Origin of the sequence: Microbispora sp. ATCC PTA-5024 (genome assembly GCF_000511135.2) — a bacterium.
In the GTDB taxonomy this organism is placed as follows: Bacteria; Actinomycetota; Actinomycetes; order Streptosporangiales; family Streptosporangiaceae; genus Microbispora; species Microbispora corallina.
The window spans coordinates 57,619-99,120 of sequence record NZ_KI866528.1 but is presented as its reverse complement, the minus strand read 5'-3'; the positions used below and the strand labels follow the sequence as shown (position 1 = coordinate 99,120).

37 protein-coding genes are annotated in these 41,502 nt (G+C 72.7%); 19 read left to right on the top strand and 18 right to left on the bottom strand.

The window, feature by feature from the left end; genetic code table 11:
* Positions 1-418, top strand: a 418-nt coding sequence (locus tag MPTA5024_RS43090) for an alpha/beta hydrolase family protein (protein WP_442922124.1), incomplete at its 5' end; no start/stop codon positions are given.
* 67 nt (positions 419-485) lie between these two features.
* Here MPTA5024_RS43090 and MPTA5024_RS37395 read toward each other — a convergent pair.
* The 4 genes from MPTA5024_RS37395 to MPTA5024_RS37380 form a co-directional block, all read right to left on the bottom strand.
* Entirely contained in the window at positions 486-1,433 is a 948-nt protein-coding gene (locus tag MPTA5024_RS37395; RefSeq protein WP_036333176.1) for a pseudouridine-5'-phosphate glycosidase, read from the bottom strand.
* 10 nt (positions 1,434-1,443) lie between these two features.
* Positions 1,444-5,517: an amino acid adenylation domain-containing protein gene (locus tag MPTA5024_RS37390; protein ID WP_036333174.1), complete on the bottom strand. Its 4,074-nt coding sequence runs from the start codon at positions 5,515-5,517 to the stop codon at positions 1,444-1,446.
* A gap of 160 nt (positions 5,518-5,677) precedes the next feature.
* On the bottom strand, positions 5,678-6,349 hold the full coding sequence (gene upp / locus MPTA5024_RS37385; protein WP_036333172.1) for a uracil phosphoribosyltransferase: 672 nt from the start codon (positions 6,347-6,349) through the stop codon (positions 5,678-5,680).
* The gene (locus MPTA5024_RS37380) at positions 6,346-7,020 is read right to left on the bottom strand and encodes a phosphoribosylanthranilate isomerase (protein ID WP_198167650.1); all 675 of its coding nucleotides are present in this window, start codon (positions 7,018-7,020) and stop codon (positions 6,346-6,348) included. The genes upp and MPTA5024_RS37380 overlap by 4 nt, the downstream gene beginning before the upstream one ends.
* A 445-nt stretch (positions 7,021-7,465) precedes the next feature.
* Here MPTA5024_RS37380 and MPTA5024_RS37375 point away from each other — a divergent pair, with 445 nt between their 5' ends.
* A complete protein-coding gene (locus tag MPTA5024_RS37375; RefSeq protein WP_036333167.1) occupies positions 7,466-8,656 on the top strand; it encodes an MFS transporter in 1,191 nt (396 codons plus the stop codon).
* A 49-nt stretch (positions 8,657-8,705) separates the two neighbouring features.
* On the opposite strand, the gene MPTA5024_RS37370 is transcribed toward MPTA5024_RS37375, so the two are convergent.
* Both MPTA5024_RS37370 and MPTA5024_RS37365 read right to left on the bottom strand, forming a co-directional pair.
* Positions 8,706-9,542 carry an undecaprenyl-diphosphate phosphatase gene (locus MPTA5024_RS37370; protein WP_036333165.1) on the bottom strand — a complete coding sequence of 279 codons (837 nt, stop codon included), beginning with the start codon at positions 9,540-9,542 and terminating at the stop codon, positions 8,706-8,708.
* A 155-nt stretch (positions 9,543-9,697) separates the two neighbouring features.
* Complete coding sequence (locus tag MPTA5024_RS37365) at positions 9,698-10,543, bottom strand: helix-turn-helix transcriptional regulator (protein WP_036333163.1); 846 nt, start codon at positions 10,541-10,543, stop codon at positions 9,698-9,700.
* A 141-nt stretch (positions 10,544-10,684) separates the two neighbouring features.
* Here MPTA5024_RS37365 and MPTA5024_RS37360 point away from each other — a divergent pair, with 141 nt between their 5' ends.
* From MPTA5024_RS37360 to MPTA5024_RS37335, 6 genes are all read left to right on the top strand, one after another.
* On the top strand, positions 10,685-12,862 hold the full coding sequence (locus tag MPTA5024_RS37360; RefSeq protein WP_084370326.1) for a transglycosylase domain-containing protein: 2,178 nt from the start codon (positions 10,685-10,687) through the stop codon (positions 12,860-12,862).
* A 147-nt stretch (positions 12,863-13,009) separates the two neighbouring features.
* Positions 13,010-13,861, top strand: coding sequence for an LLM class flavin-dependent oxidoreductase (locus MPTA5024_RS37355; protein ID WP_036333654.1), 852 nt, complete (start codon positions 13,010-13,012; stop codon positions 13,859-13,861).
* 71 nt (positions 13,862-13,932) lie between these two features.
* Entirely contained in the window at positions 13,933-15,132 is a 1,200-nt protein-coding gene (locus MPTA5024_RS37350) for a sensor histidine kinase (protein ID WP_198167649.1), read from the top strand.
* Positions 15,133-15,358: 226 nt separating this feature from the next.
* A complete protein-coding gene (locus tag MPTA5024_RS37345) occupies positions 15,359-16,741 on the top strand; it encodes a cytochrome P450 (protein WP_036333161.1) in 1,383 nt (460 codons plus the stop codon).
* A gap of 73 nt (positions 16,742-16,814) precedes the next feature.
* Positions 16,815-17,933 carry a WD40 repeat domain-containing protein gene (locus MPTA5024_RS37340; RefSeq protein WP_051459156.1) on the top strand — a complete coding sequence of 373 codons (1,119 nt, stop codon included), beginning with the start codon at positions 16,815-16,817 and terminating at the stop codon, positions 17,931-17,933.
* Positions 17,934-18,064: 131 nt separating this feature from the next.
* The gene (locus MPTA5024_RS37335) at positions 18,065-18,718 is read left to right on the top strand and encodes a maltokinase N-terminal cap-like domain-containing protein (RefSeq protein ID WP_036333159.1); all 654 of its coding nucleotides are present in this window, start codon (positions 18,065-18,067) and stop codon (positions 18,716-18,718) included.
* 72 nt (positions 18,719-18,790) lie between these two features.
* Here MPTA5024_RS37335 and MPTA5024_RS37330 read toward each other — a convergent pair whose 3' ends face one another.
* Both MPTA5024_RS37330 and MPTA5024_RS37325 read right to left on the bottom strand, forming a co-directional pair.
* A complete protein-coding gene (locus MPTA5024_RS37330; protein ID WP_036333157.1) occupies positions 18,791-19,234 on the bottom strand; it encodes an ester cyclase in 444 nt (147 codons plus the stop codon).
* 147 nt (positions 19,235-19,381) lie between these two features.
* Positions 19,382-20,002, bottom strand: coding sequence for a TetR/AcrR family transcriptional regulator (locus MPTA5024_RS37325; protein WP_036333155.1), 621 nt, complete (start codon positions 20,000-20,002; stop codon positions 19,382-19,384).
* A gap of 76 nt (positions 20,003-20,078) precedes the next feature.
* Between MPTA5024_RS37325 and MPTA5024_RS37320 the strand changes: the two genes are divergently transcribed.
* A complete protein-coding gene (locus MPTA5024_RS37320) occupies positions 20,079-20,432 on the top strand; it encodes a YybH family protein (RefSeq protein WP_198167648.1) in 354 nt (117 codons plus the stop codon).
* A gap of 41 nt (positions 20,433-20,473) precedes the next feature.
* Here MPTA5024_RS37320 and MPTA5024_RS37315 read toward each other — a convergent pair whose 3' ends face one another.
* Positions 20,474-21,682 carry a YbfB/YjiJ family MFS transporter gene (locus MPTA5024_RS37315; protein ID WP_232326809.1) on the bottom strand — a complete coding sequence of 403 codons (1,209 nt, stop codon included), beginning with the start codon at positions 21,680-21,682 and terminating at the stop codon, positions 20,474-20,476.
* 206 nt (positions 21,683-21,888) lie between these two features.
* Between MPTA5024_RS37315 and MPTA5024_RS44485 the strand changes: the two genes are divergently transcribed.
* Positions 21,889-22,803, top strand: a complete 915-nt coding sequence (locus tag MPTA5024_RS44485; RefSeq protein WP_198167647.1) for a LysR family transcriptional regulator — start codon at positions 21,889-21,891, stop codon at positions 22,801-22,803.
* Positions 22,804-22,934: 131 nt separating this feature from the next.
* Positions 22,935-23,648: an SDR family NAD(P)-dependent oxidoreductase gene (locus tag MPTA5024_RS37305; RefSeq protein WP_036333149.1), complete on the top strand. Its 714-nt coding sequence runs from the start codon at positions 22,935-22,937 to the stop codon at positions 23,646-23,648.
* Between the two features lie 97 nt (positions 23,649-23,745).
* On the opposite strand, the gene MPTA5024_RS37300 is transcribed toward MPTA5024_RS37305, so the two are convergent.
* Complete coding sequence (locus MPTA5024_RS37300; RefSeq protein WP_036333147.1) at positions 23,746-24,720, bottom strand: AraC family transcriptional regulator; 975 nt, start codon at positions 24,718-24,720, stop codon at positions 23,746-23,748.
* 84 nt (positions 24,721-24,804) lie between these two features.
* Between MPTA5024_RS37300 and MPTA5024_RS37295 the strand changes: the two genes are divergently transcribed.
* Positions 24,805-25,635, top strand: coding sequence for an NAD(P)H-binding protein (locus MPTA5024_RS37295; protein WP_036333145.1), 831 nt, complete (start codon positions 24,805-24,807; stop codon positions 25,633-25,635).
* Between the two features lie 105 nt (positions 25,636-25,740).
* The gene (locus MPTA5024_RS37290; RefSeq protein WP_036333143.1) at positions 25,741-27,081 is read left to right on the top strand and encodes a M1 family metallopeptidase; all 1,341 of its coding nucleotides are present in this window, start codon (positions 25,741-25,743) and stop codon (positions 27,079-27,081) included.
* 98 nt (positions 27,082-27,179) lie between these two features.
* Here MPTA5024_RS37290 and MPTA5024_RS44480 read toward each other — a convergent pair whose 3' ends face one another.
* Together MPTA5024_RS44480 and MPTA5024_RS37285 are read right to left on the bottom strand one after the other, a co-directional pair.
* Entirely contained in the window at positions 27,180-27,305 is a 126-nt protein-coding gene (locus MPTA5024_RS44480) for a hypothetical protein (RefSeq protein WP_269750672.1), read from the bottom strand.
* A 37-nt stretch (positions 27,306-27,342) separates the two neighbouring features.
* Entirely contained in the window at positions 27,343-28,017 is a 675-nt protein-coding gene (locus MPTA5024_RS37285) for a DsbA family oxidoreductase (RefSeq protein ID WP_051459155.1), read from the bottom strand.
* A 145-nt stretch (positions 28,018-28,162) separates the two neighbouring features.
* On the opposite strand from MPTA5024_RS37285, the gene MPTA5024_RS37280 reads away from it, so the two are divergent.
* The 3 genes from MPTA5024_RS37280 to MPTA5024_RS37270 are packed head-to-tail and all read left to right on the top strand — an operon-like array spanning position 28,163 to position 30,966.
* Positions 28,163-28,465, top strand: a complete 303-nt coding sequence (locus tag MPTA5024_RS37280) for a FeoA family protein (protein ID WP_051459154.1) — start codon at positions 28,163-28,165, stop codon at positions 28,463-28,465.
* Positions 28,462-30,417, top strand: coding sequence for a ferrous iron transporter B (gene feoB, locus MPTA5024_RS37275; RefSeq protein ID WP_036333141.1), 1,956 nt, complete (start codon positions 28,462-28,464; stop codon positions 30,415-30,417). The genes MPTA5024_RS37280 and feoB overlap by 4 nt, the downstream gene beginning before the upstream one ends.
* Before the next feature lie 6 nt (positions 30,418-30,423).
* Positions 30,424-30,966: a NifU family protein gene (locus tag MPTA5024_RS37270; RefSeq protein WP_036333139.1), complete on the top strand. Its 543-nt coding sequence runs from the start codon at positions 30,424-30,426 to the stop codon at positions 30,964-30,966.
* Positions 30,967-31,029: 63 nt separating this feature from the next.
* On the opposite strand, the gene MPTA5024_RS37265 is transcribed toward MPTA5024_RS37270, so the two are convergent.
* On the bottom strand, positions 31,030-31,281 hold the full coding sequence (locus MPTA5024_RS37265; protein WP_036333137.1) for a hypothetical protein: 252 nt from the start codon (positions 31,279-31,281) through the stop codon (positions 31,030-31,032).
* A 264-nt stretch (positions 31,282-31,545) separates the two neighbouring features.
* Between MPTA5024_RS37265 and MPTA5024_RS37260 the strand changes: the two genes are divergently transcribed.
* A complete protein-coding gene (locus tag MPTA5024_RS37260) occupies positions 31,546-33,030 on the top strand; it encodes an FAD-dependent monooxygenase (RefSeq protein ID WP_036333135.1) in 1,485 nt (494 codons plus the stop codon).
* Between the two features lie 292 nt (positions 33,031-33,322).
* Complete coding sequence (locus tag MPTA5024_RS37255; protein WP_157099939.1) at positions 33,323-34,651, top strand: molybdopterin-dependent oxidoreductase; 1,329 nt, start codon at positions 33,323-33,325, stop codon at positions 34,649-34,651.
* 9 nt (positions 34,652-34,660) lie between these two features.
* Here MPTA5024_RS37255 and MPTA5024_RS37250 read toward each other — a convergent pair whose 3' ends face one another.
* The 3 genes from MPTA5024_RS37250 to MPTA5024_RS37240 all read right to left on the bottom strand — a co-directional run bounded on the left by MPTA5024_RS37250 (position 34,661) and on the right by MPTA5024_RS37240 (position 38,285).
* Complete coding sequence (locus tag MPTA5024_RS37250; protein ID WP_063794867.1) at positions 34,661-36,115, bottom strand: MFS transporter; 1,455 nt, start codon at positions 36,113-36,115, stop codon at positions 34,661-34,663.
* A gap of 70 nt (positions 36,116-36,185) precedes the next feature.
* Positions 36,186-36,671: a MarR family winged helix-turn-helix transcriptional regulator gene (locus MPTA5024_RS37245; protein WP_036333131.1), complete on the bottom strand. Its 486-nt coding sequence runs from the start codon at positions 36,669-36,671 to the stop codon at positions 36,186-36,188.
* Between the two features lie 111 nt (positions 36,672-36,782).
* On the bottom strand, positions 36,783-38,285 hold the full coding sequence (locus tag MPTA5024_RS37240) for a PQQ-dependent sugar dehydrogenase (RefSeq protein WP_036333645.1): 1,503 nt from the start codon (positions 38,283-38,285) through the stop codon (positions 36,783-36,785).
* A gap of 358 nt (positions 38,286-38,643) precedes the next feature.
* Between MPTA5024_RS37240 and MPTA5024_RS37235 the strand changes: the two genes are divergently transcribed.
* On the top strand, positions 38,644-39,375 hold the full coding sequence (locus tag MPTA5024_RS37235) for a GNAT family N-acetyltransferase (RefSeq protein ID WP_036333129.1): 732 nt from the start codon (positions 38,644-38,646) through the stop codon (positions 39,373-39,375).
* A gap of 35 nt (positions 39,376-39,410) precedes the next feature.
* On the opposite strand, the gene MPTA5024_RS37230 is transcribed toward MPTA5024_RS37235, so the two are convergent.
* Positions 39,411-40,571: a PAS domain-containing sensor histidine kinase gene (locus MPTA5024_RS37230; protein WP_051459153.1), complete on the bottom strand. Its 1,161-nt coding sequence runs from the start codon at positions 40,569-40,571 to the stop codon at positions 39,411-39,413.
* A 31-nt stretch (positions 40,572-40,602) separates the two neighbouring features.
* Positions 40,603-41,334, bottom strand: coding sequence for a sensor histidine kinase (locus tag MPTA5024_RS37225; RefSeq protein WP_051459152.1), 732 nt, complete (start codon positions 41,332-41,334; stop codon positions 40,603-40,605).
* Positions 41,335-41,502: the final 168 nt, after the last annotated feature.

Sequence of the window (41,502 nt, the reverse complement as noted above, 5' to 3'; positions counted from 1 at the left end):
CGCCCTGCGCGCGGCGGCCGACGGCGCCGGGGTCGCGCTCGCGGTCTCGCTGGCCGGCGTGGTCGACCTCGCCGAGGGGGAAGGGCGACGGGTCGGGACGGGCGCCGTCCCCCACGCCCTCGGCGGCCCGCGGGCCGAGGTCCCCGAGGTGTACGCGGCCGCCGATCCGATGAGCCGCCTCCCGATCGGCGTCCCGCAGCTCGTCGTCCAGGGGCTCGGCGACGATCTCGACCTGGTCGACTTCAACCGCCGCTACGTCGCCCGGGCGCGCGGGGCCGGCGACGACGTGACCTACATCGAGCAGGCGGGAGACCACTTCGCGGTCATCGATCCCGATTCGGACATCTGGGCGGCCACGGTCGCCGAGATGGACCGGCGGCTGCGGCCCCGGGAGACCACGCCCGCGGCGTCCGGGTGAGCCTCCGGGCCTGACGGAGGAGCCCCGGACCCGCGCCGCGGATCCGGGTCTCCAGTCCCACGAGAGCTCACGCCCCGGTCTCCCGGAGGTACCGCGCGTGCGCGGCTGCCAGCCGGCCGCCCACCTCGGCCGTGCTGACGAGCACGGACATGTTGGCCCGGGAGGACCGGCCCTCGGTGGCGGCGTCGACCGCGCGCATCAGGTACTTCGTGATCGCGTTGCCGCGCACGCCGTCCCGTTCCGCCGCCGCCGTCGCCCCGGCGATGGCCGCGTCCACGTCGGCGGCGTCGATCGCGTCCTCCTCCCGCACGGGAGTGGTGATCAGGAACGCGCTCCTGTTGCCGAGCGCCCAGTGGCTCTCCACCGCCCGGGCGATCACCCGCTCGTCGTCCAGCCGCTGGGGGCTACGGATCCCGCTGGACACGCAGTAGAACGCGGGGAAGTCGTCCGACCGGTAGGACACCACCGGGACGCAGTGGGTCTCCAGATACTCCAGGGTCAGGGCCAGGTCGAGGATGCTCTTGGCCCCGGCGCAGACGACCGCCACCTTCGACCGGGTGAACTGGATCAGGTCGGAGGAGATGTCCATCGTCTTCTCGGCGCCCCGGTGCACCCCGCCGATGCCGGCCGAGGCGAAGAACGGGATGCCGGCCAGCTCGGCCGCCACGACCGAGCTGGCGACCGTCAGCGCGCCGGGCCCGCCCTGGGCCAGGACCACCGGCATGTCCCGGCTGCTGACCTTGGGGATGCCGCCCGCCGAGGCGAACCGGTCGACGTCCCGGTCGGTCATGCCGACCTTGATCCGGCCGTCCTCCAGGCAGGTCGTGGCCGGGACGGCGCCGCCCGCGCGGACCGCCTCCTCGACCTTCCTGGCCGTCGCGGCGTTGTCCGGGTACGGCAGGCCGTGGGTGATGACGTTCGACTCCAGCGCCACCACGGGCCGGCCCTCGGCGAGGGCGTCCGCGACCTCCTCGGCGTACACCAGCGGGATGCCCCCGTGCCTATCTCCAGTCATCGTCGCCCCCTCAGTTCGAGGCCGCGGGGCCGTAGTTCGGCAGCTTGCCCAGTTCGTGCCTCCGGTTGACGATCTCGGGGATGTAGACCTGCTGGTCCCACAGCTCCTTCGCGACCGGCTCCAGGATGATCGACACCGCGCCCTCGTCGCAGCCGAAGGCGCTCGTCATCGCCGCGGTCACGGCCGCGACGAGGTCGGAGTGCTGCTGTTCGGTGAGGGACACCGGGAAGTGCTTGATGCTGACGTGCGGCATGATGATCTCCTTGTCGGCGCCGAGACGGTCCCGGATGGCGGCGGTCAGCTCGCCGATCCCCTGCTCCCTGAGCAGGGCGTAGTGGTCGGCCTCCAGATCGACCACGACCGGGGGCGTGGCCGAGTAACCGCTGCTGTTCTCCAGGAACGAGTAGTCGTCGCCCCTGGCCTTGAACACCGTCATCGGCGCCTGGATGCGCCGCCGGGTCAGCTCGCGGAAGGTGTACTTGAACTCGAAGGTCTGGCCCACCACCCGCATGATGCGGCGCACCAGGTCGACGTCCAGGTCGGGGAGGTGGCGGTGGATGAAGGCGGCGAAGCCGTCCTCGTCCCGGACCTCGGCCAGGCACCGCTCCAGCAGGGGCCCGCTGATCGTGCCCGCGAAGACCGAGAAGAGGATCGTCAGGTACGCCCTGTTGTGGTAGCCGGCCTCGTGCGCGTGCGCGGGGTCCCCGGCGTCGACCTTGGGCGAGCCCGGCGCGATCAGGAACAGGTGGTCGACCTGTTCCCCGGCCCGCTCCAACTGGTAGGCGGCCTCGAACGCGACGCGCGCGCCGAACGAGTACCCCCACAGCGTGTACGGACCGGCCGGCTGGCGCCGCCTGATCATCCGGATGTCCTCGGCCGCCATCTCCACGATGGTCGCGTACGGGACCTCGCCGGCGTTGATGCCGTACGCCTGCACGCCGTAGAAGGGCCTTTCGGCGCCCATCTCGCCGGCCAGCAGGCGCAGGTTGAGGGGGTAGCCGCCGAGACCGGGCCAGCAGTAGACGGGGCTGTCCGTCCCCTCCCGCTGCAACGGCACCAGTCGCGTGCACTCCTCCTGCTCGCGCCCGTCGACCAGCCGGGCGAGCTTCTCCACCGTGGGGCACTCGAACAGCGCCTGCAGCGGCACGGAGGCGCAGAACTCCCGGTTGATCCTGTTGATCAGGCCGACCGCGATCAGCGAGTTGCCGCCGGAGGCGAAGAAGTCGTCCCGGACCGAGACCGTCTCCCGCTTCATCGCCTTCTTCCACAGCTCGGCGATCCGGCGCTCGGTGACGGTCCTCGGCGCGACGAACGGCTGGTCGGAGGTGTCGGCGTTCGTCTTGTCGGACGCGGCCAGGGCCTTGACGTCGATCTTGCCGTTGGCCGTGAACGGCAGCCGGTCCAGCACGACGACCTTGTTGGGGATCATGTAGTCCGGCAGGAAGTTGATCAGGTCGTCCCTGATCATCTCCGCCGGGCCCCTCATGTGGACCGCGTCCTCCTTCATCCCCTCGCTCAGCCGCTGCGCTTCGCTCACGCGGCCGCCGACGAAGAAGTACGACGGCCCGGTGGGCCGGCCGCAGCTGCGCAGGATGGCGTCGATCCGGCGCGCCGAGGGCAGGTCGTCGCCGGTCTTCGAGCTGTAGCCGGACGACATGAACCCGAAGTTGAGGTCGTTCATCGACAGGTGCTGCAGCGTGCGGCCCAGGTCGATGTAGCGCAGCCAGTCCTCGCCGTTCCTGCTGACCACCGAGACGCCGATGCCGGCCCGGTCGTAGACCTGCTGGTTGATGGCGATGACGTGCTTTTTGAGGATGAGCTCCTCGGAGATCAGCCGCAGCCGCCCGTTCTCGTAGGCGTACTGGCCGGCCTGCAGGTCGGGGACCTTGCCGGGATGCGCCTGGACGTAGACGTCGACCTCGTCCGTGCGGGGTCCCGCGTACGGGACCAGCTCGAACGTGCCGATGTAGTCGTCCTCTTCGGCGCAGCCCAGGCGGTCCTTCGTGGCCGGCGCGTACTCCAGGGGCCTGATGTCCAGGCCGTACTCGGGCAGCACCTCCTCGAACAGGCCGACCATGTGCCCGGTCTCGATCTCGAGGACCTCGCGGATGTTGTTCTTGTAGACCGGTTCGATCGCCCGCCTCTTGCCGACGAAGTGCAGCCTCACCCGCGGCCGCGGCCCCTCGGCCGCCGGCTTGATCAGCACGAGCCGGTGGTGCACCGGGTGGTGGTAGTAGAGGCCGGGGGCGAGGCCGCCGACCCGGTCGACCTCGAGGTACAGCTGGGTCGCGTACAGCGCGCCGGGCGAGGCGTACGCGTACTTCGGCAGCAGCCGCTCCTCGCTGAGGTGCTGCCCGAAGTGCCGCAGGATCTCGCCGAGCTCGTCCGGGCCCAGGGTGCCGAGCTCGCGGGAGGGCGCGCCCGTCACCTGCCTGGCCAGCAGTTTCAGGATGTCGCCCCGGCTGATCTGCCCGCCCTCGTAGAACCGGTAGGTCTTGCGGGCGAACGCCAGCGCGCGCTGCCTCGCGGTCGCCTCCCTGCCGGGCAGGTCGATCACCGGCCTGCCGGCGAGGTCCTCCTCGTCCCGGACCCCGGCGTTCGACAGCTGCGCCCTGACCTGGAGCCTGCTCTCCTTGGACTGGTGGTGCGCGCCGTGGCTGCCCTGGTCCATCAGGGCCGCTTCCTTGGGGTTCAGCTCGACGCAGGCGATGAGGTTCTGGAACCCGGTGCGCGGGTCGTTCTTCACGATGACCGCGGCGTGCTTGACCCAGTCGTGGGTCTCGATCGCCAGCTTGATCTCGTCGAGCTCGACCCGGAAGCCGCGCAGCTTGACCTGGTTGTCCGCCCGGCCGACGAACTGCACCGTCCCGTCGGCGTTCCAGTACGCGAGGTCGCCGGTCTTGAACAGCCTGCCCTCGCCGAACCGGTTCGGCACGAACCGCTCCGCGGTCAGCTCCGGACGGTGCAGGTAGCCGCGGGCGATCTGGACGCCTCCGATGTACAGCTCGCCGATCTCGCCGACCGCCGCCGGCGCCCCGCCGACGTCGAGGATGTGGTAGCCGGTGTGGTCGACCGGGGCGCCGATCGAGATCGCGTTCGGGCCCTCCCCGACGGTGGCGCGGTCCACGGTGTACGCCGACGAGTTGATCGTGCACTCGGTCGGCCCGTACAGGTTGATCAGCTCACACCGGGGCAGGGTCTCGAGGAAGCTCGTCGCGAGCGTCTTGGACAGGACCTCGCCGCCGGTGAAGACCTGCGTCAGCGACCGGCAGGTCTGCAGCTCGTCGGTGTCCAGCAGCGCCGTCAGCAGCGTCGGGACGCACTGCAGCGTGGTGACCTCGTGCGTCCTGATGACGTCGATCAGCCGCTCGGCGTCCCGGTACACGCCGGGCGGTCCCACGGCGACCACCGAGCCGCACGCCGGCGCGAGGATCTCCCACTGCGCCGCGTCGAAGCTCATCGGCGTCTTCTGCACGACGGTCTTCTCGTGGTCGATCCCGTAGGCGGCCTTCAGCCACCGCATCTGGCTGACGATGCTGCGGTGCTCGATCATCACCCCCTTCGGCTTCCCGGTGCTGCCGGAGGTGTAGATGACGTAGGCCAGGTGTCCGGGGCGCAGGTCCGGGTGGGTTCCCGGCGGCCCGGTGAGCCGGTCGGCGTCCTTCAGCGTGACGATCCTCGTCCCGGCGGGCGCCAGCTCGGCCAGCCTGGACACGAGCTCGTCCTGGGTGACGACGACCCGGACGCGGGCGTCCTCCAGCATGTACCGCAGCCGCTCCTCGGGATACTCCGGGGACAGCGGCAGGTACGCCCCGCCGGCGTACAGGATTCCCCACACGCCGACCATCAGGTCGAGCGAGGGCTCCACGAAGAGCCCCACCCGGTCGTCGGGGGCGACGCCGAGCTCTCGCAGGTACCCGCCGAGCGCCGCGCTGGCGTCCGCGAGCTCCCGGTACGTCAGCCGGTCGTCTCCGCAGACGACCGCCGTGTCCTGTGGGCGCATGCGGACCTGCGCGTCGAGCAGATCGGGAAGGCAGGTGTTCTCTGGTGCTTTCCGCCGCGCTTCAGTGCGTGGAGTGTTCATTTACTCCCCCTGCATGGGACGGATAAGGAGGGTTACGGGGAGACCGTCCTCCCCGGCGCCGGAGCTCCGCCGTGCCCGGCCGCGGATACGGCCGGCCCGGTCCGGGCGAGCACGACGGCTGCGACGACGACCAGGGCGCCGGTGGGTGGAACGCGTCGCCTCATCGCACGACGTCGGTGCCGAAGTAGCGGTCGCCGAAGTCGCCGATTCCGGGGATCATGTACGCGTTCTCGTTGAGCCGTTCCTCGACGGCCGACGTGACGATCCGTACGCGCGGGTGGCGCGCGTGGACCGCCTTGATGCCCTCAGGAGAGGACAGCAGGGTGACGAACACGATGGCGTCCTCCTCGACGCCCTGGCCGAGCAGGACCTCGACGGCGGCCAGCGCGGTCCCGCCGGTGGCCAGCATCGGGTCCAGCAGCAGCACGTGCCGCCGGTCGATGTCCGCGGGCAGCGCCGCGTAGTACAGGTGGGGAAGTTTCGTGACCGTGTCCCGCTGGATGAGGATCTTGCCGATCCGCACCCCCGGGGCGATCGCCCGCAGCTCGGACTCCATGCTGTCCCCGGCCCGCAGGACGGACACGCCGCAGATGTGCGGCGTCATCCGCAGCCCGTGGTAGGTGCGCCCCACCGGCGTGCAGACCTCGCGCGGCTCGAACGGGAGGAGGTCGAGCGCCGTCTCGATCAGCTGCCGGATGACGCGGCCCGACGAGGTGACGAACTCCTCGCGGCCGGCGTGCCGGTCGCGCATGACCGTGTGCAGCGCCCGCAGGGCCCGGGTCTGCGGCAGCAGGCGGACGGTGCCGACCCCCGCCGCCGTCGCGGTGGTCATACGACCACACCCGTCCCCAGCTCGGCGAAGGCCCTGCGGGCCTCGGCCACGAACGTGCGCACCTTCGCGCGGTCCTTCCGGCGGGTGACCGGGTCCTCCAAGCCGGTGTGCGCGTCGACGGCGGCCGGGCGTACCTCTGCGATCGCCGCCGCCACGTTGCCCGGGTTCAGCCCGCCGGCCAGCATCAGCGGCCGCGGCGAGATCCGCACCAGCTCGGCGCTGATCGACCAGTCGTGCAGGAGCCCGGTGGCGCCCTTGGCGCCGGTGGCCGGGTTGAAGCTGTCGGTGATGAACATGTCGACCCACTCGGCCGCCTCGTCCACGATCCCGGCCAGCTCGCCGATGTTGTCCTGCTTGACCACGAGGCTCTTGAGCACGTACAGGTCGGGGGCGATGCGCCGGAGGGTCCGCAGCTCGCCGGGCGTCACGTCGCCGTGCAGCTGGACGGCGGTGACGCCCAGCTCCCCGCAGAACGCCTTGATCTCCTCGGCCTCCGTCAGGTAGGTGATCACGACGCCCCGGTGCTCCGGCTGGATCTCCTTGATGATCGCTGCGGCGTCCGCCTCGGACAGGTCCTCGTTCTTCGCGGGGAGCCGCAGCGCAAAGCCCAGCCAGTCGGCGCCCTCCTCGACGATCAGGTCCGCCTCGGCCTGGTCGATGACACCGGCCACTTGAATCAGTCCATGCATGGTGACCCGCCTTTCCCGCCGGCGTCGGCCGGCATCGGTTGGGAGCGAATTGCACCCGGCCGGGGAACGAATACCGTGAACAGCCCGTGACAGCACGGTCCCGGTGCCAGGGAATTCACCCTCTCGGCCAGCCGGACATATTCAGAATTCGCGGCGGGCGCACTTTTCCACAACCCCTAACGGCCCCCACTGCAGAGCAGGACGATATAGGGCATAACCGTACTTCTCCGGCACAAATGGCCACGCCCCGACGGCAACCCCGCTTTCCCCCTGAAAGAAAAGAGCTCGTCCCCGATTCACGGGAATACGCGTTGACCGCGCACGGAATTCGCATCTAACGTCCGTTGCCGAGGCGTCCGCGGCGCGTGCGCGGGAAACGGCGGTGAGAAATGCAATTCCGAGGCCCGAGAGCAGAGGAGCGATCCCCATGACGCAGGTCGAGTCCGTCCCCGCCCCGGCGCTCACGCCGGAGCGGGTGCCCCTCAGGAACTGGATCGCGGTGGTCGCCGTCGCGCTGGGGACCTTCCTGGTGGTCACCGTCGAGAACCTGCCGATGGGACTTCTCACCGCGATCGGCGGGGGCCTGCACGTCTCCGACGGCGAGGTGGGCCTCATGGTCACCGTGTCCGGCCTGGTCGCCGCGGTCACCGCGCCGCTGCTCCCGGTGGCCATCCGGGGGCTGGACCGGCGGGTGGTCCTGCTCGGGCTGATCCTCCTGGCGATGGCGGCCAACGTGGTCTCGGCGCTGACGCCGGGCTACGCCCTGCTGATGGCGGCTCGCCTGTTCGTGGGCGTCAGCATCGGCGGCTTCTGGTCGCTCGCCGCGGGCCTCGGCGTACGGCTGGTCCCCCCGTCGCACGTGGCCCGGGCGACATCACTGATCTTCTTCGGGGCCATGGCGGCCAACGTCCTCGGCGTCCCCGCGGGCACGGTCCTCGGCGAGTTCGCGGGCTGGCGCCTCGCGTTCGCCGCGGTCGCCGCGGTCGCGCTCCTGCTGGTCGCCGCGCTGTCCGTGCTGCTCCCCCGGATGCCCGCCACCGAGCCGGTCCGGCTGCGCACGCTGGCCGACCAGCTCCGCACACCGGCCGTACGGGTCGGGGTCGTCGCCACCTTCCTGCTCGTGGCCGGGCACTACGGCGCGTTCACGTTCGTCAGCCCGGTCCTGCAGGACGTCTCCGGCGTGGACGCCACGTTCGTCGGCCCGCTGCTGCTCGCGTACGGCGTGGCCGGCATGGCCGGCAACCTCGTCGCCGGATCGTGGGCGGGCCGCGACGTCCGCGCTGCCATCGTCGCGGTGAGCCTGACGCTCGCGGCGGTCCTGGCGCTGTTCCCGTTCGTCGGCGGCAGCCCCGTGACCGGGTCGATCCTGCTGATCCTGTGGGGTCTCGCGTTCGGCGGCCTGCCGGTGAGCGTGCAGACCTGGATCATCAAGGCGGCGCCCCGGGGCGTCGAGGCCGCCACCGGGCTCAACACCTGCATGTTCAACCTGGCCATCGCGCTGGGGGCCCTGTTCGGCAGCCTCATCGTGGGCGCGGTCACCGTGACCGGCGTGCTGTGGGCCGCGGGGGGGCTCGTGGTCCTCACGTCGGTCGTCGTGTCGGCCGCCAGGCGCGTCTAGATCTCGCCGGAGCGGCCCGGCCCGTCCTGGATCATGGGCCCGGCAGGGGTCACGCGGCGATCGCCCCGGCGCCGAGCAGGGCGAGCAGGAGCGCCGCGACGCCGATCCGGTAGACCACGAAGACGGTGAACGAGTGGCTCGCGACGTACCGCAGCAGCCAGGCGATCGAGGCGTACGCGACGACGAAGGACACCGCCGTCCCAGCCACCAGCGGTGCGACGCCGGTCCCCGCGCCGGCGGCGTCCTTGAGCTCGTACAGGCCGGCCCCCGTCAGGGCGGGGATGCCGAGGAGGAACGACAGCCGGGTGGCAGCGACCCGGTCCAGGTCGAGCAGCAGGGCGGTGGACATGGTGGCGCCGGAGCGGGAGAAGCCGGGGAACAGCAGGGCGGCGATCTGGGAGGTGCCCACCAGCATGGCGTCCCTGAACGTGGTGTCGTCCTCGCCGCGCTTGTGCCTGCCCACCCGGTCGGCGGCCCACATGACGGCGCTGCCGGCGAGCAGCGAGGCGGCCACCACCCACAAGGAGGCGAGGGGACCCTGGATGAGCGGCTTGGCGGCCAGGCCCACGACCACGATCGGGATCGTGGCGAAGACCACCCACCAGGCGAAGGCGTAGTCGTGGCCGTGCCGCTCCTCCGGCCGGACCAGGCCGCGGAACCAGGCGGAGACGATCCGGACGATGTCGCCCGAGAAGTACACCAGCGCCGCGGCGATCGCCCCGACCTGGATCACCGCGGTGAAGCCGACCACCGCCGCGTCGCTCACCCGGATGCCCATGAGGCCCTCGGCGATCTTCAGGTGGCCTGTGGAGGAGACCGGGAGGAACTCCGTCACCCCCTCCACCACGCCGAGCACCACGGCCTGCGCCAGACTGATGTCGCTCATTAAAGATCCTCTCGTCTGCCAAGGAGGGCGTCAGGTCGCCGCGGCGGCCCGGTGGACCGCGCGCCCGCGACACCGTGGTTTTTCCCTCCCGGCGCCCCTGTCACAGCAGCGACACACGGCGCACCCCGGGGAACGTCGGCGCAGGAGCCCGGGGTCTACTCGGGACGGGCCGCGACCGCAGGCCGCGCGAGGGAGCGCAGCACGTCGACCGCCCGTTCGGAGCCGGTGCCCGGCGCCGCCTCGAAGACGATGAGCTGCTGGCCCGGAGCGCTGTTGACGGTCAGGGACTCGTACCGCAGGGCCATCTCCCCGGCTCTGGGGTGCCGGAACCGTCTCACCTCGGTCGTCCTCGGCCTGACCTCGTGGCGCGCCCACATGCGCCGGAACTCCGCGCTGCGCACGGAGAGCTCCTCCACGAGCTGGGGCAGGAACGGGTCGTCCGGAACCGCGCCCGCCGCCGCCCGCAGGAGCGCCACCTGCGAACGGGCGGTCTCCTCCCAGTCGGCGTAGAACTCGGTCGCGAGAGGGTTGAGGAACAGCAGCCGCAGCAGGTTGTCCCGGTGCTCCAGGCCCTCGTACAGGACGTTCGCGACGGCGTTGACCGCGAGCACGTCCAGCCAGCGGCCGTGGACGAACGCTGGGCCCTCGTGCCAGCCGTGCAGCAGCCGCTGCAGGGCGGGGCTGACCGGCTCCCGCCGGCACGGCGGCCGAGGCCCCGCCTGCGGACGCGGATGGACGAGTTCGTGCAGGTGCCGGGCCGCGTCCTCGTCCAGGCCCAGCACCTGGGCCAGGGCGCTCAGCACGTGATCCGAGGGACGGCGCTCGCGGCCCTGCTCCAGACGGATGTAGTAGTCGGTGCTGATCCCGGCCAGCCGGGCCACCTCCACCCTGCGCAGCCCCGGCGTGCGGCGGCGGCCCGTCTCGGCCACACCGACGTCCTCCGGGCTCATGGCCTGGCGGCGAGCACGGAGAAAGTCCCCGAGACGTCGGTCTGTGTCCACTTAGCCACACTATGTCCGATTCGCTGAGCGCGACGGCACCCGGCGGCCCGCGATGAGGCGAACCTCACAGGAATCGTCAAGCATCACCCCGCTCTCTGGTCAGCCAGAACTCGTAATCTCCCAGGTATGCCTAAGCGGGGGATGATTCGGATAGAAGGCAGCAAAGGCGTCGCGCTTCTCCTGGCGCTCGCGGTCGTCGCGGGCGTCCTGGTGGCCGGGATATCGCTTCCGGCCGTCGGCGGCGTGGGCGTCGGCATCGTGACCGCGTCGAACGACCTGGACGTCAAGCCGGAGGACCTCCAGGAACCCCCGCTCTCCGAGAAGTCCGTCGTGCTGGACGCGGACGGCCACCAGATCGCCCAGTTCTACGAGCAGTACCGGGAGATCGTGCCGCTCGACCGGGTGGCCGCCGTGATGAAGACGGCGATCATCTCCATCGAGGACTACCGGTTCTACCAGCACGGGCCGATCGACATCCAGGGGACGCTGCGCGCCCTGGCCAAGAACGTCACGACGGGCGGCGTGGCGCAGGGCGGCTCCTCCATCACCCAGCAGTACGTCAAGCAGGTGATGCTCAACAAGGCCAGGACGAAGAAGGAGCAGGAGGAGGCGCTGGCGCCGAGCTACGGGCGCAAGCTCAACGAGCTCCGGTACGCGATGGGCCTGGAGCAGAAGTACACCAAGGACCAGATCCTGGAGAAGTACCTGAACATCGCCTACTTCGGGGCGGGGGCGTACGGGGTGGAGGCGGCGGCCAAGAGGTTCTTCGGCGTGTCCGCGGCCGACCTGTCCCTCGTCCAGGCGGCGACGCTGGCGGGGGCCGTGCAGAAGCCCAACGAGACCGACCCCGCGGCGGGGAAGAAGAGCCGGGGGCTCCTGCTCGCGCGGCGCGACGTGGTGCTCGACCGCATGGCGCAGCTCAAGAAGATCACGCCGGGGCAGGCGGCGGAGGCCAAGGCCGAGCCGCTGGGGTACAAGGGCACTCCCCTGCCCGGCGGGTGCGAGTCCAGCCCCTATCCGTACTTCTGCATGTACGTGCGGGCAGACATCCTCACCAACCCCGTGTTCGCCGCCTTCGGCAGGACGCGGCAGGACCGCGACCAGTTCCTCAAGCGCGGCGGCCTGGTCATCAGGACCACGCTCGACCCGAAGCTGCAGGCTGCGGCCGACGCGGCGATCAAGGACCGGGTCGACGCCACCGACGACCCCGTGGCCTCCGAAGCCCTGGTCGAGCCGGGGACCGGCCGGATCAGGGCGATGGCGGCCAGCCGGAGGTACGGGACCGACGCCCGCAAGAAGCAGATCTCCTACAACGTGGTGGCCGACCGCGCCCACGGCGGCGGCACCGGCTTCCAGGCGGGCTCGACGTTCAAGGTGTTCACGCTGCTCACGGCCCTCAAGCAGGGCTGGAGGGTGGACGACGGTCTCGACAGCCCGGCCGGGTACACCGCGCCCGGCTACTCGTCGTTCACCGACTGCAAGGGCCGCAACGTCGGCGACCCCGCCCACACCGTCGCCAACGACGAGGGGTCCGGCGGGTTCAAGACGCTGAAGACGGGCACCTGGCAGTCGGTCAACACCTTCTTCCTGAAGCTGGAGCAGAAGGTGGGCCTGTGCGACGTCGTCAGGACCGCCGAGTCGCTGGGCGTCAAGCGGGCCGACGGCGGGCCGCTGCAGCAGTACGAGACCTTCACGCTCGGCGTCAACGAGATGGACCCGGTGACGGTCGCCACGGCGTACGCCGCCATCGCCGCCCGCGGCTCCTACTGCCCGCCCCAGGCCGTCAGCGCCATCACCGACAGGAACGGCAAGACCACGCGGTACCAGCCGAAGTGCCGCCAGGCCCTCGACCCCGAGGTGGCCGACGCCGCCGCGGACGTCATGCGGGGCGTGTTCGGCCCCCAGGGCACCATGAGCGCCGTGGGAGGCATCGGCCGGGACGCGGCGGGCAAGACCGGCACCAGTGACGACTACTCGACGGCGTGGTTCGCCGGGTTCACCCCCGACCTCGCCGGCGCGGTCAGCCTCGGCGACCCCCGTGGGGCGAGCACGCACCGGCTGAGCGGCGTGACCATCGGCGGCAGGTACTACAGCGTGGTCTTCGGGGCGGACATCTCCGGCCGCATCTGGAAGAAGACGATGATCAGCGCGCTGAAGGGCGTTCCGAAATCGTCCTTCCCGCCCATCGACTCCGCGCGCTTCGGCGGCTGCGGCGACCGGTGCGCGCCCCGGGACGACGTCCCTCCCGTCGACAACGGCTGGGATCCCGGCTTCGGCCCCGGGCCTGACCGCACCTTCGGCGGCCCGCCCCCCATGTGACCCCGCCACGGCGCCTACTGTTGGAGAAGGGCGCCCGGCGGTCATCGGGACTTCACCACCGCCGCATCCTCCGCACGAGGACGACGAGATGACGCGTTCCGGCGTCACCTGGCCGGTGACGCCGGCGCGACCGACACGGGGGTGGCCATGAACGTCGGACTCGGCCTGCCCGTCGGCGGCCTCGACGCGCTGCCGGAATGGGCGCGCCGCGCCGAGGACGGGCCCTTCTCCAGCCTCGGCCTGGTCGACCGCCTCGTGTACGACAACCCGGAGCCGCTGGTGACGCTGGCGGCCCTCGCGGGGGCCACCTCCCGGATCCGGGTCATGACCGAGGTCCTGATCGCGCCCATGCGCCCGACGGCCCTGATGGCCAAGGAGCTCGCCACGCTCGACCGGCTCAGTGGCGGCCGCCTCACCGTCGGGATCGGCGTCGGCGCGCGGGAGGACGACTTCCTGGCCATGGGCGCCGAGCACCGGCGCCGCGGCCGCCGCCTCGACGAGCAGATGGCGGCGCTGCGGCGCGTCTGGGCCGGCCGCCCGTACGGCGAGGGGATCGGCCCGATCGGCCCGGCGCCCTCCCGTCCCGGGGGTCCCGAGGTGCTGTTCGGCGGCTTCGTCCAGGCCACGGCCGAGCGGGTGGCCCGCTGGGGGGACGGCCTCATGGCCTCGACGCTCCCGCCGGAGGAGATGGACCGGCTCTTCCGGATGGTCGAGGAGTCGTGGGAGAGGGCCGGGCGGCCGGGCCGTCCGCGGCTCGTCGCCCAGGCAAACGCGGCGCTCGGCCCCGAAGCCGTCCTGGACGAGGCCCGCCGCGCGGCCGGCGGCTACTACGCGTTCCTCGACTCGGGTGAGACGAGGGTGGAGGGGATGCTGACCTCGCGGGAGGCGATCCGGGGGGCCGTGCGGGCCTTCGGCGACGTGGGCGCCGACGAGCTGATGCTGTACTGCTGGTCGGCCGACCCCGCTCAGGTCGACCGCATCGCCGCCGCCCTGCCCTGACGTTGCGGGAGGCGCCGGTCGGGGCACGGCCGGGCGAGACATTCAGCCATAACCGTCGCAGAATGGCTCATATGGGGCGCACTATGGCAGGCGTCGCGCTCCGCCGGCGTGGCGTACTGGTCGATCTTCTGATGGCGACCGCGGTGGTCGCGTTCACGATCCCGACGACCGCCATCGGCCGCTCCTTCTCACTGTGGGGACCGGTTCCGGACTGGATCGAGTTCCTCGTGGGCTCGGTCACGGCCGCGACCATGTTCGTACGGCGCCGGACGGCCTGGCCGGCGATCGCCGCGTCCGTCGCGTGCGCCTGCGTGACCGGCCAGACCGTGCCCATGGTCCTCGCCGCGTTCTCCATGACGTCCGAGTGCCGGATGCGCTCGTGGTCGGGGGTCGCGCTGGCGCTCACGGGGGTGTACGCCGCCGTCGACTACGTGAACCCGTACACCGACCAGCTCCTCTACCTCTGCGTCGTGCGCGCGGTGACGCTCATCTACCTGCCCGCCCTGGTGGGGACGTGGGTGTGCGCGTACCGGCGGATGATCGGCGAGCTGCGGGCCGGGGTCCGCGAGCGCGAGGAACGGGCGGCCTCCGAGGAGCGACGCAAGATCGCCCGGGAGCTGCACGACACGGTGACGCACGCCGTGACCGTCATGGTCCTCAACGCCGGCGTGATCCGGGACTGCAGGGACTCCCTCGAGGTCTCCCGGCTCGCCACGGGCATCGAGGACAAGGGCGTGCAGGCCCTCGGCGAGCTGCGCCAGCTCCTCACCGTGCTCCGCCGGGAGGACCAGCCGGCGGTCAAGGGGCCGGAGGGGATCACCCGCCTCGTGGAGGAGTCCCAGCACATGGGCATGCGGATCAGCCTCCACCTCGACGTCCCGCCGCAGGCGCTGCCTCGGCAGGTCGCGCACGCCTGCTACCGCCTGGTGCAGGAGGGGCTGAGCAACGTGCGCAAGCACGCTCCGGACTCCGAGGTGCGGGTCACCTGCACCCTGATGGGCGACGACGTGAACGTCTCCGTGGTCAACACCGCCGGCCGGGGCGACGAGCCGGCCGGCGACGTGTGCGACGACCGGAGAACGGCCAGGGCCGCGCCCTCCCTGGGCGGAGGCTTCGGGCTCCCAGGCCTCGGGGAGCGCGTCGCGCTCGCGGGCGGGCGCCTCACCGCGGAGCCCACCCCCGAGGGCGGCTTCGTCCTCGCGGCGCGGTTCAGCGTCCGCCCCGGCAAGAGGAGCGCAGTCCTGCGCCCTAGGTGGAGCACCGGCGACTGACCCGGAGCGCCGCGGCCGAGGGAACAGGGGGCTCGCGGGATGGACCCGCTCGCCGGGGACGCCGCCGGGACGGCAGGTCCCGGTGTCTCTCGCCGATGAGAGACGGCGGCTCCGGCCGATGACAGACGGCGGCCGGACGTCTAAGATCGCCGCCCAGACCCGTTCATCCGCGGATCGCCCGCATCGTCCTGTAAGGCGCAGGAGCCGGAAAGGCAGGCCCGCAGTTGTGATCCGCGATAGCCGGTCCGCGTCGGCCGCGACCCCTCTGTCCTCGTCGCCGCTGGAACCCCTGCTCACGGCGGAGTACGACGCCGACCCCGGGCTCGTCCACGAACGCCTGCGCGGCAGGTACGGCCCGGTGGCCCCCGTCGACCTCCTCGGCGTGCCGGTCTGGTTCGTGCTCGGCTACGACGAGGTGCTGCAGGTCATGCAGAACCCCCGCGAGCTGTGGAGCAAGCGCGTGGACACCTGGCGGGCGTACGCCGAGGGACGCGTCCCGCCCGACTGGCCGCTGCTCGCCCTCCTCAAGGCCGACAACATGGGTTTCCACGACGGGGAGCGGCACCACGCGCTCCGCGGCTCCTGGAACGCGGCCCTCCGGCCGTTCCAGGACCCCGGCCACGAGCAGGCCAGGGTGCTGGAGCGGGCCGTCGTGCGCTACTGCGACGACCTGATCGGCGTGATGACGGAGGAGGCGCCCGCCGGGCGGGCCGACCTGGCCGCGCAGTACGGTCGGCCGCTGCCGCTGATGGTCGCCAACCACCTCCTCGGCGTCACGCTCGAGCGCGGCGACGACGTGGTGACGGACCTGTGGCGCCTGATCGACGGCCCCGACTCCGGCGGCGCCTACCAGCGCCTGTACGCCGCCCTCCTGGAGCTGGCGACGGACAAGCGGCACCGCCGCGGCGACGACCTGCCCTCGTACATGCTGGCGGCCGACCCTGGCCTGACCGACGAGGAGCTGGCCAGGGAGCTGCTCATGCTGCCCGGCTTCCTCGACTTCACCGGCGGCCTGATCTGCAACGTCATCGTCGAAGTGATCACCAATCCGGAGCTGCGGCAGGCCCTGTCGGTCGGCGCGATCGAGGAGGTCGTCAACCGCGTCGCCCTGTCCAACCCGGCGCTGGCCAACCTCAGCTTCCGCTACGCCCGGGCCGACGTGAAGCTGGGGCGGTTCACCGTCGCGGCCGGAGACCCGGTGATGCTGTCGATCGCGGGCGCGCACGCCGATCCGGTGTTCGCCGCCGCCCTCCCGAGGGACACCGTGCGCAGCACCCGCGCCCACCTCGCCTGGGGCGCCGGCCCGCACGGCTGCCCGAGCCGCCGGCTCGCCACCATGATGACCACGATCGCCGTCCGCCGCCTGCTCGACCGGTTCTCCACGCTCACGCCGGCGCTCCCGCCCGGCCGCCTGCCGTGGCGCCCGTCCCCCTTCGTCCGCGCGCTCCGCTCCCTGCCCGTACGCTACGAGCTCGACGGCCGCCACTCCCCCGGGACCGGTTCCGTTCCGGGCGATTCGGCGTCGTCACCCTCTGGTGAGGACGCCGCGGGACAGCCGCCACCGTCCGGCCTGCGGGCGTTCCTGCGCAGGCTGCGCGGGGGGCGGTGACGACGGTTCGCACCCCCCGACGCCGGTGAGGCGACGGCTCTCCCGCCCGGCGATCGAAACGTACGATCTGACTATGACGTGGGACGCCGTCGGAGCGCTCGCAAGCGTTGTCGCCCTCCCCATCACGCTCGCGATCTTCTGGTGGGAGCAGCGTCGTCATCGGACCACCACCTCCGTCCAGGAGGAAGGCGCGGCTCCCGCGGCCGGCGCGAACCGGGAGACGCCCGTCGCCCGGCGAAGCCGTCATCCCGTCGGGCGCGGTGGGGGTGGAGACGAGTGGTTCGAGCCGGCCACGGTCCTGACGGGACATGACGGGGTGGTCTCCGACGCGGCCTTCAGCCCCGACAGCCGGGTGGTGACGACCGTCAGCGGCGACATGACCGTCCGTATGTGGGACCCGGCGACCGGGGAGCCCGTCGGCCGCCCCCTCCGAGGCCACTCCGGTCCCGTCTGGGCGGTCGCCTTCAGTCCGGACGGACGGCTCGTGGCGACCGGCGGAGCCGACACCACCGTGCGCCTGTGGGAGGCCTCGACCGGTGCGGCCGTCCCACCCGCCCTCGCCGGCCACCGCGGGTTCGTCGTCGGCATGGCGTTCAGCCACGACGGCAGGCTCCTTGCCACCGGCAGCGGGGACACGACCGTACGCGTGTGGGACGTGGCGCGGGGAGAACCCGCCGGCCCTCCTCTGACCGGTCACACCGACACGGTCTCCGGCATCGCCTTCAGCCCTCGGGGCCGTCTGGCCACGGGAAGCGCCGACGGCACGGTCCGGCTGTGGAAGCCGCTGACCGGGGAGCACATCGGCGAGCCCATCGGCGGGGACGGCGGCGCCGTGGAGAACCTGGCCTTCAGCCGGGACGGACGCCTGATCGCCACGGGCGGCGACGACGGGACGGTCCGCCTCTGGGATCCGTCCACGGGCTCGCCCGCCGGCCCGCCGCTGACCGGTCACACGGCGGCCGTCTGGGGAGTGGCGTTCACCCCTGACGGGCTCCTCGTCACCGGTGGCCGGGACGGGACCGTACGGGTGTGGGATCCGGCGTCGGGCCGGCCACTCGGACAGCCCCTGCTCGGTCACACGGACGGGGTCAACAACGTGGCGGTGAGCCCTGACGGCCGGTTCCTCGTCAGCTGCAGCGACGACCAGACGGCACGGCTGTGGCGGAGGAAGGCACCGCCGGCGGAAGACTGACGCCCGCCGGTCGCGCGGCCTCCCCCCGGCGGCGGCCGGTCCGGCCGCCGGTAGTCTTCCGGAGAGCGGTTCCGCCGACGGCGCGGACGCGCCGGCGAGCCGAGCGGACGTCGAGAGAAGGGCTTCGCGGCATGGCCGTCATCCACCGCACCACGCTGACCCCCACCAAGCTCGAACTTCTCGCCTCCTGGCTCCCCCGCCAGGCCTGGTACGCGGGGACGGGGCGCGCGCCGGAGCTGGAGAAGGCCGGCGGTTTCCGGCTGGACGACCCGCGGGGCGAGGTCGGCATCGAGTTCATGGTGGCCGTCGACACGTCGGACGGCGGGCCGGTCTCCTACCACGTCCCCCTCACCTACCGCGGCGCGCCGTTGGAGGGCGCCGACCACGCCCTCATCGGCACGGCCGAGCACGGCGTGCTGGGGCGTCGGTGGATCTATGACGGGACCCGCGACCCCGTTCTCGTGGCGCAGCTTCTCGCGCTCCTCCTGGGCCGGGCCGAGCCGCAGGCGCAGAGCGTGAGCGACACCCCCGATCCGTCGGTCGTCAGCTCGTACACGGGAGCGGTCGTCTCCCCCTCCGTCACCTCCGCCGACGTCGCCGACGGACCGCACGGCACCGACGTCGTCGTGGAGACGGAGGGCGGAAGCGTGGCCATCCGGGTGATCCGCGTCCTCGACCCGGGCCGGGACGACTCCGGCGCCCACCTCGGACACGTCACCGCCGGATGGCGCCTGCCGGACGACGGCGACGTCCGCGGCCGGTTCGTCGTCGTCGGCGACCAGTAGTCCGCGCCGCCGGCGAACGCGGGGTGAACCGCCACCCCGCGACGCCGGCGCAGGCGCGGACGGCTGACGTGCTCAGGCCGCGGCCCGGCCGGCCTCCGTCAGGCACATGCCGAGCTGGGTGTAGAGCTCCAACTGGTCGTAGTACTCCCGATGCGTCTTGATCCTGCCGTCCTCGACGAACGACGCGCAGGTCCCCCGGATGGTGATCGGGCGGCCGGTTGCCTGCAGTTCGCGCCCGTCGGGCAGCAGGAGAGGCCCGAGGTGCGTGCCCGTGGCCGTCCACTCGACCATCATCGGCGCCTGGCAGCCGACGGCCTCGAACCATGTCGTGAGGTGATAGTCGGGGAAGCTCTTGAAGGTCTGCTCGTACAACCAGGCGATCTGCTCACGCCCCTCCGCCACCCCGGACGGCGAGACCACGACGGCGTCCGGGCTGAAGGCCTCGAGCACCCGGTGCAGATCGTGGTTGTTGATCGCTTCGGCCAGCCTGCGTTTGATGCTCCAATAGTCAGACATGACGACAGTCCCTCGACGGTCGGAAACGTGACGACCATTGGCTTCACATTAGCCAGAGGTCGGGCAGGAACCGTCCACGACGGTGTCGCCGGAGCACCAGGAAGGGGTGCCGGTCTCCCCTTCCGCCCATGACGCCGCCAAGAGCGCCTATGGCGCGACGGCGGCGGGCGTGCCGGTCCGGACGCCGAGCAGGGCCACGCAGTTCGCCCACAGGGCGTCGAGGAGCCCGGTGTCGTTGTAGAGCTTGGCGAAGAGCACCTGGCCCTCGAGCTGGGCGACGACGGACCGGGCGGCCTCGCGGGTGTCGGCGACGGTCGCCTCTCCCCGCTCCCTCGCCTCGGCGATGACCGCCTCCACCAGGTCGACCTGGGCGTCGAAGATCTGCTGCAGCCGTTCGCGGATGACCTCGGTCTGGTTGCTCATCTCCAGTGTCAGGTTGCCGAACATGCAGCCCGAGACCGTCCCGCAGCTCTGCTGCCCGGCACGCTGCTCGGCCGCGGTCTCCTCGAACAGCTGCCGCAGCCGCTGGAGCGGCTCTGCGTCCCCGCCCAGGATGCGGGTCCAGTCGCTCAGCTCGGCGGCCCAGTGCTCGTCGATGACGGCCAGGGCGAGCGACTCCTTCGACTCGAAGAAATAGTAGAAGCTGCCCTTCGGCACCCCCGCCGCCTTGCAGATCTCGGCCACGCCCAGCGCCGAGTAGCCGCGCAGCTCGACGAGCGACCGGGCGGCGGTAAGGATCTTCTCCCTGGCGTCACTGCTTCGTCCCATGTTGCAAGTGTACGACCGGTCGACTACCTTCTAGCCGACCGGTCGTCTAAATAAGGACACGATGATGAGCGACCCGATGCGCGAGGTTCTGGACCGCTGGAAGGCCGCGTTCGACGGCCACCGGACGGACGCGATGGCCGACCTGTTCACCACCGACGCCCTGTTCCAGGGCTTCGGCCCCACGGTGACCGCCGGGCGGGACGCGGTGCGCGCCTACTACGAGGCGGTGCCGGACGACCGCACCGCCGACGTCACCGTGCTCCACACCTACACCATCGGCGACCAGGTGGCCGGCGGATTCGCCGACGTCACCTTCCGCGACCCCGCGGGCTGGGAGGCCGCCGTGCACCTGTCGCTGGTCCTCCGCCGTGACGAGGGATCGTGGCGGATCCGGCAATACCACGTGTCCCGGGTGATCACCGACCACTGACCCCCGGCGGGACGGGAGCGGGACGTGGGCCGCCCCGCGGATCACGGCTCCGCGGCCGGGTGTTCCGGCCCGGGCATGTCGTGCGGGAATCCGGCCCGGAGGACGACGGCCGCGACGGCGGCGCCCAGGACGACGACCGCCGCCAGGATCAGGGCCTGCCGGTAGTCGTGGTGAAGCAGGGGGGCGGCGGCCGGCGGGCCGAGGATCTGTCCCACGGAGTAGCCGGCGGTGAGCAGCGCGACCGAGCGCGGGAACCGCAGGTGGGCGCCCACCGCGAGCGCGACGGTGGCCACGCCGAGGAACGTGGCGCCGAAGAGGAGAGCCGACGCCAGCGCCGCGGCCAGCCCGCGGGACACACCGGGCAGCGCGATGCCCACGGCCTGCACGACCAGCGCGGCGAGCAGGAGGCCGGGACGCGACAGGCGACGGCCCAGCCACAGCCACAGCGCCGACGAGGGGACGGCCGCCAGGCCGACGAGCACCCAGGCGCCGCTTCCGGCCCAGCCGGGCGAGCTCTGCTCGATGGCGGCCACGAGGAAGGTGCCGGCGATGATGTAGCCGACGCCCTCCAGCGTGTACGACGCGAACAGGGCGGCGAACCAGCGGTGGGTCCGGCGCCCCTCGTCCCGTGTCCGTGCCGGAGGGGGCGGGGTCGCGGTCCTCAGGTTCCACGACGCGGCGGCCAGCAGTGCGGCCAGGACGGCGGAGGCCCACCACGCGGCGCGCCAGTCGGCCGCGGCGCGCAGGACCATCACCAGGAGGCCGGACAGGGCGATTCCGGCGCCGACGCCCCCGAAGGCCCAGCCGTGCAGATGGGCGGGGTGGTCCCGCAGATTGCTCTGCAGGGAGCTGACGGCGATCACGAAGACCAGTGCGCTGGCCGCGCCCGCGATCACTCGAAGGCACAGCCACGCCGCGGTCGCGTGCGTCTCCGGCATCGCGGCCAGGGTGGCGGTCAGCACGAGCAGGGAGCCCCTCAGGACGGCCGGGGAGCGCACCGCGCGCGGAAGGAGGATGCCGAGCAGGGCCCCGGCCAGGTAACCCGCGTAGTTGCCGGTGGCCAGGTCGGCCCCGGCCCCGGCCGAGAGGCCGGCCTGGGCGTGCATCAGGGGAAGGATCGGGGTGTAGACGAAACGGCCGACGCCCATGCCCGCCGCCAGCGCGGCCGCCACCTGGGTGACGTGGGCCCAGGGCGAGCGGAGCGCGCCGCCGGACGCGGCGGTGCCGGGATGCACAGTTACTGGATTCACGACGCCTTCCTCGACGGCACGGGTACCGCGGCACGACACGGCCGCGCCTCGCCACGACACGACACGGCCGGGCCTTGCTGGACACGGCCCGCTGTGTCCGGCCGGTCCCCCGTGACTCAACCTGCCTTCGAGGCCGGCTCCGGCGCCACGACCGGCTCCCTCCCTGCTGGGAGGCGCAGCCTCCCACCGCACGTAGCATCGCGGAGGTGGAGCTGCGTCACCTGCGCTATTTCGTCGCGGTCGCCGAAGAGCTGAACTTCGGCCGGGCCGCCCGGCGCCTGCTGATCGCCGGCCCCTCCCTCTCGCAGCAGATCAAGGCGCTCGAACGCGACCTCGGGGTGCGGCTGTTCGACCGCGACCGCCGTTCCGTGGCTCTCACCCCCGCCGGCGCGGCCCTGCTCCCGCACATCCGCGACCTGCTGGAACGGGCCGACGACCTCCGGAGCCGCGCCGCCCGGCTGTCGGGCTCCGAGCCGCTCCGGCTGGGTTATGTCAACTGGCTGCCCCCGGACCTGGCTGCCCGCACCCCCGCGTCGGCCCAGGTGCACGTCGACGCATGGATCGCGCCCTCCCACCTCCAGGCGGCCAGGGTCGCGGACGGCAGCCTGGACCTGGCGGTGTGCTGGGTGCGCACGGCGGACCTCGATCGGCTCGGCCTGGACGCCCGGCTCGTCGGCGCGGAGCGCCTCTACGCGGTCGCAACCGGGCACGACACCGGGGGCGTCCGGGCCCGGGACGCCGTCGTCCTCATCGACGACGACGCCGCGGCCTGGTCGTCCTGGAACGCCTACGCCGAGGAGCTCGCCCGCGCTACCGGCGCCCGTCCCGTGCGGATCAGTGACGGCGGCGTCACCGGGGCCGCCTTCTTCGACCACGTCCGCCGGGCCGGCCGTCCCGTCGTCAACTCCCCGAAGGGGCAGAGGGCCCCGCTGCCGCCCGACCTGGTCCGGCGCCCGCTGATCGCGCCGCAGATCTGCTGGACCTGGTCGCTGGTCCGGCGCCGCGCGGACGCCCGCGCCGCCGTCCTGGCCGTGGCCGACGCCCTCACCGACGGCGTCAGCGACCTCGGGACCCACGCGCCGGACGTCTGGCTGCCCGACGGGGATCCGTACAAGCGGTAGACGTCCGCGCACGTCGAGAGGCCGTCGAGGTTTTGACAGATACTCGACCGGTCGTCTACGTTCCTAATAGTCGACCGGTCGGCTAGTACCGGTCGCGGAGATTCCATCCCCTTGAGAGAAGAGCACTTGTGATGAGCACGCAGGGTCAGAAGGTCGCGGTCGTCACCGGGGCGTCGCAGGGCATCGGAGCCGGCCTGGTCGCCGCCTACCGCAAGCTCGGCTACGCCGTGGTCGCCACCTCCCGCACCATCGCGGAGTCGCTGGACCGGGACGTCCTCAGCGTCCGGGGCGACATCGCCGACCCCACCACCGCCGACCGTGTCATCGAGGCCGGCGTCGAGCGGTTCGGCCGCATCGACACCCTGGTCAACAACGCCGGGTTCTTCGTCGCCAAGCCGTTCACCGACTACACCCCGGAGGAGTTCTCCTCACTGGTGGCGGTGAACCTGGGCGGGTTCTTCCACATCACCCAGCGGGCCCTGCCGCACCTGCTCGCCCAGGGCGGCGGGCACATCGTCCAGATCACCACCAGCCTGGTCGACCACCCCAACTCCAGCCTGCCCTCCGCGCTGGCCTCCCTCACCAAGGGCGGCCTGCAGGCCGCCACCAAGGCCCTGGCCATCGAGTACGCCACCCGCGGCGTCCGCGTCAACGCCGTCTCGCCGGGCGTCATCAAGACCCCCATGCACGCTCCGGAGACCCATGAGTTCCTCGGCGGACTCCACCCGGTGGGCCACATGGGCGAGGTGAGCGACATCGTCGACGCCGTGCTCTACCTGGAGAACGCGCCGTTCGTCACCGGCGAGATCCTCCACGTCGACGGCGGCCAGAACGCCGGTCACTGAGCGAGGCCACCGGCGCCGGGCCTCACCTCCACCGGCCTCCACAGCCGGATCAGCCACCCGGGAACGGGCCGCGCCTCCACCGGCCGCCGCGCCCGGATCAGCCGCCCGGGGGCGGGCCGGGCCGGGCGGACGACGAGCGCCAGGCCGAGGGGCTGACGCCGCGGGCGCGCTTGAAGGCCACGCTGAAGGCGAAGGGGTCGCCGTACCCGACCTGGCGGGCCACGGCGGCGACGGTCGCGTCGGTGTCGCGGAGCAGGTCCGCCGCCAGGGTCATCCGCCAGCCGGTGAGGTAGGTGAGCGGAGGCTCGCCGACCAGGCCGGTGAAGCGCGCGGCGAAGGCGGCGCGGGACACGCCGGCCGCGGCGGCCAGCGCGGCGACCGTCCACCGGCGGGCGGGATCCCCGTGCAGGAGGCGCAGCGCGCCGCCGACGGCGGGGTCGGCCAGCGCCCGGTACCAGGCGGGACGCGCCGGACCCGGCTCCGCGCACCACGCCCGCAGGGCCAGCACGAGCACGAGATCCAGCAGCCGGTCGAGCACGGCGTCCTGGCCGGGCTCGTCGCGGGCGACCTCGGCGGCGAGCAGGTCCAGCGCGGGCCGGGTCCGGGGCCCGGCCGGCACGACCGCCAGCGGCGGGAGCATCCCCAGCAGGCGGTCGCCCACGTCGCCGCGGAGCTCGTAGGCGCCCCTGAGCATGGTCGTCGCCCCGGGCGGTCCGTCGTCACCGTACGTGCGGGCGGCGAGGCGCCGGTGGGCGGCCGCCGCCTCCGCGCTCGGGTTCACGACCTGCTTGCGCCGCCCGCTGATCACGACCTGCGGCGGGGTGGAGGGATCGTCGGCGATCGTGTACGGGCCGCCGCCGGCGACGAGCGCGATGTCGCCCGCGGCGAGACGTGCCGTCGCCGCGCGGGCGTCGTCGCCGAGCCTGATCGACGCGTGGCCGCCGAGCGTCGCCACGACCGTGAGCGGCGGGGCCTCGGCGAAGGTGAGCGACCACGGCGGACGCTGGATCAGCTGCCGGACCACCGCGTTCCTCGCGCGGGCCCGGTGCAGCAGGTCGCCCAGGACGTCCACGTCCCTCAGGGTAGACGATCGCAAAGGAATGTCCGACGTTCTCCCATGGATCGTCCCGGCCCTCGTGCGGTTGGCTTGCCTGCCATGACGGACATCCTCATTCTCGGCGGCACCGGCACCACCGGCCGCCGCGTCGCCGCCCGCCTCCGGGCCGCCGGCCGGACGGCGCGCACGGCGGCCAGGACCGGCGGCGACGTCCCCTTCGACCTCGGCGATCCGGAGACCTGGGCGCCCGCGCTCGACGGCGTCACCGCCGCCTACCTGATGGAGCCCGACCTGCGGACGAGCATCGACCGGCGGGCGCGCGTCCCCGCGTTCGCGGCCGAGGCGACGGCGGCGGGCGTGCGGCGTCTGGTGCTCCTGTCCGCCCCGGCCGCCGACGAGGACGGCCATCCCCTGAAGATCGTCGAGGAGGCCGTGCGCGGCTCGGGCGCCGACTGGACCGTGCTGCGGCCGACCTGGTTCTCGCAGAACTTCAGCGAGAAGTTCTGGCGGCCCGGGATCCTCGCCGGGACCCTGTCCCTGCCGGCCGGCGACGGCCGCGCGCCGTTCGTCGACGCCGAGGACATCGCCGAGGTCGCCGTGTCGGCGCTGACCGAGGACCGCCACGCCGGCGAGGTCTACGAACTGACCGGGCCGCGGGCGATCGGGTTCGGCGAGGCGGCCGGCCTCATCGGCGCGGCCGTCGGGCGGGTGATCCGCTACGACGACGCCGACCCCGCGGCCCACGTTGAGCGCCAGGTCGCCCACGGCGTACCCCCCGAGGTCGCGCGGCTGCTCACCGGCCTCCTCGCCGGCCTCCGCGACGGGGTGGGCGGGGCGGTCCTCGACGGCGTCGACCGCGCCCTCGGCCGGCCGCCCCGGCCGTTCGAGGAGTACGTCGCCGAGACGGCCGCCTCCGGTCTCTGGACCTGACGTCCCATATCGGAAATGGAGGACGCATTGACCCCTATTTGACAAGAAGTTACATTACGTCGGCAGATCGGGGGCCCGGCGCGCCTGTAAGGGAGAAACGTCCTCATGGTCCGACGAGTCCTGGTCTCGGCCACCGCGGTGGTGCTCTTCCTCGTCTGGGGCGTCCCGCCGGCCGCCCACGCGGCGGACGGCACGCGCACCCCGTCGTCGCCCTCCTACACGGTCACCCTGTCCAGCAACACGTCGGGCAGCACCTGGACGGGACACGAGAGCGTCACGTTCTCCAACGCGTCCGCGGACCCCCTGACCGAGGTCTACCTGCGGCTGTGGGACAACTACCACGGGGCGTGCCCCTCCACCCCGGTCACCGTGACCAACGTGACCGGGGGCACGCCGTCGCCGTTGTCGGTCGGCTGCACCGCGATGAAGATCGCGCTGCCCGCTCCGCTCGGCCAGGGCCAGAGCGGCACCGTCGGGTTCGACCTGAGCATCGTGGTGCCGTCCGGCGCCGACCGGTTCGGCCGCGACGGCTCGTTCACCTTCGTCGGCAACGCGCTGCCGGTCCTGGCCGTCCGCGACGGGAGCGGCTGGCACCTCGACCCGTACTCGAACAACGGCGAGTCGTTCTACTCGCTGATCAGCGACTACTCGGTCACGCTCGACCATCCGTCCTCGCTGCTGGTGCCCGCCACCGGCACGTCGTCCGACACGCCGGGGACGTCCGGCCGTACTGTCACCAAGGCCACCGCGAAGAGCGTCCGCGAGTTCGCGTGGGCGGCCGGGCCGTTCGTCAAGACGACCGGCACGACCACCACGGGCGTCACGGTCAACGTCTACCGGGTGAGCTCGATCAGCTCGGGCAGCGCGAGCTCCATGATGACCACGGCCAGGAACGCGCTCGTCGCCCACGCCGGGCGGTTCGGCGCCTACCCGTACGGCGAGGTGGACGTGGTGCTCGACAACAACTTCTGGTTCGGCGGGATGGAGTACCCGGGTTTCGTGCTCGACGTGATCAGCTCGACCGCCCTGGCCCACGAGCTGGCCCACCAGTGGTGGTACGGGATCGTGGGGGACGACGAGTACACCAGCCCCTGGCTGGACGAGTCGTTCGCCGACTACGCCACCGACCTCTACAACGGCGTCTCGGGCACCAACTGCTGGAACGGCGTGTCCTGGCAGTCGTCGGCCGAGAAGATCACCAACTCGATGGCGTACTGGGACGCCCATCCGAGCCGGTACGGCACGGTGGTCTACACGTACGGCAAGTGCGCGCTGCACGACCTGCGGCGGGCCATCGGCACGACGGCGATGCAGAACCTGCTGAAGAACTACGCCGCCGCGCACTGGTACGGGGTGTCGACCACCGCCGAGTTCAAGGCCGCCGCGCAGGCCGCCACCTCGGTCGACCTGTCGTCGTTCTGGACCGCCCACCGCATCGACGGCTGATCCCGTGACCGGCCGGGCATGAACGCCGGCCGCAAGCCCGGCTCCACCGCGTGCGCCCGTGTGGAGCCGGCCGGAGAGGACCACCGCCGTACCGCGCGTCAGTCGCGTACGGCGGCGAGGTCCTCGTCCGGTGCGGCGGTGAGATCGCGCGGCGGCACGGCGCAGACGCCCGTCTCGGGATCACAGGCTCCGTCGGCCGGGATCGGGAGGATGTCGAGGGGCATCGGGAACCTCTTTCCGGGAGATCGGGGAACCGGGTGATCAGGAGCCGAGGGTGCCCAGGGCCGTCGCGATCGCCTCGCGGTAGCCCTCCACCGGCACGGCGCCGGGGATGCCGTAGCGTCCGTCGAGCACGGTGAACGGGACGCCGGTCGCGCCGAGTTCGAGGGCCGCCCGGTGCTCGGCGCGCACCTCGTCGGCGAAGCGGTCGCCGTCGAGGACGTCGCGCGCCTCATCGGTCGGGACACCCACACGCTCGGCCGCCGAGATCAGGAACTCCGGCTCGTAGACGTCGGCCGCGCCGCTGAACAGGCGTTCCTGCACCACGCCCATGAACGCGTTCGCCAGGCCGTACGTCCTGGCCAGAAGCGTCAGCCGCAGCACATCGAGGCTGTTGCCGTGCGCGCGGTCGATCTCGTACGGAAGGCCCTCCTGCGCGGCGAGCTGCTTCATCTGCTCCTCCAGCGCGCGGGCCCGGGCGGGCGGCATCCGCAGATGCCGCGCGAGGTACTCGAGGTTCGGTTCGACCGTCCGGGACGCCCCCGGGTCGAGCTCGAAGGCGTGCAGCACCACGTCGACGCGACCGGCGGCGTCCGACTGCGCGATCGCCGTCTCCAGCCGCTTCTTGCCCAGGTAACACCAGGGGCAGGCGAGGTCGGCCCACACGTCGATGCGCAGCCGGGTCTCGCCGGCGCCCGCGGGGGCGATGACGTCCATGATCGTTCCCTCCTGGGTTCCGAGCGGAGATTTACGGCGGGCGATGCCGGGAGACCGGGGTGGGGAGACGACCGATCAGTTGTCAGCGTAGCCTAGCCTTACTGATCTGATCGTGTTCCGTCCGGAACGGCGAGGTGAGGCGTGGATGACCACCGTTGACGACTTGGTCGAGCCGGGTGATCGGCTGTCCGCGGTGCGGAGCGACGGCGAACGGCCCCTCGCCGACCTGGCGCCCGGCGCCAGGGCCACCGTGACGCGGGTGACGACCGCGGGATCGCCCGCCACGGCCCGCCGGTTGCGGGACCTCGGGTTCACCCCGGGCACGGTGGTCCAGGTGGTGCGCCGGGCCCCGCTGCGCGATCCGGTCGTCTACCTTGTGAAGGACTACGAGGTGTGCCTGCGCAGGGCGCAGGCCGCGTGCGTGTACACGGTCAGGGCGGACGGGTGAGCGCCGACTGCCACGACACCGGTGATCCGGGCACGGGCGCGGTCCTCACGGACATGCCCCGGGTCGCCCTCGTCGGCAGCCCCAACGCGGGCAAGACGAGCGTCTTCAACAGCCTGACGGGTCTCAAGGCGAAGACCGGCAACTATCCCGGGGTGACGGTCTCCCGGTTCGTCGGCACCTTCCGCGTGGGCGGGCGCAGCTATGCGGTCGAGGACCTGCCGGGGACGTACAGCCTGGAGCCGATCAGCCCCGACGAGCAGATCACGGTCGACGTGCTCGACGGCCGCCTGGAGAACGTGCCGCGGCCCGACGCCCTGCTGGTCGTGGTGGACGCCACCACGTTGCGGCGGTCGCTGGGGTTCGTGGCGCAGGTCCTCGCGCGGGGTCTGCCGACCTGCGTGGTGGTCACCTTCACCGACGAGCTGACCCGCCGGCAGGGCCACCTGGACGTCGAGGCGCTCGGGCAGGCCCTCGGCGTGCCGGTCCTGCCGGTGGTCGGCCACCGCGGGCACGGCATCGGTGAGCTGCGCGAGCGGCTGGCGGAGTGGCGGTCCTGGCCGCGCCCGGTGATGCCGCCCCCGGCGGACCCGGACGAGGCCGACGCCTGGGCGGAGTCGGTCCTGGCCTTCGCCGGGTACCGGTCCGCCGAGCGTCACCGGGTCACCCAGCGCGTCGACGCGGTCCTGCTCCACCCCGTTCTGGGGACGGCCGTGTTCTTCGTCGTCATGCTGCTCTTCTTCCAGACCGTCTTCACCCTGGCCGCCCCGCTCCAGGGGTACGTGGAGGCGTTCTTCGGGTGGCTGTCCGGCCTGGTCGCCGCGCACGTCCACGTCGCGTGGCTGTCGGGGCTGCTCGGCGACGCCGTCATCGGCGGCGTCGGAGGGGTGCTGGTCTTCGTCCCCCAGATCGTCCTGCTGTTCCTGCTGATCGCCCTTCTCGAGGGCGTCGGCTACATGTCCCGCGCGGCGTTCCTCATGGACCGGGTGATGGCGCGGGCCGGGCTGGAGGGGCGGGCGTTCGTCGCGCTGCTGTCGTCGTTCGCCTGCGCGATCCCCGGCATCATGGCGACCCGCACGCTGCCCTCCGCCAAGGACCGCGTCGCCACGATGATGGCCGCGCCGCTCATGACCTGCTCGGCCCGGCTGCCGGTGTACGTGCTGCTCATCGGCCTGCTCGTCGACCCCTCGGTCAAGGTCGGGCCGTTCGGGGCGCAGGGGCTCGTCATGTTCGGCATGTACCTGCTCGGCGCGGTGTCGGCCATGGTGGCGGCCTGGGCCTTCAAGAGGCTCGGCGACCGCCGCGGCCTCGTCATGCCGTTCTACATGGAGATGCCGCCGTACCGGCTGCCGGCCCCGCGGTCGGTGCTGGTGGCCATGTGGGACTCGTCCAGGTCGTTCATCCGCAAGTGCTCGACCATCATCATGGTCACCACGGTCGGGCTGTGGCTGCTGCTGAACCTGCCGCTGCACTCGGCCGCGCAGATGCGGGCGGCCGGGGTCGACCCCGGCGACGCGACCGCCGTCTCCTCCTACGTCGTCGACCACAGCTACGCCGCGGACCTCGGCCGCCTGGTGGCCCCGGTCTTCGACCCGCTGGGCTTCGACTGGCGCGTCAACGTCGGCGTGCTGTCGGCGCAGTCGGCCAGGGAGACCTTCGTCGCGACCCTCGGCCAGGTCGCCGCCGCCGAGGACCCGGAGCACCCGGCGCAGGTCCTGCGCACCATGACCTACCCGGACGGCCCGCGCGCGGGGCAGCGGGTGTTCACCGCGCCGACCATCGCCGCGCTGCTGGTCTACTTCGCCTACGCCCTCCAGTGCATGGCCACCGTGGGCATCATGCGGCGGGAGACGGGCACCTGGAAGTGGCCGGCGGTCGCGTTCACCTACCTGACCGCGACCGCCTGGGTGATGGCGTACCTGGCGAGGACGATCACGACGATGCTGGGCGGGTGAGCGCCGATGGTCCCGACCCATCCCCAGCCGGTGCCCGGGCGGCCCGACGAGCTGCGCTGGGTCGTCCCCGCGGACGTGCTGCCGTTCATCGGGCGGCCGGCCGCCGTCCCGGCGCCGCTGGCCGCGTTGCTGACCGACGGCACCCTCGCCGAGGTCCGGGTGGAGCCGGCCGCCGTCGTCACCCGCCTCCGGCCGGGCCGCGGCTGGCCGGCCGACGGCCCGCGCGTCCGCACCGCGCTCCACGCCGCTTTGGACGACCCCGCCGGCTGGGCGTCCGCGGACGACGCCGGTGAGTCGCCGGAGGACCTGCTGCTGTACACCGCCGCCCGGGACCTCATCGACGGGCAGGTGGGGCGGTTCGCCCGCTCTCACGGAGGCGGCATCGACCTGGTCGCCGCCCACGAAGGCGTCGTCACCGTGCGCCTGAACGGCGCCTGCAACGGATGCCCGGCGGCGCGCGTCACGATGAAGCGGCGGCTGGAGGACACGCTGCGCCGGCGTTTCCCGGCCCTTCGCGAGGTCACCGACGCCGGCGCCCCGCCGTCCTGACCCGGCCGCACGACGGGCCGGGGGGCGGCCGGTCGGCGCGCCCCCCGGGTTGTCAGCGGGTCGCTAGCACTTGCCGCTCACCCGCTTGCATCCCGTCCTCTTGCAGCACTTGAACCGGCGGTGGTTCGTGCACCGGTAGCTGCATTTGTCGCTCGGGTTCCCCGCCGAGAGGCCGAGCGTGGGGGACCCCTGGCAGGACGACGGGGCCGCGGCGAGGCTCGGCTGCGCCGACGCCGACGACACGCCGAACGAGCAGGGCGCGAAGGCCATGAACAGCGTGGCCCCGAAGACCGTGAACAGTCGCTTTCCCCGCATGGATCGCTCCTCTCCGATCGAGCCGCAGGTCGCGATCGCGGACTTCGATTGTCGGCGGCGGCCTCGAAGCGCGTCCAGGCCGCTGACCCTCTCTGGAGGCATTCGCCGGTCATTTCATCCCGTCGCATTGGCACGGCATTGGCCCGGCATTGGCACGGCATTGCCGCGGCGGCCTGAGCATGATCCAATCTCCCGGAGGAGCCGGGGGTACGCGTGCGCCCCCGCGGCCGCGACGCGGCCGATCGGCGGACACGGGAGCGGTGGATGGGTGACGTCGTCATCGTGGGAGGCGGCCCCACCGGGCTGTGGCTCGCGGCGGAGCTGCGGCTCGCCGGCGCCGGCGTCACGGTCCTCGAGAGGCGGACCGAGCGCGACACGCACTCGAAGGGCTTCACCGTCCATCCCCGCACGATGGAGCTGTGGGCCTCGCGCGGCGTCGACAAGCTGTTCGTGCCCAGGGGCACACAGGTGCCCAGCTCGCACTTCGGCCTCTTCGACACCCGGATGGACTACGGCGTCCTCGACACCCCCTTCCCGTACGTCCTCCTGCTCGCGCAGCCCACGGTCGAGGAACTGACCGAGGGGTACGCCCGCGACCTGGGGGTGACCGTCCGCCGCGGGCACGCCTTCACCGGCCTGACCCAGACGGCGGACGGGGTCGTGGTGCGGGCCGAGGCGCCGGACGGCCCGTACAGCCTGGAGACGGGATTCGTGGTCGGATGCGACGGCGTGGGCAGCGCGGTCCGGGCGGCGGCGGGGATCGGCTTCCCCGGCACCGAGTCGACCGCCTACACGTGGATCGCCGACGTGACCCTCGACGACCCTCCGCCGGTGGCGTACTTCCAGGCCACCAACGAGGCCGGTCAGGTGCTGGTCGTGCCCATGGGGGCCGGCGTCCACCGGGTGGGCGGCATCGACGGCGACGCCGGCGCGGACGCGGCCCTCCCCGGCGAGAAGGAGATCAGGGCGCGGCTCGTGTCGGTGGCCGGCACCGACTTCGGCCTGCGCGACGTGGTCTGGGTGTCCGGCACCGGGACCGCCTCGCACCTCGCCGACCGCTATCGCGACGGCCGGGTGCTGCTGGCAGGGGACGCCGCCCACCGCCTCTTCCCCGCCGGCGGGATGGGCCTGAACGTCGGCCTGCAGGACGCGGGGAACCTCGGATGGAAGCTGGGCGCCACCGTTCGGGGGTGGGCTCCCGGCGGCCTGCTGGACACCTACCACCAGGAGAGGCACCCGGTCGGCGCCGCCACGCTGCGCCTGACCCGGGGACAGACCGCGCTCATGACCACGTTCACGCCCGAGAGCCTCGCCCTGCGCGCGGTGCTGAACGACGCCGTCGGGCAGGTGCCGCAGTTCTCCCACCACCTGGCGCGGCAGGTCTCCGGCATCGGCGTCTCCTACGGGCGAGGTCCCGGCGACCACCCGCTGGTGGGCACGCGGGCCCCGGACCTGCGGCTGTCCGACGGGACGGGGCTGTTCGGGCTGCTCGTCCCGGGCGGGTACGTGCTGCTCGACTTCGCGGGGGCGGCCTCCGCCGTCGCCGGCCGGGCGGCCGCGCCCCCCGGGCTGACCGTCCGGCGGGACCGGCCGGTCGAGTCGCGGGCCGATTGGCGGCCGGTCCGCGCGGCGCTGATCCGTCCGGACGGGCACGTCGCCTGGGCCTCGGAGACGGACGGCGACGCCCTGCGGTCCGAGGCCGCCACCGCCCTGGCCGCCGCCGCCGGCGGCGGTCCCGGCCTGCCCTAAAGGGATCATTTCGACGGCTTCACGCCGGCAGCCGCCGAGCACCCGTAATGCCCACACAGGGCAAGCGGTGACCAAAAATGCAGGTCATCAGCCTTGTGAGAGGATCGCGGCCTTCCTAACGTGAGGGCATGTCCGACTCATGTCCTCGCCGCTCGTCCATGGGAGGGACGCCGGACACCCGCCGTCCCCCGAGCCGGCCTGGACGTTCGCCGGTGTGACCGGCCGCAGGGGCCGCCACGCCCCGCCCCGAACGGCCTGAACCGAACCGGCGCGAGATACGGGGGTGCTCGCGGTGACACATCGACCGGACCACAGCGAGGACGGGACCGGCCGCCCTCAGGAGATCCCGCCGGAGACGGGATACTCGCGGCGATCGTTCCTGGCGTGCTCGGCGGCGGGGGCCGCGGCGCCGTTCCTCGCCCGCGGAGCGTCCCCCACCCCCGGCGAGGCGGCGGACTTCGTCGTCCAGCCCACGCCGTCGCGCTACTTCGTCCACCGGGAGAACGGCTCGGAGGAGATGAAGTGGGGCCCGGTCGGGCGGGCTGTCCTGGACGGCCGGCACGCCGAGTACGGGGACGCGATCCCCAACGACCGCCTCTACATCCACAACAGGGCGCGCCCGCCGCGGATCGACCGCCGCGCCTGGCGGCTCAGGCTCACCGGTGACGCGCTGACCCGTCCCCGGTCGTTCACGTACGACGACCTGCTGGCGATGCCGGCGGTGACGCTGAGGCGCACGATCGACTGCGGGGCCAACTGCTCGGCGTTCTTCCCGAAGCTGCCGCCGGGCGGGGCCGACGAGCGCTGGCTTCCCGTCGGCTACACCCAGTGGCACTTCGGCGCGGTGGGAGCCGCCGAGTGGACGGGGGTGCGGGCCGGCGACGTCCTCGCCGCCGCCGGGGCCCGGTCGCCTGTGGACGTGAAGTTCATGGGCCTGGACCTCATCGTCAACCGGAGCTTCCCGGGCGGAACGGTGCGCTACTCCCAGGTCGTCCCGATCGAGAAGGTCCTCAAGGACGACACGCTGCTGGTGTACCGCATGAACGGGCGGGACCTGCCCGTCGACCACGGCTACCCGCTCCGCCTGCTCCTGTCGGGGTGGAGCGCCGTGACCTTCGTCAAGTGGCTCGGCGAGGTCGAGGTGTCCACCCGTCGCATCCCTCCCACCGGGCTGCAGACGAGGCACGTCCTCACCGGTCCGGCCTATCCCGAGCCGGTCCCGCTGAGCGTCAGCCCCATCCGCAGCGCCATCGAGCACGACCCGGAGGTCACGCTGCACCCGGGCGACGTCGTCCTGCGCGGCCGGGCGTGGTCGGGACACGGCGCGATCGACCGCGTCGACGTCTCCGTCGAGAGGCTCGCCGCGCCCGGGCGCTGGGTCACCGAGGTGCCGTGGCGGAGGGCGACGCTGCTGAACACTCCCGAGCCCTTCATGTGGGTCCGTTTCGAGGTGCCGTGGCGGGCCCGGCCCGGGCAGTACCGCGTGATGTCCCGCGCGAGGGACAGGGCCGGCAACGTCCAGCCCCGCCCGCAGGACGTCGTGTGGAACCAGCACGGCCTCGGCTACAACGGGCACTACCCGCTGGAGCTCATCGTGGTCCCGCCCAGCGACATGCCGTGACCCCCGGGCTCAGGAGCTCGCGGACGTCTCCATCGCCGCCGCGTCCGCGACCGGCTGGGGAGCGGCCGGGGCGGGCCGGCGCAGGACGGCGAGCGCCACGGCGAACGCCGCGCCCAGCAGGCCCGCGGAGACGGCGAACGCCAGCCGGTAGCCGCCGGTCAGCGCGGCCGCCTCCCCGGCTCCGGCCGCCAGCAGCTCGTCGGTGCGCGAGGCGGCCAGCGTGGACAGCACCGCGACGCCGACGGCCATGCCGACCTGCTGGGTGGTGCCGAACAGCCCGGAGGCCAGACCGGCGTCGCTCTCCCCCGCTCCGGACATGCCGAGTGTGGCCAGTGCCGGGAGCACCAGCCCGCCGCCCGCGAGGAGCAGCATCACCGGCAGCAGGTGGGTGACGTAGACGGCGTCCACCGGGATCCGGGTGAGCAGGAGCATCGCCCCGACGAGCAGTGCCAGACCGGCGACCAGGACGGCGCGGGCGCCGAAGCGGGCGCTGAGCCGGGCGGACACGAACAGGGAGACCGATCCGATGAGCAGCGCGGCCGGGAGCATCGCCAGACCCGTGTCCAGCGCCCCGTAGCCCAGCACCCGCTGCATGTAGAGGGCGACGAGGACCTGGAAGGCGAACATCCCCGACAGGCTCAGCATCTGGGCGAGGTTCGCGCCGGCCACGTTGCGCGACCGCAGGACGCGCAGCGGCATCAGCGGGGCCCGGGCCGTGGCCTGCCGCACGACGAACCCGGCGAGCAGGGCCACCGACACCGCGCCGAGGGCGAGCGTGTGGACGGCGAGCCAGCCGTACTTCTCGACCTCGACGACCGTGTAGATGCCCAGCATGAGACCGGCGGTCACCAGCGCGGCGCCGGCGACGTCGGCCCCGGCGGCCAGGCCGATGCCCCGGTCGGCGGGCAGCGCCGGCAGCGCGAGCGCGACCGTGGCCACCCCGATGGGCACGTTCACGAGGAAGATCCACGGCCAGCTCAGGGCGTCCGTGAGCACCCCGCCCAGTACTTGCCCGATCGACGCGCCGGCCGCTCCGGTGAAGCTGAAGACCGCGATGGCCCTCCCCCGCTCCCGGGGGTCGGTGAACAGCGTCACCAGGATGCCCAGGACCACGGCGGAGGCGAGCGCGCTGCCCACCCCCTGCAGGAACCGCGCGGCGATCAGGAGCCCCGGACCGGTGGACGCGCCGGCCAGCAGCGAGGCGGCGGTGAAGATCGCGTTGCCGGCCAGGAACATCGTGCGGCGCCCGACCAGGTCGCCCAGCCTTCCCGCCAGCAGCAGCAGGCCGCCGAAGGGGATCAGGTAGGCGTTGACGATCCAGCTCAGCCCGGCCGGCGAGAACCCCAGATCCCTCTGGATGGCGGGCATCGCCACCGTCACGATGCTCCCGTCGAGGACCGTCATCAGCCCCGTCGCGGACAGCACGCCCAGCGCGGTCCAGCGCGAGTTTTGCATGTACGACATGTCTCTCCCGTCTCGTATCGACGAGAAAGACCGTAGCAGATAGTTTTGTTGTAGACGATCCTCTTCGCATCTACTTTCGCTCGCGGGCTCGCCGGGCCTGCTGGGCGCCGTCCGCTGGGGTGGCGAGGTGGCCGGCGGCCAGGCGGTTCAGGGCGCGCACGAGGACCTCGCGCTCGTCCTCCGGCAGCGAGCCGAGCGCCGCCCGGTGCACGCCGTCCACGATCTCCTGGCTGCGCCGGGCGATCTCCGCTCCGGCGTCGGTGACCGCGATGATCCGCGCCCGCCGGTCCACGCTGGACGGGCGGCGCTCGGCGTACCCCGCCTTCTCCAGCGCGTCCACGGTCACGACCATGGTGGTCTTGTCCATGTCGCCCAGCTCGGCGAGCTGGATCTGCGTGCGTTCCTCCTCGATGGCGTGGACGAGCACGCAGTGCATGCGCGTCGTCAGCCCGATCTCGGCGAGCGCCGCCGCCAGCCGGGTCCGCAGCACGTGACCCGTGTGGTCGAGCAGGAAGGACAGGTCCGTCTCGGTGCGCGCGGGAGCCATCGCCGTCATGCCACCAGCGTACCCACGTCGTCCCGCTGCGGATTATCCGCGAACGGACGATACGGCGGCGCCCGCAGGCGCCCGGCCGAGGGCCGGGGCCGGCGGGCGTTCCGGCCGGTCTCAGGCGGCCGCGCACCCGACGGCGGACGGCACCCGGTTGGAGCCCGACCAACTGGCGAGGAATCCGGCGGTCGTCGAGGCGGCGGGCGCCAGGGCGCCGTTCCACGTCTCGTTGCGGACCGTCACGCCGCTTCCCGACTGGGTGTAGCGGCCGCCCCAGATCTGGGTGACGCGCTGGCCGTCGGGGAAGGTGAAGGTGACGCTCCACCCCGTCAGGGCCGCCGTCCCGGTGTTGCGCACCGCGAGCTCGCCCTGGAACCCGCCCTGCCACTGGCTGACGACCCGGTACGTCGCGGAGCAGCCGAGCGGGCCGCCGGTCGGCGACGGGCTGGGCGAGGGGCTGGGTGACGGCGACGGACTCGGCGAGGGAGAGGGACTGGGCGAGGGAGAGGGACTGGGCGAGGGAGAGGGACTGGGCGAGGGCGACGGGTTGCCGGCCGGAGGGACGCGGATGATCCGGTCGTCGTCGGCGGCCGGAGTGCCGCGGCCGTCGCGGTTGCTCGTCGTCACCCAGAGCCACCCGTCCGGTCCGACCGCAACCGTGCGCAGGCGCCCGTACGTCCCCTGGAGCTCGGCCACCGGGGTGCCGGCCGTGGCGCCGTTCACCGGCACCGTCCACAGCCGCGTCCCGTGCAGCGCCCCCGCGAAGAGCGTGCCGTTGGCGTACGCCATGCCGCTGGGCGAGGCCTCCGCGGTGCTCCACGTCACCAGGGGGTTGCGGAAGCGCGGGTCGTTGCACATCCCCTCGCAGGTGGGCCAGCCGTAGTTCGCGCCGCCGACGATGAGGTTGATCTCGTCCCAGGTGTTCTGGCCGAACTCGCTGGCGTACAGCCGTCCCTGCCCGTCCCATGCGAGCCCCTGCACATTGCGGTGGCCGTAGCTGTACACCCGCGACCCCGCGATCGGGTTGTCCGAAGGGACGCCGCCGTCCGGCAGCAGGCGAAGGATCTTGCCGCCCAGGCTGTTCAGATCCTGGGCGTTTGCCGTGTTCCCGCCGTCGCCCGCGGAGACGTACAGCATGCCGTCGGGTCCGAACGCGAGGCGTCCGCCGTTGTGGAAGGAGTTGCGGGGGATGCCCGACAGGATGACCTGCTGGGTGGCCGGCGCATTCAGGCGGAAGCGGACCACCCGGTTGTCCGAGGACGTGGTGTAGTAGGCGTAGATCCACTGGTCCTGCGCGTACGCGGGCGAGACCGCGATGCCGAGGAGACCGCCCTCGCCCGAGGGCGTGACGTTCGGGACCGTCGCCACCGGCGTGGGCGCGGACCCGGGACGCACCTGCACGATGCGCGCCGTGTCCCGTTCGGACACGAGGGCGCTGCCGTCCGGGAGGAACGCCAATCCCCACGGCACCTGGAGTCCCGTCGCGGAGACCTGCGCGCGGCCGAAGTCGAACCCGCCGGTCGCGGCTCCGGCGGCGGGTGGACGGGTCACGATGAGCGCCGCCACGACGGCCAGGACGGTGAGGGCCGCGGCGAGGGCCGAGGCGAGACGGTGCGGCATCACGTGCCCCCCGAGGGATGAGACGTCGGCTGTCGGCTCCGGGTGTGTCCGGGAACGTAGCCGCGGTCCGCGGCGGGGGCAACGACCGGCCTCCGCCCGCTCCCCCTCGGCCTCGATGACCTGGTCCTCCCCTCACCGGCCGCCGGCCGGTTCAGGAAACTTTCAGGTAAACCAGGAAACCTTTCGCTTCTTACCTATATTTCCTACTTTTATTATCGATAATTAATCTGGAATGCCCCAGAGAAGGACGAATGACAGGAGGTCGGATGCCGAAGGCGTTCGTGCGGACGTTCCCCCGGAACGAGGCGCCGTGTGCGGCGGAGGACGGCCACGCCCCCGGCACGATCGAGGCGGGCGCGTGAGCGTCGGCGCGCCGGGCGGCGGGGCCGCGGACCGTCACCTCCTGGACAACCCCACCTGGGCCTCGCTCACCGGCCCGCACGCGCACTTCGCGGAGCGGCACGGCAACGCGGTGCGCTACCCGGACGACGTCTCGCCGTTCTACGCGCTGCCCGACGACCCCGGCCCCGCGGACTGGAACGACCTCGCCGTGCTCGCGGGACCCGGCGCGACGGTCCCCGTCGCCGGCGCCTTCCCGCCGCCGGACGGGTGGGAGGTGGTGGCGCAGGGCGTGGGCGTCCAGATGGTGGGCGACGACGTGGCGCCGGCGCCGGACGGCGAGGCGGTCCGCCTCGCGGCGGCGGACGTCCCGGAGATGCTCGACCTCGTCGAGCGCACCCAGCCGGGCCCGTTCCTGCCGCGGACCGTCGACATGGGCACCTATCTCGGCCTCCGCCACGACGGCGCCCTGATCGCCATGGCCGGCGAGCGCCTGCACCCGCCCGGCTGGACGGAGATCAGCGCCGTCTGCGTCGACCCGGCCTTCCGCCGCCGGGGTCTGGCGTCCCGGCTGGTCCTGGCCGTCGCGGCCGGCGTCCGCGCCCGTGGCGAGATTCCGTTCCTGCACGCCGTCGCGAGCAACACCGGCGCGATCCGCGTCTACGAGGCGCTCGGCTTCCGTCTCCGCCGCATGACGACGTTCGCCGCCGTCCGCGTTCCCGCCGGCGTGCTGTCCGACGCGCGCGGGTGACCGCCTTTACGTCGTAGATCTGTACGCGACGCGGGTCAGGAGACGAGAGGGAGGCGCAGGACGAAGCGCGCCCCGCCATAGGCGGCGTCCTCCACGTGCAGGGTGCCGCGGTGGGCCGAGGCGATGGCGCGGGCGACGGCCAGGCCCAGGCCGGGGCCGCCGCGGTCGCGGCTGCGGGAGGCGTCCAGGCGGACGAAGCGCTGGAAGATGCGGTCGCGGTCATCCGGGCGGACGCCGTGCCCGTCGTCGGCCACGGCGAGTTCCGCGTGACCGCCGGCCCGGCGCAGGTCCACCTTGAGGCGCCGCGCGGCGTGCCGCCGGGCGTTGTCGAACAGGTTGGCGAGCAGCCGGGTGAGCTGCCAGGAGGCGGCGTCCACGGTCACCGCCGGCTCCAGGTCGAGCCGCACGTCACAGCTTCCGGCCCAGCGGGCGGCCACCGTCTCTACCAGGCTCGTCAGGTTCACCTCCTCCAGCTCTTCGTCGGCGTCGACCTCGATCGTGGCCAGCAGGAGCAGGTCGTCGACGATGGCCGCGAGCCGGTCGAGGTCGCCGGTCAGGTGGCCGAGCAGATCACGCAGGTCGACGTGGTCGGGGTGGAGCTGCGCCTCCTCCACCTGCAGGCGCAGCGCGGCGAGCGGCGTGCGCAGCTCGTGTGAGGCGTCGGCGGCGAACTGGCGCTGCCGGTCGAGCAATCGCTCAGCGTACGTCGCCGCCTCCCTCACCTGCTCGTTCAGGTCGTGCGTCTCCGTGGCGTACGGGCTCGTTGGCGAGCGGCTCCCCCGGCACTGCTGGAGGAACGCCGACACGTCCTCCGTACGGTGGACGAACAGCACCACCGCGCCGTTGGAGCCGAAGACCGGCGAGTTGACCGTGCTCCAGTACCGCCCCTCGGGCAGACCCCCGCTGCCCGAGACGGGCATGGCGCACCTCTGCGGCGCCATCACGTCCGGCTTGCCGGTGGCCCGGGCCCGGCGCAGCGAGGCCTCGAGGTTCCGCAGCGCGCGCCGCCTGCCAGGGTCGGCGTGGTCGTGGGCGCAGGAGTCGAGCACGTGCCGGCCCAGCAGTTCCTCCCGCCGCCGGCCGCAGGCGTCGAGGTATGCCTGGTTGACGGCCACGATGGTCATGTCCGGCGTCATCACCAGGCACGGGCTCGGGACGGCCGCGAACAGGGCCGCGTAGTCGAGGTGCTGTCTCATCGGGTTCCCTTCGGCGCGCGCTCGGCGGAGCTCACGTCTCCATCGCTTCGTGCAGGTGCCGCTCCGGCTCCGGTCCGGCGGAAGCGGCCGGGCCCGCCAGGGGAAGGCGCAGGACGAAGGCCGCCCCACCCGTCTCGGACTCCTCCGCGTGCAGGCTGCCGACGTGGGAACGGGCGATGTCGCGGGCGATCGCCAGACCCAGGCCGGTGCCGGTGCGGTCGAGGCGGCGGGCGGCCGCCAGGCGGGTGAAGCGCTGGAAGATCCGTTCCCGCTCGCACTCCGCGATCCCCTCTCCGTCGTCGGTCACCGTGAGCTCGGCGTGGCCGTTCTCGCGGCTCACCCGGACCTCGACCAGGTGCCTGGCGTGCCGCTGGGCGTTGTCCAGCAGGTTGGTGAGCAGCCGGCCGATCCGGATCGGGACGACCTGCACGATCACTCCGCTGTGCAGCCGGAGCCGTACGTCGATGGGGTCGGACCTGCGGGCGACCTCCGCACGGACGATCTCGGCGAGGTCGGCGCACCGCGGCTGGACGCCGGAACCGGTCTCCAGCTCGGCGAGGACGCGCAGGTCCGTGAGGATCGCGTCCAGCCGGTCGAGATCGCGCAACGCCCGGGCGACCAGGTCGCCGAGGGCCGTCTGGTCGGGATGCAGGCGGGCCTCCTCCAGCTCCGCGCGCAGCCCCGCGACGGCCGCGCGCAGCTCGTGCGAGGCGTCGGAGGCGAACCGCCGTTCCTTCTGCAGCTCGCGTTTCAGTTCGCGCATCGTGTCGAGGGACGTCTGAATCGCCGCCGCGGTCCTGCCCTGACGGGATGGGTGCGGCTCACAGTCGTACGGGGGCGTGGGGAGTGCCGTCACAGCACGTGCTCCTTCCATTGCGTGGCGTGTGGGCGCGACGCGGCGGACGGTCGCGCGGGAGGTTCGCGCGGCCCG

What these genes read in the sequence shown, in the direction of transcription:
- MPTA5024_RS37395 (WP_036333176.1), bottom strand. Translation starts at nt 1,433, where the DNA reads ATGACTGGAGATAGGCACGGGGGCATCCCGCTGGTGTACGCCGAGGAG.
- MPTA5024_RS37240 (WP_036333645.1), bottom strand. Translation starts at nt 38,285, where the DNA reads ATGCCGCACCGTCTCGCCTCGGCCCTCGCCGCGGCCCTCACCGTCCTG.
- MPTA5024_RS37360 (WP_084370326.1), top strand. Translation starts at nt 10,685, where the DNA reads ATGATTCGGATAGAAGGCAGCAAAGGCGTCGCGCTTCTCCTGGCGCTC.
- upp (WP_036333172.1), bottom strand. Translation starts at nt 6,349, where the DNA reads ATGACCACCGCGACGGCGGCGGGGGTCGGCACCGTCCGCCTGCTGCCG.
- MPTA5024_RS37325 (WP_036333155.1), bottom strand. Translation starts at nt 20,002, where the DNA reads ATGGGACGAAGCAGTGACGCCAGGGAGAAGATCCTTACCGCCGCCCGG.
- MPTA5024_RS37290 (WP_036333143.1), top strand. Translation starts at nt 25,741, where the DNA reads ATGGTCCGACGAGTCCTGGTCTCGGCCACCGCGGTGGTGCTCTTCCTC.
- MPTA5024_RS37390 (WP_036333174.1), bottom strand. Translation starts at nt 5,517, where the DNA reads ATGAACACTCCACGCACTGAAGCGCGGCGGAAAGCACCAGAGAACACC.
- MPTA5024_RS37355 (WP_036333654.1), top strand. Translation starts at nt 13,010, where the DNA reads ATGAACGTCGGACTCGGCCTGCCCGTCGGCGGCCTCGACGCGCTGCCG.
- MPTA5024_RS37370 (WP_036333165.1), bottom strand. Translation starts at nt 9,542, where the DNA reads ATGAGCGACATCAGTCTGGCGCAGGCCGTGGTGCTCGGCGTGGTGGAG.
- MPTA5024_RS37375 (WP_036333167.1), top strand. Translation starts at nt 7,466, where the DNA reads ATGACGCAGGTCGAGTCCGTCCCCGCCCCGGCGCTCACGCCGGAGCGG.
- MPTA5024_RS44480 (WP_269750672.1), bottom strand. Translation starts at nt 27,305, where the DNA reads ATGCCCCTCGACATCCTCCCGATCCCGGCCGACGGAGCCTGTGATCCC.
- MPTA5024_RS37280 (WP_051459154.1), top strand. Translation starts at nt 28,163, where the DNA reads ATGACCACCGTTGACGACTTGGTCGAGCCGGGTGATCGGCTGTCCGCG.
- MPTA5024_RS37335 (WP_036333159.1), top strand. Translation starts at nt 18,065, where the DNA reads ATGGCCGTCATCCACCGCACCACGCTGACCCCCACCAAGCTCGAACTT.
- MPTA5024_RS37245 (WP_036333131.1), bottom strand. Translation starts at nt 36,671, where the DNA reads ATGACGGCGATGGCTCCCGCGCGCACCGAGACGGACCTGTCCTTCCTG.
- MPTA5024_RS37230 (WP_051459153.1), bottom strand. Translation starts at nt 40,571, where the DNA reads ATGAGACAGCACCTCGACTACGCGGCCCTGTTCGCGGCCGTCCCGAGC.
- MPTA5024_RS37225 (WP_051459152.1), bottom strand. Translation starts at nt 41,334, where the DNA reads ATGCGCGAACTGAAACGCGAGCTGCAGAAGGAACGGCGGTTCGCCTCC.
- MPTA5024_RS37270 (WP_036333139.1), top strand. Translation starts at nt 30,424, where the DNA reads ATGGTCCCGACCCATCCCCAGCCGGTGCCCGGGCGGCCCGACGAGCTG.
- MPTA5024_RS37320 (WP_198167648.1), top strand. Translation starts at nt 20,079, where the DNA reads ATGCGCGAGGTTCTGGACCGCTGGAAGGCCGCGTTCGACGGCCACCGG.
- MPTA5024_RS37285 (WP_051459155.1), bottom strand. Translation starts at nt 28,017, where the DNA reads ATGGACGTCATCGCCCCCGCGGGCGCCGGCGAGACCCGGCTGCGCATC.
- MPTA5024_RS37265 (WP_036333137.1), bottom strand. Translation starts at nt 31,281, where the DNA reads ATGCGGGGAAAGCGACTGTTCACGGTCTTCGGGGCCACGCTGTTCATG.
- MPTA5024_RS37340 (WP_051459156.1), top strand. Translation starts at nt 16,815, where the DNA reads ATGACGTGGGACGCCGTCGGAGCGCTCGCAAGCGTTGTCGCCCTCCCC.
- MPTA5024_RS37250 (WP_063794867.1), bottom strand. Translation starts at nt 36,115, where the DNA reads ATGTCGTACATGCAAAACTCGCGCTGGACCGCGCTGGGCGTGCTGTCC.
- MPTA5024_RS37295 (WP_036333145.1), top strand. Translation starts at nt 24,805, where the DNA reads ATGACGGACATCCTCATTCTCGGCGGCACCGGCACCACCGGCCGCCGC.
- MPTA5024_RS37305 (WP_036333149.1), top strand. Translation starts at nt 22,935, where the DNA reads ATGAGCACGCAGGGTCAGAAGGTCGCGGTCGTCACCGGGGCGTCGCAG.
- MPTA5024_RS37350 (WP_198167649.1), top strand. Translation starts at nt 13,933, where the DNA reads ATGGGGCGCACTATGGCAGGCGTCGCGCTCCGCCGGCGTGGCGTACTG.
- MPTA5024_RS37330 (WP_036333157.1), bottom strand. Translation starts at nt 19,234, where the DNA reads ATGTCTGACTATTGGAGCATCAAACGCAGGCTGGCCGAAGCGATCAAC.
- MPTA5024_RS37260 (WP_036333135.1), top strand. Translation starts at nt 31,546, where the DNA reads ATGGGTGACGTCGTCATCGTGGGAGGCGGCCCCACCGGGCTGTGGCTC.